44 protein-coding genes (2 of these 44 running past the window's edge) are annotated in these 57,671 nt (G+C 64.5%); 21 read left to right on the forward strand and 23 right to left on the reverse strand.

The genetic code is table 11. From position 1 onward, the window contains the following. The 15 genes from LB569_RS17600 to LB569_RS17670 form a co-directional block, all read left to right on the forward strand. On the forward strand, positions 1–545 hold the 3' portion of the coding sequence (locus LB569_RS17600) for a phospholipase D-like domain-containing protein (protein ID WP_140704603.1). It extends 919 nt beyond the left edge of the window; the window shows 545 of its 1,464 coding nt (coding positions 920–1,464); its start codon lies beyond the left edge, outside the window; its stop codon occupies positions 543–545. Positions 546–666: 121 nt separating this feature from the next. Then, positions 667–1,467, forward strand: a complete 801-nt coding sequence (locus tag LB569_RS17605; protein ID WP_140704601.1) for an endonuclease/exonuclease/phosphatase family protein — start codon at positions 667–669, stop codon at positions 1,465–1,467. Positions 1,468–1,577: 110 nt separating this feature from the next. Beyond that, the gene (locus LB569_RS17610) at positions 1,578–1,892 is read left to right on the forward strand and encodes a hypothetical protein (protein ID WP_224693368.1); all 315 of its coding nucleotides are present in this window, start codon (positions 1,578–1,580) and stop codon (positions 1,890–1,892) included. Positions 1,893–2,029: 137 nt separating this feature from the next. Beyond that, a complete protein-coding gene (locus LB569_RS17615) occupies positions 2,030–2,632 on the forward strand; it encodes an ANTAR domain-containing response regulator (RefSeq protein ID WP_224693369.1) in 603 nt (200 codons plus the stop codon). Between the two features lie 2 nt (positions 2,633–2,634). Beyond that, positions 2,635–3,870: a CmpA/NrtA family ABC transporter substrate-binding protein gene (locus tag LB569_RS17620; protein WP_224693480.1), complete on the forward strand. Its 1,236-nt coding sequence runs from the start codon at positions 2,635–2,637 to the stop codon at positions 3,868–3,870. Positions 3,871–4,224: 354 nt separating this feature from the next. Continuing rightward, positions 4,225–5,541 (forward strand): CmpA/NrtA family ABC transporter substrate-binding protein, encoded by a 1,317-nt coding sequence (locus LB569_RS17625; protein ID WP_224693370.1) that lies wholly within the window; start codon positions 4,225–4,227, stop codon positions 5,539–5,541. Between the two features lie 87 nt (positions 5,542–5,628). Further along, positions 5,629–6,519, forward strand: coding sequence for a nitrate ABC transporter permease (gene ntrB, locus LB569_RS17630; RefSeq protein ID WP_224538954.1), 891 nt, complete (start codon positions 5,629–5,631; stop codon positions 6,517–6,519). 10 nt (positions 6,520–6,529) lie between these two features. After that, entirely contained in the window at positions 6,530–7,327 is a 798-nt protein-coding gene (locus LB569_RS17635) for an ABC transporter ATP-binding protein (RefSeq protein ID WP_224693372.1), read from the forward strand. Positions 7,328–7,331: 4 nt separating this feature from the next. Next, positions 7,332–9,782, forward strand: a complete 2,451-nt coding sequence (gene nirB, locus LB569_RS17640) for a nitrite reductase large subunit NirB (protein ID WP_224693373.1) — start codon at positions 7,332–7,334, stop codon at positions 9,780–9,782. 5 nt (positions 9,783–9,787) lie between these two features. Beyond that, a complete protein-coding gene (nirD, locus tag LB569_RS17645; protein WP_224693376.1) occupies positions 9,788–10,117 on the forward strand; it encodes a nitrite reductase small subunit NirD in 330 nt (109 codons plus the stop codon). A 1-nt stretch (position 10,118) separates the two neighbouring features. Then, positions 10,119–13,091, forward strand: a complete 2,973-nt coding sequence (locus LB569_RS17650; protein WP_224693378.1) for a nitrate reductase — start codon at positions 10,119–10,121, stop codon at positions 13,089–13,091. A 125-nt stretch (positions 13,092–13,216) separates the two neighbouring features. After that, complete coding sequence (locus LB569_RS17655; protein WP_224693379.1) at positions 13,217–14,614, forward strand: MdtA/MuxA family multidrug efflux RND transporter periplasmic adaptor subunit; 1,398 nt, start codon at positions 13,217–13,219, stop codon at positions 14,612–14,614. Beyond that, positions 14,611–17,727: an MdtB/MuxB family multidrug efflux RND transporter permease subunit gene (locus LB569_RS17660; protein ID WP_224693380.1), complete on the forward strand. Its 3,117-nt coding sequence runs from the start codon at positions 14,611–14,613 to the stop codon at positions 17,725–17,727. The genes LB569_RS17655 and LB569_RS17660 overlap by 4 nt, the downstream gene beginning before the upstream one ends. Beyond that, positions 17,724–21,008, forward strand: a complete 3,285-nt coding sequence (locus LB569_RS17665) for an efflux RND transporter permease subunit (protein WP_224693381.1) — start codon at positions 17,724–17,726, stop codon at positions 21,006–21,008. The genes LB569_RS17660 and LB569_RS17665 overlap by 4 nt, the downstream gene beginning before the upstream one ends. 235 nt (positions 21,009–21,243) lie before the next feature. Then, a complete protein-coding gene (locus tag LB569_RS17670; RefSeq protein ID WP_224693482.1) occupies positions 21,244–21,972 on the forward strand; it encodes a hypothetical protein in 729 nt (242 codons plus the stop codon). A gap of 260 nt (positions 21,973–22,232) precedes the next feature. Here LB569_RS17670 and LB569_RS17675 read toward each other — a convergent pair whose 3' ends face one another. From LB569_RS17675 to LB569_RS17715, 9 genes are all read right to left on the reverse strand, one after another. Beyond that, positions 22,233–23,747, reverse strand: a complete 1,515-nt coding sequence (locus LB569_RS17675; protein WP_224693382.1) for an aldehyde dehydrogenase family protein — start codon at positions 23,745–23,747, stop codon at positions 22,233–22,235. A gap of 195 nt (positions 23,748–23,942) precedes the next feature. Beyond that, positions 23,943–25,217 (reverse strand): RNA polymerase sigma factor, encoded by a 1,275-nt coding sequence (locus tag LB569_RS17680; protein ID WP_224693383.1) that lies wholly within the window; start codon positions 25,215–25,217, stop codon positions 23,943–23,945. Then, complete coding sequence (locus LB569_RS17685) at positions 25,214–25,588, reverse strand: YciI family protein (RefSeq protein ID WP_140704571.1); 375 nt, start codon at positions 25,586–25,588, stop codon at positions 25,214–25,216. Before LB569_RS17685 ends, LB569_RS17680 begins: the two co-directional genes overlap by 4 nt. Positions 25,589–25,694: 106 nt before the next feature. After that, positions 25,695–26,786, reverse strand: a complete 1,092-nt coding sequence (locus tag LB569_RS17690) for a DNA topoisomerase IB (protein ID WP_224693384.1) — start codon at positions 26,784–26,786, stop codon at positions 25,695–25,697. 111 nt (positions 26,787–26,897) lie between these two features. Beyond that, positions 26,898–27,836, reverse strand: a complete 939-nt coding sequence (locus tag LB569_RS17695) for a glycosyltransferase family 2 protein (RefSeq protein ID WP_224693385.1) — start codon at positions 27,834–27,836, stop codon at positions 26,898–26,900. A gap of 145 nt (positions 27,837–27,981) precedes the next feature. Beyond that, on the reverse strand, positions 27,982–28,866 hold the full coding sequence (locus tag LB569_RS17700; RefSeq protein ID WP_140704566.1) for a transglutaminase N-terminal domain-containing protein: 885 nt from the start codon (positions 28,864–28,866) through the stop codon (positions 27,982–27,984). Positions 28,867–28,878: 12 nt separating this feature from the next. Next, positions 28,879–31,290 carry a circularly permuted type 2 ATP-grasp protein gene (locus tag LB569_RS17705; protein ID WP_224693386.1) on the reverse strand — a complete coding sequence of 804 codons (2,412 nt, stop codon included), beginning with the start codon at positions 31,288–31,290 and terminating at the stop codon, positions 28,879–28,881. Between the two features lie 6 nt (positions 31,291–31,296). Continuing rightward, positions 31,297–34,656: a DUF2126 domain-containing protein gene (locus LB569_RS17710; protein WP_224693387.1), complete on the reverse strand. Its 3,360-nt coding sequence runs from the start codon at positions 34,654–34,656 to the stop codon at positions 31,297–31,299. Between the two features lie 104 nt (positions 34,657–34,760). Continuing rightward, on the reverse strand, positions 34,761–35,957 hold the full coding sequence (locus tag LB569_RS17715) for an acyl-CoA dehydrogenase (RefSeq protein ID WP_224693389.1): 1,197 nt from the start codon (positions 35,955–35,957) through the stop codon (positions 34,761–34,763). Between the two features lie 100 nt (positions 35,958–36,057). On the opposite strand from LB569_RS17715, the gene LB569_RS17720 reads away from it, so the two are divergent. Then, the gene (locus LB569_RS17720; RefSeq protein WP_224693390.1) at positions 36,058–36,969 is read left to right on the forward strand and encodes a LysR family transcriptional regulator; all 912 of its coding nucleotides are present in this window, start codon (positions 36,058–36,060) and stop codon (positions 36,967–36,969) included. Here the strand turns inward: LB569_RS17720 and LB569_RS17725 are convergent, their stop codons facing one another. The 8 genes from LB569_RS17725 to LB569_RS17760 all read right to left on the reverse strand — a co-directional run bounded on the left by LB569_RS17725 (position 36,970) and on the right by LB569_RS17760 (position 47,681). Further along, complete coding sequence (locus LB569_RS17725) at positions 36,970–39,294, reverse strand: Tex family protein (RefSeq protein WP_224693391.1); 2,325 nt, start codon at positions 39,292–39,294, stop codon at positions 36,970–36,972. It abuts the gene before it with no gap. 230 nt (positions 39,295–39,524) lie between these two features. Next, positions 39,525–40,706, reverse strand: coding sequence for a serine hydrolase domain-containing protein (locus LB569_RS17730; RefSeq protein WP_224693393.1), 1,182 nt, complete (start codon positions 40,704–40,706; stop codon positions 39,525–39,527). A 31-nt stretch (positions 40,707–40,737) separates the two neighbouring features. Further along, entirely contained in the window at positions 40,738–41,934 is a 1,197-nt protein-coding gene (locus LB569_RS17735) for a serine hydrolase domain-containing protein (protein WP_224693394.1), read from the reverse strand. A 65-nt stretch (positions 41,935–41,999) separates the two neighbouring features. Beyond that, positions 42,000–43,034 (reverse strand): extracellular solute-binding protein, encoded by a 1,035-nt coding sequence (locus LB569_RS17740; RefSeq protein WP_224693396.1) that lies wholly within the window; start codon positions 43,032–43,034, stop codon positions 42,000–42,002. A gap of 23 nt (positions 43,035–43,057) precedes the next feature. Further along, entirely contained in the window at positions 43,058–43,858 is an 801-nt protein-coding gene (locus tag LB569_RS17745) for an ABC transporter permease (RefSeq protein ID WP_140704549.1), read from the reverse strand. Further along, positions 43,851–44,771, reverse strand: a complete 921-nt coding sequence (locus LB569_RS17750) for an ABC transporter permease (protein ID WP_140704548.1) — start codon at positions 44,769–44,771, stop codon at positions 43,851–43,853. Before LB569_RS17750 ends, LB569_RS17745 begins: the two co-directional genes overlap by 8 nt. Beyond that, positions 44,771–45,865: an ABC transporter ATP-binding protein gene (locus LB569_RS17755; RefSeq protein WP_140704546.1), complete on the reverse strand. Its 1,095-nt coding sequence runs from the start codon at positions 45,863–45,865 to the stop codon at positions 44,771–44,773. Before LB569_RS17755 ends, LB569_RS17750 begins: the two co-directional genes overlap by 1 nt. A 139-nt stretch (positions 45,866–46,004) precedes the next feature. Continuing rightward, positions 46,005–47,681, reverse strand: a complete 1,677-nt coding sequence (locus tag LB569_RS17760; protein ID WP_224693398.1) for an amidohydrolase — start codon at positions 47,679–47,681, stop codon at positions 46,005–46,007. Between the two features lie 259 nt (positions 47,682–47,940). On the opposite strand from LB569_RS17760, the gene LB569_RS17765 reads away from it, so the two are divergent. The 4 genes from LB569_RS17765 to LB569_RS17780 all read left to right on the forward strand — a co-directional run bounded on the left by LB569_RS17765 (position 47,941) and on the right by LB569_RS17780 (position 51,592). Continuing rightward, positions 47,941–48,594 (forward strand): TetR family transcriptional regulator, encoded by a 654-nt coding sequence (locus LB569_RS17765; RefSeq protein ID WP_224693400.1) that lies wholly within the window; start codon positions 47,941–47,943, stop codon positions 48,592–48,594. Between the two features lie 23 nt (positions 48,595–48,617). Further along, positions 48,618–49,649 carry a histone deacetylase family protein gene (locus LB569_RS17770; RefSeq protein WP_224693402.1) on the forward strand — a complete coding sequence of 344 codons (1,032 nt, stop codon included), beginning with the start codon at positions 48,618–48,620 and terminating at the stop codon, positions 49,647–49,649. Positions 49,650–50,114: 465 nt separating this feature from the next. Then, positions 50,115–50,825, forward strand: coding sequence for a helix-turn-helix transcriptional regulator (locus tag LB569_RS17775; protein WP_224693404.1), 711 nt, complete (start codon positions 50,115–50,117; stop codon positions 50,823–50,825). After that, complete coding sequence (locus tag LB569_RS17780; protein ID WP_224693406.1) at positions 50,822–51,592, forward strand: helix-turn-helix transcriptional regulator; 771 nt, start codon at positions 50,822–50,824, stop codon at positions 51,590–51,592. The genes LB569_RS17775 and LB569_RS17780 overlap by 4 nt, the downstream gene beginning before the upstream one ends. A 160-nt stretch (positions 51,593–51,752) precedes the next feature. On the opposite strand, the gene LB569_RS17785 is transcribed toward LB569_RS17780, so the two are convergent. The 6 genes from LB569_RS17785 to motA are packed head-to-tail and all read right to left on the reverse strand — an operon-like array spanning position 51,753 to position 56,586. Then, a complete protein-coding gene (locus LB569_RS17785) occupies positions 51,753–52,187 on the reverse strand; it encodes a hypothetical protein (protein WP_224539005.1) in 435 nt (144 codons plus the stop codon). Further along, positions 52,184–53,266 carry a flagellar biosynthesis protein FlhB gene (flhB, locus tag LB569_RS17790; protein WP_224693408.1) on the reverse strand — a complete coding sequence of 361 codons (1,083 nt, stop codon included), beginning with the start codon at positions 53,264–53,266 and terminating at the stop codon, positions 52,184–52,186. Before flhB ends, LB569_RS17785 begins: the two co-directional genes overlap by 4 nt. Positions 53,267–53,269: 3 nt before the next feature. Next, positions 53,270–54,283, reverse strand: coding sequence for a flagellar motor switch protein FliG (locus LB569_RS17795; RefSeq protein ID WP_224539009.1), 1,014 nt, complete (start codon positions 54,281–54,283; stop codon positions 53,270–53,272). Positions 54,284–54,326: 43 nt separating this feature from the next. Beyond that, on the reverse strand, positions 54,327–54,713 hold the full coding sequence (fliN, locus tag LB569_RS17800; RefSeq protein ID WP_140704531.1) for a flagellar motor switch protein FliN: 387 nt from the start codon (positions 54,711–54,713) through the stop codon (positions 54,327–54,329). 17 nt (positions 54,714–54,730) lie between these two features. After that, positions 54,731–55,678, reverse strand: coding sequence for a FliM/FliN family flagellar motor switch protein (locus LB569_RS17805; protein ID WP_318012809.1), 948 nt, complete (start codon positions 55,676–55,678; stop codon positions 54,731–54,733). Positions 55,679–55,710: 32 nt separating this feature from the next. Continuing rightward, a complete protein-coding gene (gene motA / locus LB569_RS17810; RefSeq protein ID WP_224539013.1) occupies positions 55,711–56,586 on the reverse strand; it encodes a flagellar motor stator protein MotA in 876 nt (291 codons plus the stop codon). 138 nt (positions 56,587–56,724) lie between these two features. Between motA and LB569_RS17815 the strand changes: the two genes are divergently transcribed. Further along, positions 56,725–57,671 carry the 5' portion of a DUF1217 domain-containing protein gene (locus LB569_RS17815; protein WP_224693410.1) on the forward strand. It continues 871 nt past the right edge of the window, so the window shows 947 of its 1,818 coding nt (coding positions 1–947); the start codon lies at positions 56,725–56,727; its stop codon lies beyond the right edge, outside the window.

The raw sequence follows: 57,671 nt of genomic DNA on the forward strand, positions 1-57,671 counted from the left end.
TGCTGGTGCGCGCGGTCGCCTCCGGACCGGATGCCAGCAATGAAACCAACCACAAACTGCTGATCGGCGCCTTCTCGGTCGCGCGCAAGTCGATCCGCCTGATGTCGCCCTATTTCCTGCCTGACCGGGAACTGATCAGTGCCTTGGTCACCGCGGCGAGGCGCGGCGTCGAGATCGATGTCGTGGTGCCGGCGGTGAACAACCTCTTCCTTGTCGACCGCGCCATGACCGCGCAATTCGACCAGATTCTGAAGAATTATTGCCGCATATGGCGCACGGAAGGCCCTTTCGACCATTCCAAGCTGCTTTCGATCGACGGCGTGTGGGCCTATGTCGGATCCTCCAACCTCGATGCCCGCTCGCTGCGGCTCAACTTCGAAATCGATCTGGAGGTGCTCGACGCAGGCTTTGCCACCGAGATCGAGAACCGGATCGGCTCTGCGATCGAAACGGCCGTCCCGGTCACGCTGGCCTCCTTGCGGGCACGCCCGTTCATCATCCGCCTCTTCGACCGCATCCTCTGGCTGGGATCGCCCTATCTCTGAGAAACGCCGTGCTTAATAAAACGACGTGTTTGCCCGATAGCGTATCGTCGGCCATGGAACATCGGCCGAAAGACTCTATTTCTAGGTGCATGGTGAGAACAGCAAGGATGATGGGCGCGCTATGCGAATGAACGGTCGCAGCCTGCCGGCAAGCATGCTCCTGTCCATTCGCGACAGGCGGATGCGCAAGGCCAACGCCTTGTCGCCGAAGAAGGACGGCGTCACCGGGACGCTGGTCGCCTCCTACAACGTCCACAAATGCATCGGCGTCGACCGCAGGTTCGATCCCGACCGCACCAGCCGCGTCATCCGCGAGATCGCCCCGGACGTCATCGCCCTGCAGGAGGCCGACAATCGTTTCGGCGACCGTGACGGGCTTCTCGACCTGCACCGTCTCGAACTGGAAACCGGCCTCGTGCCGGTGCCCATTTCCGCGACGGGCAAAGGCCATGGCTGGCACGGCAATGTCCTGCTGTTCAAAAAGGGCGTCGTTCGCGACGTGCATCAGATCAGACTTCCAGGTCTCGAACCGCGCGGCGCCGTGGTGGCCGAGATCGATCTCGACGGAAATCAGTCGTTGCGCATCATCGCGGCGCATCTGGGATTGCTGCGCCGATCCCGCTCCCAGCAGGCCCAGGTCGTTCTGGATATCATGAACAGTCCCGACGAGAAGCCGACGCTCCTGCTCGGCGACCTGAACGAATGGCGGCTCGGAAACCGCTCGGCGCTGAACACGCTGCACGCGACCTTCGGCCCGCAGCCGCCGGCAGTCCCCACCTTCCCGTCCAACCTGCCGCTGCTGGCGCTCGACCGGATCATGGCCAACCGGCACGGCATGATCGCGACCGTCGAAGCGCATGACACACCGCTTTCGCGGGTGGCCTCCGATCACCTGCCGCTGACCGCCTTCGTCCGCTTTTAGTCCCTGGCCGATAACGCCTTGATGTCTCCCGTGTCGCAAAGCGTGTGGATGTGAGCGGAACACCCAGTTCTTCCGCGAGTTTATGTGTGTTGAACACGCAGGAGGATGGAATGAGAAAATTGATCTTGTCTTCGGTGCTGGCGTTTGCCGCGACAGCGGCGGCGATTGCGCCCACGCAGGCCGCCAGTCTGACGATCCAGTCCGACGACGAAAACCAATATTCCTCGGATGACGATTCCGGGATTGTTGTGCGCCGTCACCATGAGCGCCGCTACGACAACGAGTATGATGGCGACCAGAGCGTTCAGTACGACAACGACCGTGAATACCGGCGCCACCACCGCCATCACCGCTGCCACATCGAGACGGTCGTGCATTGGCGCCACCATCACAGGGTAGTCGAAGACGTTCGCGTCTGCGGCTGATCGGCGTCTCCTGCTAGGCAGATAGTTTTCGCCGCCAGGTTGGGCGCAGATAGTTTTCGCCACCAGTTGGGCAAAGCCACCGTGGCCGGTGGCTTTGCTGCATTGCACAATTTTGCGGCCTTGCTCATAATGCGGGCATGGTCCGAACTTCCCTCGCCGTCCTGGTGATCGACGAAAACCGCATCCGCGCCTCGGTTATCGAGGCCGGCTTGCGCGAGGCGGGCCATCAGCGGGTCACCGTCATCCATGACGTCAGCGGCATTGCACGCCGCATCGCCGAGATCGAGCCCGACGTCATCGTCATCGACCTGGAAAACCCCAACCGCGACATGCTGGAGAACATGTTCCAGCTGTCACGGGCGGTAAAGCGGCCGATCGCCATGTTCGTCGACCGCTCCGACCAGGCCTCGATCGAGGCCGCGGTCGATGCCGGCGTTTCGGCCTATGTCGTCAACGGCCTTCGGCAGGAGCGTGTCAAGCCAATCCTCGACATGGCGGTGAGCCGCTTCAACGCTTTCTCGCGCATGGCACGTGAACTGGAAGAGGCGCGCAGCGAACTCGAGAGCCGCAAGGTGATCGACCGCGCCAAGGGCATCTTGATGAAGTCGCGCGGCCTGAGCGAAGAGGCCGCCTACACGCTGCTGCGCAAGACCGCGATGAACCAGAATCGCAAGATCGGCGACATCGCCCAGAGCCTGGTGACTGCCGCTGGGCTGTTGGGACCGGCGGAGGACGAATGAGCATGGGCGCCGAGCACCAGATCACCGCCGGCTTCATGCCGCTTTTCGATAGCGCCGTCCTGGTGGCGGCCGGCGAACTGGGCTTTGCCGCCCGCGAAGGCATCGACCTGAAGCTGCACCGCGAGACCTCGTGGGCCAACATCCGCGACCGCATCGCCATCGGCCATTTCGACCTCGCGCACATGCTGGGACCGATGCCGCTCGCCTGCAATCTTGGCCTCACGCCCCTTGCCTCCGACACCATCGTGCCGTTTTCGCTGGGGCTCGGCGGCAACTGCGTTACCATCTCCAACGCCGTCTGGGCTGGCATGGCGGCGCATGGCGCCCTACCCGATCTCGATCCGGCGGGCGCCGGCGCGGCCCTCGGCGCCTACATCCGCGAGCGGGCCGCCGCCGGTCGCGACTCGCTGCGCTTTGCCGTCGTGCACCCGCATTCCGGGCACAATTACGAACTGCGCTATTGGCTTGCCGCCTGCGGCGTCGATCCGGAGCGGCAGATCGAGATCGTCATCGTGCCGCCGCCCTTCATGGCCGACGCGCTGGCCGCCGGCCGGATCGACGGTTATTGCGTCGGCGAACCCTGGAACAGCGCCGCGGTGGCGGCCGGCACCGGCCATATCGTCACCGTCAAGGCGCTGCTCTGGCGCAACAGCCCGGAGAAGGTCATCGGTGCGCGCAAGGCCTGGGCCGAGCAAGCCCCCGAGGCTCTGGCGGCGCTCCTGCGCGCGCTGCATCACTCGGCGCGGTGGTGCCAGGATCCGGTGAACCGCGGCGAATTGGCCGCGGTGATGGCGCAGCGCGGCTTCCTTGGCTTGCCTGCGGCCGTGCAGATGCCGATCTTGACTGGCCATCTCCGGCTGGGCGGCGGGGCGGAACTGGACATCGACGACTTCTTCCTGCCGTTCGACAAGGCCGCCAACTTTCCCTGGAAAAGCCATGCGCTGTGGTTCTACACACAGATGGTGCGCTGGGGTCATGTCGCGCACACGCCGGAGAATCTCGCCATCGCCCGCGACTGCTATCGGCCCGACCTTTACCGCTCGGCGCTGAAGCCGCTTGGCGTGGCGCTGCCCGGCGCCAATGCCAAGGTCGAGGGCGCGCTCAAGGTGGCGACTCCGGTGGGCTCGGCGGGCGCAAGCCTGATGCTCGGCCCGGACGGGTTCTTCGATGGTCAGATCTTCGATCCAGACGAGATCGACACCTATATTCAGAGCCAGAAATCGACCCTCAAGGCCTGATCATTTCGGCGCCATTATTTTGCATTGCACAAAAATTATGCGACCCGCAAGCGAGCTGATCAATATTTGACCCCGCTCGCGGCGGATCCGGTAGCCGCGAAATCCTCCGATCCCGCTGAATTCATTTGAAGTTTTGCTCCAGAGATAAACTGGCACGATTCCTGCGTTGAAATAAACGAGCCCTTCTCGGGCAATGGAATAGGCGTCCAATGGCGGGCGCCACAGGCAAAGCTGCCGCTCAGGTCGACCGCGATCCCGGATGTACGGACGCGCGAGGCCTGGCCGGCAGCTTTTTTGTTTTGGCCAGATACAATCAAACGCGCCTCTCCCGATGGCGCTCAACCGGAGACGACGATGACGAAACGGATCGGAACTGGCACGTCCCTCAAGGATTTCACCCGGCGTGATTTTCTGGCCAGCAGCGCGCTGACGGCGGGACTGTTCATTGCCGCGAAGACATTGTTTCCGGCCGGCGCCCATGCCGAGGGCAAAGGTCCAGAAGTGACCGGCGCCAAGCTCGGCTTCATTGCGCTGACCGATGCCGCGCCACTGATCATCGCCAAGGAAAAGGGCCTGTTCGAAAAATTCGGCATGCCTGATGTCGAGGTGCTCAAGCAGGCTTCCTGGGGTGCGACACGAGACAATCTGATGCTCGGCGGCGAAGCCAACGGCATCGACGGCGCCCACATCCTGACGCCGATGCCTTACCTCATGCACACCGGCAAGGTGACGCAGAACAACCAGCCGCTGCCGATGGCGATCGTGGCGCGGCTCAACTACGACTGCCAGGGCATTTCGGTCGCCCAGGAATACGCCGCGACCGGCGTCGGCCTCGACGCCTCGAAGCTGAAGGATGCCTTCGCCGCAAAGAAGGCGGCAGGCAAGGAGGTCAAGGCCGCCATGACCTTCCCGGGCGGCACGCATGATCTGTGGCTGCGCTACTGGCTGGCCGCCGGCGGCATCAACCCCGACAAGGACGTCTCGACCATCGTCGTGCCGCCGCCGCAGATGGTGGCCAACATGAAGGTCGGCAACATGGACGTGTTCTGCGTCGGCGAGCCGTGGAACGAACAGCTCGTCCACCAGGGCGTCGGCTTCACCGCCACCACGACCGGCGAGCTCTGGAAGGGCCATCCGGAAAAGGCGCTCGGCCTGCGCGCCGCCTTCATCGACAAATACCCGAACGCCGCCAAGGCGATCGTCATGGCGGTGATGGCGGCACAGCAATGGTGCGACGCCAAGGAAAACAAGGACGAGATGGCCACCATCATCGGCAAGCGTCAGTGGATGAATGTGCCCGTCGCCGACATCATCGGCCGTCTCAAGGGTGACATCAACTACGGCAATGGCCGGGTCGCCACCGCCACCGACCTCTACATGAAGTTCTGGAAGGGCGGCGTCTCCTACCCGTTCAAGAGCCACGACAGCTGGTTCCTCGCCGAAAACATCCGCTGGGGCAAGTTCGCGCCGACCACCGACATCAAGGCTTTGGTCGACCAGGTGAACCGCGAGGATATCTGGCGTGAGGCGGCCAAGGAACTGGGCGTCGCGGCAAGCGACATTCCGGCCTCGTCCTCGCGCGGCGTCGAGACCTTCTTCGATGGCAAGACTTTCGATCCGGCCAACCCCTTGGCCTATCTCGACAGCCTGACCATCAAGACATCGGCTTAGTCAGGCCGTTTGTACCCCAACGCAAACGGCGCCAGCGCCGTTCGTCGCTCAGTACCGCACCAGCACGCCACGGAGTATCCCAAGGACATGTCCATCCAAGCCGTCGAGGACACCAAGGTGAAAGCATTCCCGGCCAAGCCAGCCGAGGTGGTCGCCTTCACCGCCAAAGCGCGGCGCCGTATCGATCCGGTGGCGGTCGCCACCAAGGTGGCCAGCGCTCTCGTCCCGCCCGCCATCGTCATCGCCCTTCTGCTTGTCGTCTGGCAGGTCGCCTGCTCGTCGCCGACGGCAAGCCTGCCGCCGCCGAGCCAAGTGTGGAACGAGGCCTATGACCTGATCGCGCATCCATTCTTCGACAACGGCCCGCAGGATATCGGTCTTGCCTGGCGCGTGCTGATCTCGCTGCAGCGCGTCGCCATCGGCTTCGGCATGGCGGCGGTCGTCGGCGTCGCGCTCGGCGCGCTGGTCGGCCAGTCGGTCTGGGCGATGCGCGGCCTCGACCCGGTGTTCCAGATCCTGCGTACCGTGCCGCCGCTCGCCTGGCTGCCGCTGTCGCTCGCCGCCTTCCGCGACTCCAACCCGTCGGCACTGTTCGTGATCTTCATCACCTCGATCTGGCCTGTCATCATCAACACCGCCGTCGGTGTGCGCAACATCCCGCAGGACTACCGCAACGTCGCCCGCATCCTGCGGCTGAACCAGCTCGAATTCTTCGTCAAGATCATGGTTCCGGCCGCGGCGCCCTACATCTTCACCGGCCTGCGCATCGGCATCGGCCTGTCCTGGCTCGCCATCGTCGCCGCCGAAATGCTGACCGGCGGCGTCGGCATCGGCTTCTTCATCTGGGACGCATGGAACTCGTCGCGGCTGCCCGACATCATCGTCGCGCTCGCCTATATCGGCGTCACCGGTTTCTGCCTCGACCGCCTGGTCGCGGCGGTCGGCGCCTTCGTCACCCGCGGCACGACGGCAAAGTGAGGAGAGCGCCATGACCGCCTATCTCAAACTCGACCATATCGACAAATCCTTCGCTCGTGGCGGCCAGGTCAGCGACGTGCTGAGGGACATCAGGCTGACCATCGACAAGGGCGAATTCGTCTCCATCATCGGCCATTCCGGTTGCGGCAAGTCGACCTTGCTCAACCTGATCGCCGGCCTGACCAAGGTTTCCGCCGGCGCCGTGCTTTTGGAAGACAAGGAGGTCGACAGCCCCGGCCCCGAACGTGCCGTGGTGTTCCAGAACCATTCGCTGTTGCCGTGGCTGACCGTCTACGAGAACATCAACCTGGCGGTGGCGAAAGTCTTCGGCCGTTCGAAGAGCAAGGCCGAGCGGCATGACTGGATCATGCGCAATCTCGATCTCGTGCAGATGGCGCATGCCAGGGACAAGCGCCCGGCCGAAATCTCGGGTGGCATGAAGCAGCGCGTCGGCATTGCCCGGGCGCTCGCCATGGAGCCGAAGATCCTGCTGCTCGACGAGCCGTTCGGCGCGCTCGACGCACTGACCCGCGCCCATCTGCAGGACGCGGTGATGGACATCCACTCCAGGCTCGGCTCGACGACGATCATGATCACCCATGACGTCGACGAGGCGGTGCTGCTGTCCGACCGCATCGTCATGATGACCAACGGTCCGGCGGCGACCATCGGCGAGGTGCTGCCCGTGCCGCTGGCCAGGCCGCGCCGGCGCATCGAACTTGCCTCCGACCGCACCTTCCTGCGCTGCCGCGAGGCGGTGCTGAAGTTCCTCTACGAACGCCACCGCTTCGTCGAAGCCGCGGAGTAACCCCATGACCGAAAAACTCGTCATAATCGGCAACGGCATGGCACCCGGGCGCATGCTGGAGCATCTGCTGGAACAGGCGCCGGGCCGCTACGCCGTCACCATCTTCAACGCCGAGCCACGCGTGAACTACGACCGCATCATGCTGTCGCCGGTGCTGTCGGGCGAAAAGGCCTATGAGGAAATCATCATCCATGGCGACGGCTGGTACATCGCCAACGACATCACCCTCTACAAGGGCCACAAGATAGTCGCCATCGACCGGACGGCGAAGACCGTCACCTCCGACCACGGCGTCACGGAAGCCTACGACAAGCTCGTCATCGCCACCGGCTCGGTGCCGTTCATCATCCCGGTACCTGGTCACAATCTGCCCGGCGTGCTGACCTATCGCGACCTGGACGACGTCCAGGCGATGATGCTCGCCGCCCAGTCGCGCGCCAAGGCCGTGGTCATCGGCGGCGGGCTGCTCGGGCTCGAGGCGGCGGCCGGGCTGAATGCGCAAGGCATGGACGTGACCGTGCTGCATGTCATGCCGACGCTGATGGAGCGCCAACTCGATCCTGCTGCCGGCTATCTCTTGCAGCGCGCGGTGGAGCAGCGTGGCATCAAGGTCATCACCAAGGCCAACACAAAGGCAATCACGGGCGATGGCAAGGTCGAGCGGGTGGAACTCGCCGATGGCACAATCATCCCGGCGACGCTGGTGGTGATGGCGGTCGGTATCAGACCGAATTCGGCTCTGGCCAAGGAGGCCGGCATCGCCGTCAACAGAGGCATCGTCGTCGATGCCGGCATGCGCAGCAACGACCCCGACATCTATGCGCTCGGCGAATGCGCCGAAGTGGGCGGCATGGTCTACGGGCTGGTGGCACCGCTTTACGAGATGGCGCGCGTCGCCGCCCACCAACTTGCCGGCGACGAGAGCGCCGCCTTCGCCCACATGGACACGCCCACAAAACTCAAGGTCACCGGCATCGACCTGTTTTCGCTGGGCGACTTCGCCGAGGGCGAGGACCGCCAGGAGATCGTGCTACGCGACGCCTCGGCCGGTGTCTACAAGCGCCTGGTGCTCAAGGACGACCGCATCATCGGCACCGTGCTCTACGGCGAGACAGCGGACGGCGCCTGGTTCAACGACCTCAAGAAGAAACAGACCGACATATCGGAGATGCGCGATACGTTGATCTTCGGCCAGTCCTACCAGGGAGGTGCCCCGCTGGACCCTATGGCGGCCGTTGCAGCCTTGCCGGATGATGCGGAAATCTGCGGCTGCAACGGCGTCTGCAAGGGAAAGATTACCGGAGCGATCACGGGCAAGGGCCTGACCTCGCTCGACGACGTGCGCGCCCACACCAAGGCATCGGCGTCCTGCGGCTCGTGCACCGGGCTGGTCGAAAAGCTGATGGTACTGACCCTCGGCGACACCTATAACCCCGCCGCCGTGCAGCCCATGTGTTCCTGCACCACGTTCGGCCACGACGAGGTGCGCAGGCTGATCAAGGCCAAGCACCTGAAAACCATTCCTGCGGTGATGCAGGAGCTGGAGTGGAAGACCTCCTGCGGCTGCGCCAAATGCCGGCCGGCACTCAACTACTATCTCGTCTGCGACTGGCCGGACGAGTATGCCGACGACTACCAGTCGCGCTTCATCAACGAGCGCGTTCACGCCAACATCCAGAAGGACGGCACCTATTCGGTGGTGCCGCGCATGTGGGGCGGCGTCACCAATGCCGCCGAACTGCGCGCCATCGCCGACGTCGTCGACAAGTTCGAGATCCCGATGGTCAAGGTCACCGGCGGCCAGCGCATCGACATGCTGGGCATCCGCAAGGAGGATTTGCCGGCGGTGTGGGCCGATCTCGGCCAGGCCGGCTTCGTCTCCGGCCATGCCTATGCCAAGGGCCTGCGCACGGTGAAGACCTGCGTCGGCTCCGACTGGTGCCGCTTCGGCACGCAGGATTCGACCGGTCTCGGCATCCGCATCGAGAAATTCATGTGGGGCTCCTGGACGCCGGCCAAGGTCAAGATGGCGGTGTCGGGCTGCCCGAGAAACTGCGCCGAGGCGACATGCAAGGATGTCGGCGTCATCTGCGTCGACAGTGGCTACGAAATCCATTTCGCCGGTGCCGCCGGCCTCGACATCAAAGGCACGGAGGTGCTGGGCCAGGTCAGGACCGAGGACGAGGCGCTGGAGCACATCGTGGCGCTGACGCAGATGTACCGCGAGCAGGGCCGCTATCTCGAGCGCATCTACAAATGGGCCAAGCGCATCGGCATAGCCGAGATCAAGCGCCAGATCATGGACGATGCGGACAAGCGCGAAGCCTATTACGACCGCTTCATCTTTTCCCAAAAATTCGCCCAGGTCGATCCCTGGTCCGAGCGCGTGTCGGGCAAGGACAAGCACGAGTTCCGGCCGATGGCTTCGGTCGGGTTTGCGCAGGCGGCGGAGTGACCCCCATGAATTGGATCTCCATCGGCACCCTCTCCGACATCCCGCGCCGTGGCGCGCGCTGTGTCGCCACCCCGCAAGGCAAGATCGCCGTCTTCCGCACGGCGGACGACGCGGTCTTCGCCATTGACGACCATTGTCCGCACAAGGGCGGACCGTTGAGCCAGGGCATCGTCCATGGCACGGCGGTGACGTGTCCCTTGCACAATTGGGTGATCTCGCTGGAGACGGGCAAGGCGCTCGGCGCCGACGAGGGCACGGTGCGCACGATTCCGGTGAAGCGGGAAGGCGAGCGTCTGTTCCTCGCGCTGGAAGCGCTGGCCAGCCGCGCGGCCTGACATGGAAATCATCGAAACGCGCGAGGTGAGGACCACCTGCCCCTATTGCGGGGTGGGCTGCGGCGTGCTGGCGAAGATCGCCGCGGACGGACAAGTGTCCGTGCGCGGCGATCCCGGCCATCCGGCGAATTTCGGTCGGCTCTGCTCCAAGGGTTCGGCATTGGCCGAGACCATCGATCTCGACGGCAGGCTGCTGCATCCTGAAATCCACGACCGCCGCGCCGGCTGGAACGAGGCGCTCGACCTCGTCGCCTCGACCTTCTCGCAAACCATCGCCGAGCATGGGCCGGAAGCGGTTGCTTTCTATGTCTCCGGCCAATTGCTGACCGAGGATTACTACCTCGCCAACAAGCTGATGAAGGGTTTCATCGGCTCGGCCAACATCGACACCAATTCGCGGCTCTGCATGGCCTCGTCGGTTGCCGGCCACCGCCGCGCGTTCGGCTCCGACACGGTGCCGGGGACCTATGAGGATCTGGAACTGGCCGACCTGATCGTGCTGGTCGGTTCCAACCTCGCCTGGTGCCACCCCGTGCTCTACCAGCGCATCGCCGCTGCCCGGGAAAAGCGCCCCGAGATGAAGGTGGTGCTGGTCGACCCGCGCCGCACCATGACATCTGAGATAGCCGACATGCACCTGGCGATCGCGCCGGATGGCGATGTTGCCCTCTTCACCGGCCTGCTTGCCTGGCTCGGCCAGCACAACGCGCTCGACCGTGCCTATATCACGGCGCACACCACCGGCTTTGGACAGGCGCTGTTCGCCGCCTCGGCGCTCGATCTTGCAGGCGTTGCCGCGGCCACGGGCCTGAGTGAAGACAAGCTTGTCCGCTTCTACAGCCTGTTTGCCGCGACCGCGCAAACCGTGACCGTCTACAGCCAGGGCGTCAACCAGTCGTCGTCCGGCACCGACAAGGTCAACGCCATCATCAACTGCCATCTCGCCACCGGCCGTATCGGAAAACCGGGCGCCGGACCGTTCTCGGTGACCGGCCAGCCCAATGCCATGGGCGGCCGCGAGGTCGGCGGCATGGCCAATATGCTCGCCGCCCATATGGAGATCGAAAACCCTAGGCATCGCGAGCGGGTCGAGCGTTTCTGGGACGCGCCAACGATTGCGCGACGGCTTGGGCTGAAAGCCGTCGACATGTTCGGGGCGGTGGCCGATGGACGCATAAAGGCGCTGTGGATCATGGCCACCAACCCGGTCGATTCGATGCCGGACGCCGATGCCGTCGAAGCGGCGATCAAGGCCTGTCCCTTCGTCGTGGTGTCGGACGTGCTGGCCGAGACCGATACGGTCCGCCATGCCCATGTCCGGCTGCCGGCGGCGGCCTGGGGAGAGAAGGACGGCACCGTCACCAATTCCGAGCGCCGCATCTCCCGCCAGCGCGCGTTTTTGCCGACACCTGGCGAGGCGCGGCCCGACTGGTGGATCCTTGCCGAGGTGGCGCGCCGCATGGGCTTTGGCGAGGCGTTCGCGCATGCGACGCCAGCCGAGATTTTTGCCGAGCACGCCGCGCTGTCGGGGTTCGAGAATGACGGCGCGCGCGATTTTGATATTGGTGCGTATGGCGCCGTCGATGCTGTCGACTACGCAGCACTAGAACCATTCCAATGGCCAGCGCCGAGCCCAGGCGCCCCCCTCTGGCCTGCCGGCCATCTCCCCCTCAAGGGGGGAGATAAGCTGTCATCTCGGCCTTCGCCAATTTTCACCGTTGAAGAAAAAGTGCCAGCGCTGAAGCCGCCAATCTCCCCCCTTGAGGGGGGTGAGGAGTGGTCCGCGCAGCGGACGGGAAGCCAATTGCTTGGCTTTCCGAACGACGAACGCCCGGAGCGACAGCGTAGGGCCCGGTCCGGCAGGACAGAGGGGGGCGCTCAAGCTCGACTTCACGTCGAGGGAGGCGCTTACACTGGACCTTGGCCAGACGAAATCGCGTCGACCGGGCACCAGCCCACACGCTTCTTCGCCAACGGCAACTTCTACACGCCCGACCGCAAGGCCCGCTTCGTCGCCCTGCGCCCGACCGTCGACACCCGCACCACCCCCGACTTCCCACTCGTCCTCAACACCGGCCGCATCCGCGACCACTGGCACACCATGACGCGCACCGGCAAAAGCCCGCGCCTGTCGCAGCACATCGCCGAGCCCTTCGTCGAGATCCACCCCGAGGATGCGCAACGCCACGGCATCGGCGACGCCGACATCGCACGTGTCTCCACTCCGCGCGGCGAGGTGCTGGTCCGCGCGCTGGTGACCACGCGCCAGCGGCAGGGTAGCCTGTTCGCGCCGATGCACTGGACCGACCAGTTCGCCGCTAGGGGCCGGCTCGACACGCTCACGGCATCGCTCACCGACCCGGTGTCGGGCCAGCCGGCCCTGAAACACGTCGCGGCCCGCATCGAGAAATTCACCGCCGGGGCCTTCGGCTTTGCCGTGACACGCAAAAGGCCCGCGACGATGGCCGCCGACTATTGGGCGATAGCCAGATGCCGGGGCGGCTGGCGGGTCGAGCTTGCCTTTGCCCGTGACGATGTCGACTGGACAGCCTTGGCGAACTCGCTCTTCGATGCCGCGGATGCCGAAATTCTCGCCTATCACGACAGCGAGGCCGGCCAGCACCGCATTGCCGCCTTCGAAGGCGAGCATCTGGCGGGCGCCCTGTTCATCGCACCCGGTCCGGTCGCGGTGTCACGCCGCTGGGCGGCCGAGCAACTCGCCGAGATCCATGCCAGCCAGCGTCAGCGCTTCAGGATCGTCGCCGGCCGTGCCGGTGCCGAACGGCCCGATGCCGGCGCGACCGTCTGCTCCTGTTTCAATGTCGGGGTGAACCAGATCACCGCTGCCGCGGCAGCCGGCTGCACCAGCGTCGAAGCCATCGGCGCCACGCTGAAGGCAGGCACCAATTGCGGCTCCTGCCGATCCGAGATTCGCGCGATCATCGCGGCCCATCGGGTTCAGGCCGCTGAGTGAAGGCGACATGACCTCCGTTGGGCCGGCCTGAACCGGCCGCTGGCCGGGGGTCCAACCTGTCCAACAGTTAATTCGACTTGGCCGGGTTTCGGCCATATTGGTTGATGGGGGTGAAAGATGCCGCCATGGACCAGCAACTGGAAATGCCCCTGCAGACGACCGTCACGCCACGCCGTTCGCGTGGCTGGATTCCCTGGCTGATCTTCATTGCCATTGTCGCCGCCACTGGCGCCTACCTCTATCAGCGTCCGCATGTCGAGGCCAGGCAGCCCGGCGGCAGGCGCGGCGCGCAGCCGACGACGATCGGTGCCGCCGCCATCGAAAAGGGTACGATAGACGTCACCCTCAATGCCCTCGGCACGGTTACCTCCCTCTCCACCGTCACCGTCAAGTCGCAGGTCACCGGCCCGCTTGTGCAGGTCAATTTCAAGGAGGGCCAGGACGTCAAGAAGGGTGACCTGTTGGCCCAGATCGATCCCCGCCCCTTCCAGGCGGCACTCGCCCAGGCCCAGGGCCAGTTGGTACGCGACCAGGCCATGTTGAAAGATGCCCAGCTCGACCTCGTTCGCGATCAGAAACTGGTGGCTGAGGGCACCGCGACACCGCAGACTCTCGACGCGCAGGTCGCCCTTGTCGCCCAAGACCAGGGCTCCGTCCAGGTCGACCAGGCGATGATACAGACCGCCACCCTCAATCTCGACTATTGCCGCATCCTGGCTCCGGTCGACGGACGGGCCGGCCTGCGCCAGGTCGACGAGGGCAATTATGTGACACCTGGCGATGCCAACGGCATCGTCATCATCACGCAGGTGCAACCGATCAGCGTGCTGTTCACCGTGCCGGAGGATGAATTGCCGGCGATCGCGCAACGCATGCAGCAAGGCGCCACTCTGCCCACCACGGCCTTCGACCGCGCGGGCGCCAAGAAGCTTGCCGACGGCCAGCTCGAGACCTTCGACAGCCAGATCGACCCGAGCACCGGCACCATCAAGCTGCGGGCGGGCTTCGGCAACGATCAGCGCCTCCTCTATCCCAACCAGTTCGTCAACGTCGCGCTGCTCGTCGATGAGCATAAGGACGTGGCGATCGCGCCGATCGCCGCGATCCAGCGCGGCCTGCCCGGCACCTTCGTCTATCTGGTCAACCCCGACAGCACGGTGGCCGTGCGCAAGGTCACGCTTGGCGTCACCAATGGCGAGCGCGTGGAGATCCTCGCCGGCCTGAACCCCGGCGACCGCGTCGTCGTCGATGGCGCCGACAAGCTCCGCGATGGCGCCCATGTCAACCTTCAGCAGGACGGCCAGGCGCCGGCCCCGGCGACAGCGCCAAACCCTACTAGCCAGGCTCCTGAACCGGAACAGACACCCGCCCAGACCCTACCGGCATCCGCCTCATCGGACGGGCAGACGCCAGATGGGCAGACGACCGACGCACAAGCGCCGGACGGCACGGCACGCAAGCATCAGGGCCACAAGCATCGCCATGCACAAGCAGGACAGCCGGAGTCCGGGCAGCAGCAATGAGCCCATCGCGCGCCTTTATCCTGCGGCCGGTGGCGACGTCGCTGTTCATGGTCGCGATCATGCTGTCCGGCCTGTTGGCCTACCGCTATCTGCCGGTCTCGGCCCTGCCCGAAGTCGACTATCCGACCATCCAGGTGCAGACCTTCTATCCCGGCGCCAGCCCCGATGTGATGACCTCGTCGGTCACCGCGCCGCTGGAGGTCCAGCTCGGCCAGATCGCCAACCTCAACCAGATGAACTCGGTGAGTTCGGCCGGCTCCTCGGTCATCACGCTGCAGTTCAGCCTGGCGATCTCCCTCGATGTCGCCGAGCAGGAGGTGCAGGCCGCCATCAACGCCGCCGGCAATCTCTTGCCGGCCGACCTGCCGGCGCCGCCGATCTATGCCAAGGTCAATCCAGCCGACGCGCCGGTGCTGACGCTTGGCCTGACCTCGGCGACGATGCCGCTGCGCGACGTGCAGCAGCTTGCCGACACCAGGCTGGCGCAGAAGATATCGCAGCTGCCGGGCGTCGGCCTCGTCAGCCTGTCGGGCGGCCAGCGGCCGGCCGTGCGCGTCCAGGCCGACCCGCGCAAGCTCGCCGCCTACGGCCTCAACCTCGATGACCTGCGCACCACTTTGGGCAGCGCCAACGTCAACACGCCCAAGGGCAATTTCGACGGGCCCTCGCGGGCCTACACCATCAACGCCAACGACCAGCTGAAGAGCGCCGACGAATACCGCTCTCTGATCGTCGCCTACAGAAACGGCGCCCCGGTTCGACTGAGCGATGTCGCCGATGTGGTCGACGCCACCGAGAACAACCGGCTCGCCGCCTGGATGAACGGCACGCCGGCCATCATCCTCAACATCCAGCGCCAGCCCGGCGCCAACGTCATCGAGGTGGTGGACAGTATCAAGGCGCTGCTGCCGCAGCTCCAGGCCTCGCTGCCGAACGCCGTCGACGTGAAGGTGCTGACCGACCGCACCACGACCATCCGCGCTTCGGTGCGCGACGTCGAGTATGAGCTGACGCTTGCCATCATGCTGGTCGTGCTGGTCATCTTCGTCTTCCTGCGCAGCGCCCGCGCGACCCTCATCCCCAGCCTCTCGGTGCCGCTGTCGCTGGTCGGCACGCTGGGCGTGATGTACCTGTTCGGTTTCAGCCTCGACAATCTGTCGCTGATGGCGCTGACCATCGCCACCGGCTTCGTCGTCGACGACGCCATCGTCGTCATCGAGAACGTCGCCCGCTATGTCGAGGAAGGGGCGACGCCGTTGCAGGCGGCGCTGAAGGGTTCGCAGCAGATCGGCTTCACCATCATCTCGCTGACGGTCTCGCTGATCGCGGTGCTGATCCCGCTTCTGTTCATGGGCGATGTCGTCGGCCGGCTGTTCCGCGAATTCTCCATCACGCTCGCCACCACCATCCTGATCTCCGCCGTGGTGTCGCTGACCTTGGTGCCGATGGCCTGCGCCAAGCTGCTCAAACCGCTCGAGGCGGTGCGCGAGAACGCCCTGCAACGCGCCAGCCGCGAATTCTTCGACTGGGTGATCCGCGGCTATGGCCGGGCGCTGACCTGGGTGCTCGACCGCCAGACGCTGATGCTTCTGGTCGCGGCGGCGACGCTGGTGCTGACCGCTGTCCTTTACGTGGTCATCCCCAAGGGCTTCTTCCCGGTGCAGGACACCGGCGTCATCCAGGCCATCACGGAAGCGCCGCAGTCTATATCCTTCTCCGCGATGGCCGACCGCCAGCAGCAACTGGCCGCCATCATCCTGAAGGACCCTGATGTCGACTCACTGTCGTCCTTCATCGGTGTCGACGGCACCAACACCACGCTCAATGTCGGCCGCATCCTGATCAACCTCAAGCCGCACGAGGAGCGCACTGCCGGCATTACCGATGTCATCGAACGCCTGAAGCAGGAAGCCGGCGCCGTGGCCGGCGTCACGCTTTACCTGCAGCCGGTCCAGGACCTCACCATCGACGGCCAGATCAGCCGCACCCAGTACCAGTTCGTGCTCCAGGATGCCAATGCCGATGAGCTGGGGGAATGGACGCCGAAGCTGCTCACCAGGCTGAACACGCTGCCGCAGCTCGCCGATGTCGCCAGCGACCTGTCGAACAGCGGCCTTGCCGTCTTCGTCGACATCGACCGCGACCAGGCCGCGCGCTTCGGCATCACGCCGGCAACCGTCGACAACGCGCTCTACGATGCTTTCGGCCAGCGCATGGTCTCGACCATCTACACCACGTCGAGCCAGCACCGCGTCATTCTCGAAGCTGCCCCGTCCGCACAGGATTCGCTCAAGGCGCTGTCCTCCGTCTATCTGCCCTCGTCGACCGGCGGCGCGCCGGTGCCGCTGTCGGTGGTGGCAACCACCCATGTCGCCACCACGCCGCTGCAGATCACCCATCTGGGGCAGTTCCCCGCCACCACCGTCTCGTTCAACCTGGCGCCCGGCGCGTCGCTCGGCGAGGCGGTCACGGCGATCGAAAAGGCGCAGGCCGACATCGGCATGCCGCTTGGCATCATCACCAGCTTCCAGGGCGCGGCACGCGCCTTCCAGGCCTCGCTCGACAACACTTTGTTCCTGATCCTGGCGGCGGTGGTGACCGTTTATATCGTTCTCGGTGTGCTCTATGAGAGCTTCATCCACCCGATCACCATCCTGTCGACACTGCCTTCGGCCGGCATCGGCGCGCTGCTGGCATTGATGATCGCCGGCCAGGACCTGACCATCATCTCGATCATCGGCATCATCCTGTTGATCGGCGTGGTCAAGAAGAACGCCATCATGATGATCGACTTCGCGCTCGACGCGCAGCGCAACGAAGGCAAGGCGCCGCGCGAGGCCATCTACCAGGCCTGCCTGCTGCGCTTCCGCCCGATCCTGATGACGACCTTGGCGGCGATGCTCGGCGCGCTGCCTTTGATGCTGGGCACCGGCGTCGGCTCGGAACTGCGTCACCCCCTGGGCGTCTCCATCGTCGGCGGCCTGCTGCTCAGCCAGTTGCTGACCCTGTTCACCACGCCGGTGATCTATCTCTGGTTCGACCGCATTGCCGCCCGCATGCAAGGCATCGAGCCCAACCTGCCTCGCCCTCACGGCGCGGACGCCTCGCCATGAACCTGTCGGTTCCCTTCATCCGGCGGCCGGTGGCGACGACCTTGCTGACCTTCGGCCTGCTGGCGGCGGGACTGGTGGCTTACCCGCAATTGCCGGTGGCGCCGCTGCCGGCCGTCGACTACCCCGTCATCTCGGTGACCGCCTCGCTGCCGGGCGCCAGCCCGCAAGTGGTGGCCAACACCGTCGCCAGCCCGCTCGAGCGGCATCTCGGCGAGATCGCCGATGTCAACGAGATGACCTCGTCGAGCAGCGTCGGCAGCGCGCGCATCACCTTGCAGTTCGGATTGGACCGCGACATTGACGGTGCCGCGCGTGACGTCCAGGCAGCGATCAACGCCGCCCGCGCGGATCTGCCGTCCAGCCTGCGCTCCAACCCGACTTATCGCAAGGTCAATCCCGCCGACGCTCCGATCCTCGTCCTGTCGATGACGTCGGACACGCTGTCCAAGGGCCAGCTCTTCGATGCCGCCAGCACCGTTCTGGCGCAGAAACTCTCGCAGATCGACGGTGTCGGCGAAGTGTCGGTGGGCGGCAGTTCGCTGCCGGCGGTGCGCGTCGAGCTCAACCCGCAGGTGCTCTACGACTACGGCATCGGGCTGGAGGACGTGCGCGCCGCTCTCGCCTCGGCCAACGCCCATAGTCCGAAGGGCGCGATCGACGTCGGCGACCAGCGTTATCAGATCTACGCCAACGACCAGGCCAACCAGGCCGACGCCTATCGCTCCCTGATCGTCGCCTACCGGAAAGGCGCACCGGTGAGGCTTTCCGATGTCGGCCAGGTCAACGATTCCGTCGAGAACATCCGCAATGCCGGTCTTGCCAACGGCAAGCCAGGCGTGCTGATCATCCTCAACCGCTCGCCCAACGCCAACATCATCGAGACCGTGGACCGGGTGAAGGCACTGCTGCCAACGCTGCGGGCCTCGATCTCGCCGGCCATCGACCTGTCGGTGGCGCTCGACCGCTCGACCACGATCCGCGCTTCGCTGAGCGAGGTCGCGCGGACGTTGATGATTGCCATCGGCCTGGTGATCCTCGTCGTCTTTGCCTTCCTGCGCGATGTGCGCTCGGCGCTGGTGCCGATCGTGGCCGTGCCGGTGTCGCTGGTGGGCACGCTGGGCGCCATGTATGTGCTCGGCTTCAGCATCGACAATCTGTCGCTGATGGCGATGACGGTGGCAACCGGCTTCGTCGTCGACGACGCCATCGTGGTGCTCGAAAACATCGCCCGCCACACCGCTGCCGGCATGGGTCGCATGGAGGCGGCGATCAAGGGCTCCCGGGAGGTCGGCTTCACCGTGCTGTCGATGAGCCTGTCGCTGATCGCCGTCTTCATCCCGATCCTGCTCATGGGCGGCATCGTCGGCCGGCTGTTTCGCGAATTCGCGGTCACCCTGTCGGCGGCGATCCTGGTCTCGCTCGCCATATCGCTGACCACCACGCCGATGATGTGCTCGATCCTGCTGCGCCCCGATGGTGAACGCGAACACGGCCGGCTCTACCGCTTCAGCGAGCGTATCTTCGAGGCCATGCTGGGCTTCTATCGCCGGTCGCTGTCCTGGGCACTCGACAATCCGCTGCTGGTCATGGCGGTTCTGGTGGCAACGCTCTGTCTCAATGGCTACCTCTATGCCACCATCCCGAAAGGCTTCTTCCCGCAGCAGGATACGGGAAGGCTGACCGGCTCGATCCAGGCCGACCAGGCAACCTCCTTCCAGTCGATGTCGCGGAAGCTCACCCAGTTCGCCGACATCGTCAGCAAGGACCCGGCAGTCGACACCGCGGTCGGCGTCACCGGCGGCGGCCAGACCAATTCCGGCTACATGTTCGTCTCGCTGAAGCCGCTGGTCGAGCGCAAGATCTCCGCCGACCAGGTCATCGCCAGGCTGCGGCCCGAACTGGCAGTGGTGCCGGGCGCCACGCTTTTCCTGCAGGCGGTGCAGGATATACGCGTCGGTGGCCGCCAGTCGAACGCGCAATACCAGTACGCCCTGCAGGGCGACAGTTTCGACGAACTGGCGCAGTGGGCGCCGAAACTCGCGGCGGCGTTGCAGACCGAACCCAAGCTCACCGACGTCAACAGCGACCAGCAGAACAAGGGTCTGGAGGCCGACGTCACCATCGATCGCGATACGGCAACGCGCCTCGGCATTTCGGCAAGCCAGATCGACAACACGCTCTACGACGCGTTCGGCCAGCGCCAGGTGTCCACCATCTATGTCCAGCGCAACCAGTACCACGTCATCATGGAGGTGGCGCCGCAATACTGGCAGACCCCGGACGCGCTGAAAAAAGTCTATGTCAGCACGTCCGGCGGATCGGTCGGCGGATCGCAGTCGAGCAACGCGGTTGCCGGCACCTTCGTCGCACCCGGCAAGTCCACCAACGCCCAGTCGATCGCCGCCGACGCCGCGCGCAACCAGGCCAACAATTCCATCACCAGCACCGGCAGGGCCGCGGCTTCGACCGGTTCAGCTGTCAGCACCGGAGCCGAGACCATGGTGCCGCTGTCGGCCGTCGCGCATTACGGACCAGGCAGCACGCCGCTGTCGGTCAACCACCAGGGCCTGTTCGTCGCCACCACACTGTCCTTCAACCTAGCACCCGGAGTGGCGCTCAGCGAAGGCGTGGCGGCGATCAATGCGGCCGCCGACCGCATCGGCATGCCGGCCAGCATCCACGGCAGTTTCCAGGGCACGGCGCGCGTCTTCCAGGATTCGCTCTCCGATCAGCCGCTGCTGATCCTCGCCGCGCTGATTGCCGTCTATGTCGTGCTCGGCATCCTCTACGAAAGCTACGCGCATCCGCTGACTATTCTCTCGACCTTGCCCTCGGCCGGCGTCGGCGCCTTGCTGGCGCTGACCCTGTTCAACATCGAGTTCTCGATCATGGCGTTGATCGGCATCATCCTCCTGATCGGCATCGTCAAGAAGAACGCCATCATGATGATCGACTTCGCGCTGGCCGCCGAGCGCAACGACGGCAAGCCGGCGCATGAGGCCATTTACCAGGCGTGCCTGCTGCGCTTCCGACCGATCATGATGACGACCATGGCGGCACTGTTCGGCGCCGTGCCGCTGGCGATCGGCCTTGGCGAAGGCGCCGAGCTGCGCCAGCCACTGGGCATCGCCATTGTCGGCGGCCTGATCCTCAGCCAGATTCTGACCCTCTACACGACGCCGGTCATCTACATCTATGTCGACCGATTCGGCCGCTGGTGCAGGGGCTGGCGCGCCGCGACACCACGCTTGTGGTCGCACAGCCCGCAGCCGGGAGAATAACGCCCTATTGAACCGAAGTACGTCTGGACACAAATGTTGAAGACTGAAAAATGGGGAACGCAAACTCGCCATCCGAGTTTGGTCAAGTATCGGGAGATCAGCGCTGAATCTGGAGGACATAGCCGGCCACCCAGCCTTGCACCGCTACGTTCAGGAACAGTCGCAGTCCCTGATCCGTATCTACGAGGAGAGCCCCCGGTTGGCTTCCATCTTTGCCACGCAGCAGCGTTGGCTGCTGGGTCATGTCGGCCTTGCCATGCACTTCAGGCGCGACCCCAACGACCGCCGCAAGGAACTGACCGTATCGCGTTTCATCGAGGTCGTGCACAAGAACGCTGTGGCCAGCCGCAACACGGCGGACGCCTTCATCAAGGAGATGCTGCACTACAACATCGCCGAGTATGTGGCCGGCGGGGACGGCCGAACGCATCCCTTGCAGCCGACGGCGGCCACCATTGAGCGATTCACCGGCTGGGTGACAGCCCATCTGCGCACGCTCGACCACATCGACGGCGGCGATCGGCTGGCCAGGTTTCTCGAGCGGCCCGAAATGCTCGCCACGCTGCAGCCCCTGGTGGCCGACGGACTGCTGGCGTCAAAACCAGTGCGCGAACCCAACCAGACCTTTTCGCTGTTCATCTGGCTCAACAATGGCGGCATAGTCATGGACTGGCTGATGTCGGGCATCGACCCGGACCATGCCGGGTTGGAGCGAATTCCGACCGGCGTGGTTTCGATCGGCGACTTCGCCAAATGGCTCAAGCTCTCGCGGACCCATCTCGGCCGCAAACTGCGCACGGCGGAGGAACTCGGCAGCATTGGCTGGCTTGGCCAGCGCGGCCACTCGGTGATGTGGGTGTCACACCGATTTTACGAGGAATACATGACCGTCCAGGCGGCCAAGCTGGCCGTCGTCGACACCGCCTTCAAGGCCTGTTTTCCGCCATCGCAAGGCGACGGCTGAGCAGCGGCGCACGAGAGCCATTCCAGCAAAACTGTGAAACGTTTTCCGTCCGGAATTGCGCCAGAACAGGTGGATTGACCGGTTCCGCATCTGCGTGGCTGCGCGACGCCGACGACCCCGGCGGCGTCGGCTGGCTCTGCCGGCGCCCAGTCATGAAAAGCCGACGCTGGACAAGCGTCAGAAGCTGTCCAGCGTTGCAGCCGTGTCGATTGATGCTCGCGGAGCCTGATCGACACTGACAGCGGCAACCCCAGGCGTTCTCAATCGATGTCGAACGAGACGCCCTGGGCGAGCGGCAGTGCCTTGGAATAGTTCACCGTGTTGGTGGCGCGGCGCATATAGGCCTTCCACGCGTCCGAACCGCTTTCGCGGCCGCCGCCGGTTTCCTTCTCGCCGCCAAAGGCACCGCCGATCTCGGCCCCCGACGTGCCGATGTTGACGTTGGCGATGCCGCAGTCCGAACCATCGACGCCGAGGAAGCGCTCGGATTCCTGCAGGTCGCGGGTGAAGATCGACGACGACAGGCCGGCGCCGACCGCATTGTGCTCATCGAGCACGGCGTCGAAATCGGAATACTTCATTACATAGAGGATCGGGGCGAAGGTCTCTTCCGTCACCGGTGCGACTTGTTTGGGCATTTCGACCAGTGCTGGATGGACATAATAGGCATCGGGATGGCCGTTCTCGGCCCGCGTGCCGCCGGTCACCTTGCCGCCATGTGAAACCGCTTCGCTCAGCGCCTTCTGCATGGCATCGAAGGCAGCCTTGTCGATCAGTGGCCCGACCAGCGACGAGGTCTCCAGCGGATTGCCGACCGAAACGCTCTGATAGGCCTTTTTCAGGCGCGGCACCAAGGCGTCGTAGACGCTGTCATGAACGAACAGGCGACGCAGCGTCGTGCAACGCTGGCCGGCGGTGCCCATGGCGCCGAAAGCGATAGCGCGCAGCGCCATGTCGAGATCGGCCGTCGGGCAGACGATGCCGGCATTGTTACCGCCGAGTTCCAGCACGGCGCGGGCGAAGCGCTTGGCCAGGCGCGGCCCGACATCCCGGCCCATGCGGGTCGAGCCGGTGGCCGAAACCAGCGGCACCTTCGGATGGTCGACCAGGATCTCGCCGACCGCACGGTCGCCAATCAGCACGGGCGCCAGGCCTTGCGGAGCGTCCGCGCCGAAGCGCTTGACGGCACGCTTGAAGATCGCTTCGCAGGCAAGTGCCGTCAGCGGTGTTTTCTCAGACGGCTTCCACACCACCGCATCGCCGCAGACCAGCGCAAGGGCCGCGTTCCACGACCACACGGCGACCGGGAAGTTGAAGGCGGAGATGACGCCGACGACGCCCAGCGGATGCCACGTTTCCATCATGCGGTGGCCAGGACGCTCGGTGGCGATGGTGAGACCATACAATTGCCGGGAAAGACCAACGGCGAAATCGCAGATGTCGATCATCTCCTGTACTTCGCCGAGCCCCTCGGACGGGATCTTGCCGACCTCGATCGACACCAGCCGGCCCAGCTCGGCCTTGTGCGCGCGCAGTTCCTCGCCGAGCAGCCGCACCAGTTCGCCGCGCTTGGGACCCGGCACCAGCCGCCAGGACTGGAACGCCTTGTGCGCCTCGTCGATGGTCTTGGCCGCGTCGGCCGGCGTGATCGTCTTCAGCGCCGCGATCTGTTCACCCGTCACCGGGCTGCGCACGATCAGGTCGCCGCCGGCAAGCGCGTCCTTGGCCACGCCCAGTTTCGCCAGAAGCTCGGTCGTTTCCTTCGCTATCGTCATTTTGTTCCTTTCAGATCCCGCCGCTCGTATGGCTGGGTCGACGCCTTGCGCCATGCCTTACCGGTGCCGTCGCGGCCGGAAGGGGCTGTGATGGCGTGCCATTACCTGTTTCAAGGGAAAATCGCCACCCCGGCATGGTCCAAGCCCGGATCGCACGATTGAGCCAGACGAGCTTGAGCAGAACGGTAGAGGCTTTCAGTTTGCCTTCTTCGCCGGCGCGCGCACGGCGCCGTCCTTGATCAGACGGTCGATATGCATGCGGATATGGGCTGCTTCGGCCGCCGTGTTGGCAAGCGCGATGGCGCGGTCGAAGGCGATGCGCGCCTCCTCGCCCCGGTCGAGTTGCATCAACAGCCCGCCCTTGAGGCCGAAGAAGTGGAAATAGCCGGAAAGCCTCTGCTCGAGCGGCTCGATCATCGCCAGGGCCGCTTCCGGTCCGCGCACTTTGGCGACCGCGACCGCACGGTTGAGCGTGATGACCGGCGACGGCTGCATCTGTTCGAGCAGGCCGTAGAGCAGGTCAATCTCCACCCAGTCCGTGTCCTCGGCCTTCTCGGCCCGCGCATGCAGGGCCGCGATCGCCGCCTGCACCTGGTAAGGGCCGGGCTTGCGGTGGCGCAAGGCCTTGTCGACCAGCGCCAGCCCTTCGTCGATCATCTTGCGGCTCCACAGGCTCCGGTCCTGGTCCTCGAGCAGCACGATCTCACCGTCGCCGTCGAAACGGGCCGGCGCGCGCGCGTGCTGCAGCAGAAGCAATGCCGTCAGCCCCATGATCTCCGGCTCGGTCTGGAACAGCCTCAGCAGCAGCCGGGCCAGCCGGATCGCCTCCTCGCAGAGCGGCGCGCGGGCCGGCGCCTCGCCGCTGTTGGTGGAGTACCCCTCGTTGAAGATCAGGTAGACCATGGCGGCGACCGCCGCGAGCCGTTCGGAGCGCTCGACGGCATCAGGCGTCTCGAACGGCACGCCGGCGTCGGCAATGCGCGCCTTGGCGCGGGTGATGCGCTGCTCCATGGCGCTCTCGCCGACCAGGAAGGCGCGTGCGATCTGCTTGACTGTGAGGCCGGAGACGATGCGCAACGCGACCCCGATCTGCTGCGTCGCTGGCAAATCAGGGTGACAGCAGATGAACAGGAGCCGCAATATGTCGTCGCGGTAATGCGCACCGTCCAGCCGCTCGGCAATGTCGCTTTCGGCATCCTCCAGATCGGAAATCTGGTCTTCCTCCGGCATCGGCGCCTGCTTGGCGCGCTTGCGCACCGCGTCGATGCCGCTGTTGCGGCCGACAAAGATCAGCCAGGCCGCCGGATCGCGCGGCGGCCCGTTCTGCGGCCAGTTCTTGAGCGCCCTGAGGCAGGCATCCTGGAAAGCTTCCTCCGCCGTGTCGAGGTCGCGGAAATAGCGCAGCAGCGCGCCCATCGCCTGCGGGCGGGCGGCACTGATGGCCGAGCTTATCCAGGCAAGTTCGGTCATACGGCCACCTTGGTGGGATTGAAGACGGACACCGGCCTGATCTCATAGGAGCCGCCGCTCGGGTTGACCTCGGAGAGTTCGCGGGCGAATTCGACCGCTTCGTCGAGATCGGCGCATTCTAGCGTATAGAAACCGAGGAATTGCTCCTTGGTCTCGGCGAACGGCCCGTCGATGACGACGGATTCGCCCTTGACCTTGCGCAGCGTCGTCGCCGCCGTCGTCGGCAGAAGCCGCGCCACCGGGCCGAGCCGGCCGGCCTTGGCATATTTGTCCTGGACGTTGAGGAGCTTGGCCATGACGTCGTCGTCCTGCGCCTTGCTCCAGGAGCTGACGACGTCTTCGGAAGCGTAACACAGGATGGCATACAGCATATCAGGTCCTTTCTCTGTCAAAGGACGAAACAGTAGGACCGATCCCGACACGGCGTCGATAAAAAAATCAGGGGTCGCGGATTTGGCTCAGGCCGCTTGCCGCCTGTCAGCTCTCGCGCGTCTTCAGCCACCGCAGAACCAGCGCCTCTTCTTCATCGAGGCCGTCGATGGAGCGCTTGCGCCTGTTGGCCTGCGCCATTTCGGCAAGCAGCCGTCCTTCGCTCCAGGCCTCGAAGACCTGCGGATGGATATAGCACTTGCGGCAGACCGCGCGCGTATTGCCCAGCCGCTCCGCCACCTTGTCGATGACGCTGTTCATCACCCGCTTTTGCTGAGCCTGGCTTTCTGGCAGTTCCGTCTGCGCGAACAGCGACGCGGCATGGATGGTGCCGCCCCATGTGCGGAAATGCTTCGAACTGAATGCATCGCCGACCGCTTCGCGGATATAGCGGTTGACGTCGTCGGAACGGACAGGGCGTCTGTTGCCGTCCTCGTCGAGATATTGGAACAGTTTTTGGCCAGGCAGGTCCTGCGCGCCGCGCACGATTCCCGCGATGCGGCGGTCGACCAGCTTCAATCTCCATTCCTTGCCGGACTTGCCCTTGAAGGCGAAGCGCAGGCTGGATCCCTTGATGTCGACATGCCGGTCCCGCAATGTCGTCAGGCCGAAGCTCTTGTTGTCACGTGCATAGGCGGCATTGCCGACGCGGATCATCGTGTTGTCGAGCAGCCAGACCACCGCGGCGACGACGCGTTCGAGCGGCAGGCCGTGACGGCGCAGGTCGCTGTCGATCCCGCGCCGAAGCTCCGGCAGGCTTTCGGCGAAAGCGACGAGGCTCGAATATTTGGCGCCGTCGCGCTCCTCGGCCCATTGCGGATGATAGCGATACTGCTTTCGTCCCCGCTGATCCCTCCCGGTCGCCTGGATATGCCCATTGGGATCGGTCGAAATCCAGACATCGGTCCAGGCCGGCGGAATGACGATCGCCGCGATGCGCGCCTTGTCGGCATCGGAGACCGCTTTCCCGCCCGGCCCCTTGTAGGCAAATCCCTTGCCAGCCTTCAGGCGGCGGATACCGGGCTCGGCATCGCTGACATAGGTCAGCGCGGCGTGCTCGGCCGAGCTTTGCGCCCCGGCCCTCGGCGAACCGTCTATGTCGGCCGACTGGCTGAGCGACAATCTGGATCTCTGCAGCATGTAAGCTCCACGCGAATATGCGTAGATAAGCTGCTGGCTGACTGCAGGTTCCACACGCCCACTGAAAACCAGGCGATCCTGGCGGCGTCGGCAACTGGCATGGCTGGAGGCCTACAACGCGCCCTGCATCTGGGTCAGCGGAACCGACAACCTACGCCGCACCTTGAGCTTGAGCTTGTAGCGCAGGCAGCGCCAGGCCTCCGAGCGACGCTTCGGTGCGGCCTCGGCCACCGCCAGGAAGCGCGCGGCGGTATCCAGGTCGCCGCGCGCATAGTGAACCCTGGCAATCTTGAGTGCGACGAGGCCCTCCCTGGCCTTCAGTGCCGAAATCGGAATGCCGCAATCGGTGAGCGTACGCAGCTCCCGGCGCCAGTCCAGAAAGCGCCGCACCGGGTTGAGCGTGAAGCGATCGTCCGAGCGCTCCGCTGAGACTTCGTAGATCATGACGGGTCGCTGAACCATGGCCAGCGACGCCTTGCTCATCAGCCGCGCCCAGAACAGCGTGTCCTCGTCGAAGGCGAGCCCGACCGGGAAGCGGGTCTCGCCGATGAGACGCCGGGAAGCCAGCACGCTGCCCACCGCCACCGAGCGTATATCCCCCTTCACATAGGCGGAGGCATTGGCGAGGCAGGCCGCTGTATAGCCGTTTGGCACCTTGATCTGCCGGTCCTGGCCGTTCACCCTGCGCCGGAAGGCACCGACGATCATGTCGGCCTTGGGCTGGATTTCCGCCCGCGCCAGCAAGGAGCGCAGGCCACCCTCAAGATGCAGGTCGTCGGCGTCGATCAGGTAGACCCACGGATGGGCCGCCTCATCGAGCGCAAGGTTGCGGGCGCCGCCAGCGTCGCGGCAACTGGCCGGCAGCACACGCAGCGGCAGGGATGATTGCGCCGCGGCCTGCCGTGCTGCATGGGCCGTGCCATCGGTCGATTGGTCGTCGACCAGCAGTATCTCGCCGATAAACCCGGCCTCTCCGCCGAGCGACGCCAGGGTTTTAGCGATCGTTGCCGCCGCATTGTGGGCGGGTATGACGACGCTGACCGTTTTCAATGACAAACCCCGTACCTGTACCCAGCAGCTTAAGACTATTCTCCCTCGAAACGAATACAGACTAATGGCCGTATCGATGTTTGAGAAGTCTACTCCATCCCTTTGCGGGCTTTCGCGGCGCGGGGCAAGTCGCCGCGCCCCTGTTTTACGCCTTTTCGAGCACCACCGGGATGACGTCGACAGCCTGCTCGCCGACCTGGCCGCCGGTCGTCTTCAGCACACCGACGATGGGCGCGACATCCGAATAGTCGCGCCCGTAACCGACGGTGATATGGTCGTTGGAAGCGCGCATGCCGTTGGTCGGATCAAACTCCTGCCAGCCGGCGTCACGCCCGCACCAGACCTTGACCCAGGCATGCATGGCATCCGCGCCTTCCAGCCGGGGTTTGCCCTTGGGCGGAATGGTGCGCAGGAAGCCGCTGACATAGCCGGCCGGTATGCCGAGCCCACGCAAGCCGGCGATCATGATGTGGGAGAAGTCCTGGCAGACGCCCCGCTTCAGCCGGAAGGCATCGCTGGCCCGGGTCCGCACCGTGGTCGCTTCACCGTCATAGGTGAAATCGCGATGGATACGGTTGCATAGGTTCATCGCCGTCCCGGCGGCGGAGTTCCCGACGCTGTCTTGGGCGAATGCGGTGATCGCCGCATCGATGCCCGCATGGCTGCTGGCGGTCAGGAAATGGTGCGGCGAGGCAGGCGCCAGCGATCGAACGGCGGCCAGTTCCCGCCTGAGCCGGCCGATATCGGGCGACACGTCGAGCCCAGGCTCGGGCCGCGACACCGCCACGCGCGCGCTCATCCTGATATCGAGCGCGTCATGGGCGTCGCGAAAGGCGATCGAGGTCACGTTGTTGCCGAAAAAATCCGTGAAGTCGGATCGTTCATTGGGCGCCGGCTCGAAGGAGAGCGAAGCGGCGATGACCCGCTGAACGCCGCCAATGGTCGGCGGCAGCACCCGCACCTGATGCCGGCCGCCGCCGGCGGCGGCGGCGTAGTCGTAATGGAGCAGAAGCCGGATGTCGTACAGCATGGCCATCGCTTTCTACCCGAAATAGGCTTTGGCGAGGCTGTTGTAGAGGCCGCCGATCTCGCTGGCGAGTTCGTTCAGCGCCTTCGCTGTCATGTCGGCCGGTTCCTTGATGGCGATGGCGGTGTTGAGCTGCAGAATTTCCTTCGCCGCCGCCGACATGTGTCCTTCGCCGCCGACGGACGGCAACAGCCCGATCTCGGCCCTCAGCCGTTCCAACTGGAACAGGATGGAGCGGGGATTGAGCGGATCGAGCGCCAGGAGATCGATCACCGTGCGTCGGCCGGCCTGCACCGGATATTGCCGGCGATGGGTCATCACGCTGTCGCCGATCTCCAGCATCATATCCAGCGCCCCGTCCGGCGCCTCGCGGCTGGTCAGCCTGGCGAGCGTGCAGGCGATCTGGATGCCGCGCTCCAGCCGCCGGCCGATCTCGAGGAAGCGCCAGCCGGCGAAGCGGTACATATTCTCGTGCAAAAGGCCGGAAAACCCGGCGAGCTTGCGCAGGATGACGGTCATGGCCCGCGTCGCGTCGTCGCCCGGCGCCACGGCGGTGGCGAAATGATGGATGGTCTTCGACAAATCCTTGAGCGCCAGCCATCCATCCGGCGAAAACCGGTCGCGGATCTGGCCGGCGCTGTAGACGGCGCTGTCGAGCGTGCCGATCAGTCCTGGTGGGATCGCCGTTTCGACATCGATGCCGAACGGTTCGAGATAGTCCCTGATATCGGCCAGCAGCGGCATGTCCGGGTCGGAGGTTTCGGCGAGCCGCACATGATAGGCGCGCAGGATGCGCACCGTATCTTCCGAGCGTTCGATGTAGCGGCCGAGCCAGGTCAGGTTTTCCGCCGCGCGGCTGGGCAGGCTGCCGGGCCTGGTACGGTTGAAGCTGTCGCTCTCCCGCGGCAGCAGCGTCTCGCGCTCGACCGGCCTGTCGCTTACCACCCAGACATCGGCCGCCTGGCCGCCACGCTGCATGGCGATTGCCGTCGGGTCGAGCGACAGGCCGACGCGGGCAAACCCGCCCGGCATCACCGTCCATCCTTCGGGCGTGCGCGCCAGATAGACGCGCAGGCTCGCCGGCCGCGGTTCCAGCCAGCCGCCGACATAGACCGGCGTCGTCGACAGCGTCACCGCTTCCTGGCCGACGAAGGCCTCGCCATCGCGTTCGATGCGCGCCACCAGATCCGCCCGCTCCCCGGCCGACAGCGCCGCGCCGAGCTTCGTCTGTCCGTCATCCTCGAAGGCCAGCCTTGTCGACAATGCCGGGCCGACCACCATGCGGTCGATGTTGGCGAGCACATGGGCGCGCTCCGTCTCCTGCCCGCACCACCATGTCGCCACGCTGGGCAAAAGCAGCTCCTCGCCCCACAATTCGCGCGCGATCTTGGGCAGGAAGGCAAGCAGCGCACGGGTCTCCATCAGGCCCGATCCCAGCGCGTTGACGGTGGACACCGTGCCTTGCCGGATCGCCTCGACCAGGCCCGGCGTGCCGATCTGCGAATCCGGCCGCAATTCGAGCGGATCGGCGAAGGCGGCATCGAGCCGCCGCCACAGCACGCTGATCGGCATCAGGCCCGACACGGTGCGCACCATCAACCTGCCGCCGGAAACGGTCAGATCCTCGCCTTCGAGCAGCATGATGCCGAGATAGCGGGCGATATAGGCGTGCTCGTAATAGGTTTCGTTGAGCGGTCCCGGCGTCAGGATGGCGACGCGGCCGTCGCTCTCCTTGGCCATGCCGATCAGCGCGTCGCGGAAGCGGCGAAAGAAGCCGGCGAGCCGGTGCACATGCATCTCGCCATAGATGTCGGACAAAGCGCGCGTCGTGGCGACCCGGTTCTCCAGCGCGAAGCCGGCGCCCGAAGGCGCCTGGGTGCGGTCGCCCAGCACCCACCAGCGGCCATCGGGCCCGCGGCCGAGCTCGAAGGCGCAGAAGTGCAGGAAATGCCCCCCGGCCGGCCTGGTGCCGACCACCGGCCGCAAATATTCAGGGCTCGCCGCGATCAGCCCTGCCGGCAGGATGCCTTTTTCGACCAGCCGGTTCTGCCCATGGATATCGGCGACGATTTCCTCGAACAGGTCGGCGCGCTGCACGAGGCCGGCGCTGATCGCCTGCCACTCGCTGTCCTCGATGAGCAGGGGAATATGCGCCAGCGGCCATTCGCGCTCGTTGGCGCCCGCCTTGTCATAAACGCGGTAGTAAACACCGGCATCGCGCAGATACTGGTCGGCTCGGGCGAAGCGCTGGCCAAGCTTTTCGGCTCCGAGTTCGTCCAGTGCCTCGACAAAATGCTTCCAGGCCGGACGGGGATTGCCTGACGCGTCGACCATCTCGTCGACGACGCCGTCGATCGGCTGGTAGTGCTCCAGCAGGCTACGAGCCTGCGGCTTGCCGCGTACCCTTTTGTGATTCCCCTTTGCCATGTCAGATCACAGTCTTGGTGGACGCCTGAGGTCAAGGGTCATCGGAAAATCTTCCGCCGGCTGTTCCTCGCGCAACACATAGCCCGATGGCGTGTGGCCGCGCGCCTCGAAGCGGGCGAGCCGCCGTGCCTCCGCCTCGTTGCCGTTGACCGGGAACGTCTCGTAGTTGCGCCCGCCGGGATGCGCGACATGGTAGACGCAGCCACCGACCGCCCGGCCGGACCAGCGGTCATAGATGTCGAACACCAGCGGCGTGTTGACCGGGAGTGCCGGATGCAGGCCCGACGCCGGCTGCCAGGCCTTGAAGCGGACGCCGGCCACAGCGATCTCTCTGTTGTCCGTTACCTTCATCGGCACGATGCGGCCATTGCAGACGATCGCATGGCGCTCTGGATTGAGGCCTTCGGTCTTGACCTGCAGCCGTTCGACCGAGGAATCGACGAAACGCACCGTGCCGCCGATCGCCCCCTGCTCGCCCATCACATGCCAAGGCTCCAGCGCTTGCCTGAGCTCCAGTTTGACGCCGGCATGCTGGACTTCGCCACAGAAGGGAAAACGGAATTCGAGTTGGGCGTCGAACCATTCGGGCCTGAACTCGAAGCCGTTGAGCTTGAGGTCGTCGAGCACGTCGAGGAAATCGGCCCAGACATGGTGCGGCAGCATGAAGCGGTCATGCAGCGAGGTGCCCCAGCGCACGAAGCGTCCGTCGAGCGGGTTCTTCCACGCACGGGCGATGATGGCGCGGACCAGAAGCTGCTGCGCCAGGGACATGCGCGCATTGGGTGGCATCTCGAACCCGCGGAATTCGACAAGGCCAAGCCGGCCAGTCGGGCCATCCGGGGAAAACAGCTTGTCGATGCAGATTTCCGAGCGGTGCGTATTGCCGGTGACATCGGTCAACAGGTTGCGGAACAACCGGTCGACCAGCCACGGCAAGGGTGCCGCGCCCTGGTTCGGATGTGGCACCTGGGCCATCGCGATCTCGAGTTCGTAGAGCGAATCGTGGCGTGCCTCGTCGAAGCGCGGCGCCTGGCTGGTCGGGCCGATGAACAGGCCGGAGAACAGATAGGAGAGCGAGGGATGCCGCTGCCATTGCAGCACCAGGCTCTTCAACAGATCGGGCCGGCGCAGGAACGGGCTGTCATTGGGCGTGGCGCCGCCGACCACGACATGGTTGCCGCCGCCGGTGCCGGTATGGCGGCCGTCGATCATGAACTTGTCGGCGCCAAGCCGGGTCTGCCGCGCCTCGTCGTAGATCGCCGTGGTGGTCGCCACGCAATCGTGCCAGTTGGAAGCCGGATGGATGTTGACCTCGATGACGCCGGGATCGGGCGCCACGCGGATGACGTTGAGGCGCGGATCATGCGGCGGGCCGTAACCCTCGATGTGAACCGGCAGGCCAATCGCCTTTGCGGCGTTCTCGGCCGCCGCGACCAGTTCGAGATAGTCTTCCAGCGCCTCGACCGGCGGCATGAACACGCACAGCCGCCCGTCGCGCGGCTCGACCGAAAGCGCGGTGCGCACCGCGCCGCCGATCTCGGTGATCTCCTGCTCGACGCGGTCCTGCTGGCCGGTCGCCGCCGTGAACGAGGCCGCCTGCTGGCGCCGCGCCATTTCGTCGGCGCCTTCCAGTTCCGCCGGGGCAACGGAGCGCAGGATCGCTTCTCGCGCGGGCAGCGCACCGCGCGGCAGCGACGGGTCTACCGGCACGATGTAAGGAAATTGCGCCGGGGGCACATAGGGCAGCGTGCCGAGCGGCAGACGGTAGCCGACCGGTGAATCGCCCGGCACCAGGAACAGCCGGCCGCGCCGCGTCTTCCATTTTTCCGAGCGCCAGCGCGGATCGGACGCCTGGCTGTTCCAGCGCTGCACCGGCAGGACGTAGCCGGACGGCTTGGTCAGCCCGCGCTCGAACACCTTCGCCATGCGGCTGCGTTCTTCCGGGTCTTCGAGCTTCGAATTCGACGGATCGACATTGTCGGGGAGCTTGCCCTCCTTGAGCAGCCACTCGGCTGGATCCTCATAGGCTTCGCTGACCATGGATTTGTCGATGCCGAGCTCACCGGCGATCGCCGTCAGCAGGCTTTCGGCCTGCTTCGGCCCGATGTCGGCCGCGCTTTTCTCCCGCGCGATCAGCGACGGGTCGCTCCACACCGGCTCGCCGTCGGCGCGCCAGTAGAGCGAAAAAGTCCAGCGCGGCAGGCTCTCGCCTGGATACCATTTGCCTTGGCCGTAATGCAGGAAGCCGCCCGGCGCGAAACGTTCGCGCAGTTTTCTGATCATCGCGTCGGCCTTTTCGCGCTTGGTCGGCCCGACGGCGGCGGTGTTCCACTCGGCGGATTCGAAATCGTCGATCGAGACGAAGGTCGGCTCGCCGCCCATGGTCAATCGCACATCCCCGGCCTCGAGTGCCGCATCGACCTTGTTGCCGAGCGCATCCAGCGCCTGCCAGCTTTCGTCCGAGAACGGCTTGGTGATGCGCGGATGTTCGGCGATGCGATCGACCCGCATCTCGAAGCCGAATTCGACATTGGCGAAGCTCGCCATGCCGGAAATCGGTGCCGCATTGCGGAAATGCGGCGTGGCTGCCAGCGGCACATGGCTCTCGCCGGTAAGCAGGCCGGAGGTCGGGTCGAAGCCGATCCAGCCGGCGCCGGGAAGATAGACCTCGCACCAGGCATGCAGGTCGGTGAAATCGACCGCTGTGCCGGCCGGCCCATCCAGCGCGATGAGGTCGGGCTTGAGCTGGATCAGATAGCCGGAGACGAAGCGCGCGGCGATACCGAGATTGCGCAGGATCTGCACCAGAAGCCAGCTCGAATCCCGGCACGAGCCCTTGGCCGCGGCAAGAGTTTCCTCCGGCGAGAACACGCCGGTTTCCATGCGCACGATATAGGCGATCTCGCGCTGCAGCCGCGCATTGAGGTCGACGAGGAAGTTGACCGTGTTGGGCGCGCTACGATCGACGGTTTCCAGGAAAGCCTGGAGAAGCGGACCCGCCGGCTCCGGTGTCCGGTAGATGGCGAGATCATCCCTGATGTCCTCGGGATAATCGAACGGGAACGCCTCAGCTGAGGGTTCGACGAAGAAATCGAACGGATTGTAGACCGTCATGTCGGCGACGAGGTCGACCTCGATCTTCAGCTCCGTCACCGGCTCGGGAAAGACGAACCGGGCGAGGAAATTACCGTAGGGGTCCTGCTGGAGATTGACGAAATGGTTCGCCGGCTCGACCTTGAGCGAATGGCTCAACACCTTGGTGCGCGAATGCGGCGCCGGCTGTAGCCTGATGATCTGGGGGCCAAGCACCACCGGCCGGTCATATTTGTAGTGGGTCAGGTGGTAGACGGCTGCCAGAATTGCCATGGGACCCCGGGGTTCGGCGTTTAGCTGGCCGAACCCTGACACATCTGGCCGCCATTCTCCAAGCGGATGTTGCGGTGCACCTAAATTAAACGGCTACCGAACCCTCAGAAAAACGCCTGTATCCCCGTCTGCGCCCGTCCCAGGATCAGCGCGTGCACGTCATGCGTGCCTTCATAGGTGTTGACGGTCTCGAGGTTCTGCGCGTGGCGCATGACGTGGTAGCCGATCTGGATGCCGTTGCCGCCATGCATGTCGCGGGCCTGGCGGGCGATGTCGAGCGCCTTGCCGCAATTGTTGCGCTTGACGATCGAGATCATCTCAGGCGCCATCTTGCCTTCGTCGAGCAGACGTCCGACGCGCAGCGACGCCTGCAAGCCCAGTGCGATTTCGGTCTGCATGTCGGCGAGCTTCTTCTGGTAAAGCTGCGTGCCGGCCAGCGGCTTGCCGAACTGCTTGCGGTCGAGGCCATACTGGCGAGCGCGGCGCCAGCAATCTTCCGCCGCCCCCATCGAACCCCAGGAAATGCCGTAGCGGGCCCGGTTGAGGCAACCGAACGGTCCGCCGAGGCCCTTGGCGTTCGGCAGCAGCGCGTCCTCGCCGACCTCGACGCCTTCCATCACCACTTCGCCGGTGATCGAAGCGCGCAGGCTGAGCTTCCCGCCGATCTTCGGCGCCGAAAGCCCCTTCGTGCCCTTTTCCAGCACGAAGCCGCGGATTTCGTCCTTGCCGTTCTCGCCCTTCAGCTTCGCCCAGACGACGAACACGTCGGCGACCGGCGCATTGGAAATCCACATCTTGGAGCCGGTCAGCCTGTAGCCGTTGGCGGTCTTTTCGGCGCGGGTCTTCATGCCGCCGGGGTCGGAGCCGGCATCCGGCTCAGTCAGGCCGAAACAGCCGATCCATTCGCCGCTGGCGAGCTTCGGCAGGTACTTCCTGCGCTGCTCATCCGAGCCATAGGCGTGGATCGGATACATCACCAGCGACGACTGCACCGACATCATCGAGCGATAGCCGCTATCGACGCGTTCGACTTCCCGCGCCACCAGCCCATAGGTGACATAGTTGGCGCCAAGTCCACCGAACTCCTCGGGGATATTGATGCCGAGCAGGCCGGCCTCGCCCATCTCGCGGAAGATCGCCGTGTCGAAAGTCTCGTTGAGATAGGCTTCCTCGATGCGCGGCGCGAGCTTGTCGGCGGCAAAGGCGGCAGCGCCGTCGCGCACCATGCGCTCGTCTTCCGAAAGCTGGTCCTCGATCAGGAACGGGTCTTCCCAGACGAATGCATTCTTGTCGGCGGCCATGGCTTTCTGTCCTTCGAAAGGTGAGCCCGGCTTATCGGCCCACAGCTAGAGAAAATCAAACGAAATTGCTTCACCGATCAATGAGCGCTAGTAATGGATCATGAGTGTCCAACGACGTCTTTTGCCCAACATCAGTGCCCTCGCCGCCTTCGAGGCGGTGGCCCGGCTCGGCTCCTTCACCGCCGCCGCGCAGGAGCTGGATTTGACCCAGGGCGCGGTCAGCCGGCAGATCAGCCTTCTGGAGGATCAGTTCGGTCGCCGGCTGTTCGAACGCGACAGCCGCAACGTCCGCCTGTCGACCGGGGGCGAAATCTACGCCGAGGCGGTGCGCTCGGCACTTGGCCAATTGCGCGATGCAGCCCTCGGATTGATGAGCAATCGGCATAGTGGCATCCTGAACCTTGCCATTTTGCCGACCTTCGGCACCCGCTGGCTGATGCCGATGATCCCCGATTTCGTCGAAAGCAATCCCGACATAACCATCAACTTCGCCACCCGCATCGGCCGTTTCGACTTCGCCAGGGAGAGGCTGGATGCGGCCATCCACTACGGCCTGCCGGACTGGCCGGAAGCCGACTCGACGCTGCTGGTGCGCGAAACGGTGGCCCCGGTCGTCTCCCCCGACTTCCTCGCCGGTCGCGCCATCGCCACGCCGGCCGACATTGGCCGTTTGCCGCTGCTGCACATGACGACGCGCCCCGGCGCCTGGAGCGAATGGTTCGAGCATCAGGGCCTGAGCGCTCCGACCGGACCCGGAATGCAGTTCGAACAGTTCGGCACCGCTGCCCAGGCCTGCATGGCGGGGCTCGGCGTGGCGCTGTTGCCGCTGCTTCTCATCGAGGGTGAATTGCAGCGCGGCCAGCTTGTGCCGGCGCCCGGCCAGCCGATGCAAAGCCGCAGCGCCTATTACCTTGTCGTTCCCCACGACAAGCGCGGCTATCCACCGGTCGCCAGTTTTCGCGACTGGCTGCTGGGCCGGCTTGAGAAGGAGCCGGCTGTTCTGGCGTGGTAGCTACTTCCGCTTCAGCGCGTCCGCCAGCGCCGCGCCGAACGCGCCCTGCTGTGCCGGCCGCTCCGGTTGGCGTTGCGGCGCCGGCGAGCGTGGCGCCGGCCTGCCGCCGCCATTGTCGCGCGGTCCACCCTTCGATGCGCCGCCCTCGCCGCCATCCCTGCGCATGGAGAGCGCGATGCGCTTGCGCTTGATGTCGACATCGACGACGCGCACCTTGACCACGTCGCCGGCTTTGACCACCTCATGCGCGTCCTTGATGAAACGGTCGGCCAGTTGCGAGACATGCACCAGCCCGTCCTGATGCACCCCGATATCGACGAAGGCGCCAAACGCCGCGACGTTGGTCACCGTGCCTTCCAGCAGCATGCCGGGCTTCAGATCCTTGATGTCGTCGACACCGTCGGCGAAGGTCGCGGTCTTGAAGCCCGGGCGCGGGTCGCGAGCGGGCTTCTCCAGCTCGGCAAGAATATCGCGCACCGTCGGCAGGCCGAAACGCTCGTCGACGAAGACGCGGGGATCGAGCGCCTTGAGCGCCGCGCTGTCACCCATCAGCGAACGCACGTCGCGGCCACAGGCGGCGACGATCTTCTTGGCCACGCCATAGGCTTCCGGATGCACCGACGAGGCATCGAGCGGCTCGCTGCCATTGGCAATGCGCAGAAAGCCGGCGCATTGCTCGAAGGCGCGCGGTCCAAGCCGCGCCACCTTGAGGAGTTCCTTGCGGCTGGCGAATGGTCCGGTCGCGTCGCGATGCGCGACAATGGCGTCGGCGAGCGAGGCGCCCAATCCTGAAACGCGCGCCAAAAGCGGCGCCGAGGCGGTGTTGAGGTCGACGCCGACCGCGTTGACGGCGTCCTCCACGACCGCTTCCAGCGAGCGACCAAGCCGATACTGGTCCACATCGTGCTGGTACTGGCCGACGCCAATGGATTTCGGTTCGATCTTGACCAGTTCGGCCAGCGGATCCTGCAGGCGCCGCGCGATCGACACCGCGCCGCGCAGCGACACGTCGAGGCCGGGAAACTCGGCCGCCGCCGCCGCCGAAGCCGAATAGATCGAGGCACCCGCCTCGCTGACGATCACCTTGAGCGGCTTCGGCCCTGCCCCCGCAGGCAGGTCGGACAGCATGTCGGCGACCAGCTTCTCCGTCTCGCGGCTGCCGGTGCCGTTGCCGATCGAGATCAACTCGACCTTGTGCTGGCGGATCAGCGCGGCAAGTTCGGCCTGCGTGCCGCGCACATCATTCCTCGGCGGGAACGGATAGACCGTCGTCGTCGCCACCAGCTTGCCGGTGCCGTCCACCACCGCGATCTTGACGCCGGTTCGGATACCTGGGTCGAGCCCCATCGTCGGCCTTGAGCCGGCGGGTGCCGCCAGCAGCAAATCCTTCAGGTTACGGGCAAAGACGTGGATCGCCTCTTCCTCGGCCCGTTCGCGCAAATCGCGCATCAGATCGAGCGTCAGGTGCAGCGACAGTTTTATCCGCCAGGTCCAGCCGGCGACCTCCATAAGCCAGCGGTCGCCCGGCAGGCTGCCACCGATGGCATAGGCGTTGGCGATCATGCGCTCGACCGGCTTCACCTGCGAGGTGTCATCCGCATCGACCTCGATGTCGAGCGACAGGACTTCCTCGTTGCGTCCGCGCAGCATGGCCAGTGCGCGGTGGCTCGGCGCCGTGGACCAACGCTCGACATGGTCGAAATAGTCGGAGAATTTCGCGCCGGCCTCCTGCTTGCCATCGACCACCCTGGCGCGCAGGAAGGCGCGCTCCTTCATGTAGCTCCGCAGCTTGCCGACAAGGTCGGCATTTTCGGCGAACTGCTCCGAGAGAATATCGCGCGCGCCCTCGAGTGCTGCCTTGGTGTCGGCCACCTCCTCGGTGACATAGGCCAGCGCCACCTCGGCGGGCACCAGCGAACGGTCAGCGAGGATCGCCTCCGCCAAAGGCCCGAGGCCCCGCTCCCTGGCGATCTCGGCCTTGGTGCGGCGCTTCGGCTTGTAAGGCAAATAGATGTCTTCCAGCTCCGCCTTGGTGGCCACCGCCGCGATCTTGGCTTCGAGATCCTCGGTCAGCTTGCCCTGCTCGCGGATCGAGCCGAGGATGGTGTCGCGGCGCGCATCGAGTTCGCGCAGATAGGCAAGCCGCTCGGCAAGGTCGCGCAGCTGCGTGTCGTCAAGCCCGCCGGTCACTTCCTTGCGGTAGCGCGCCACAAACGGCACCGTCGCGCCCTCATCGAGCAGTCCGATCGCCGCGGCCGCCTGTTCGGGCCGCGCGTTGATTTCGGCCGCGATGATGGCTGCGATGCGCTTGATGTCGGATGCCATGTCATTCCCACTCTTTTCGAAAAGAGCGGCGACCATAGGCGCAGACATCAGGTCCGCCAACCGCCGCGCCTCCATCAGGCCGGCAAGTCCACAGGAAAGCAGCCTCCAGAGCAATCCCAGGAAAAGTGTGCAACGGTTTTCCGTCCGGAATTGCGTAAAAACAAAGAGTTAGAGTGGGTCGGCGATTCTATCAAACGATGAACCGCTCTAATGTGGCCGGCGGAGCGCGGTCAGATTATCCGGCTCAGCGCCTCGAAGAAGGCGACGATCTCGATATCCAGCGGATCGTCGACCGGCTCCGGTTGCGACGACATCTTGGCGATGACGACTTCCGCTTTCGGATCGACATAGAGCCACTGGCCATGGATGCCGATCCCACAATAGGCGCCATTTTCGAAGCCGGTCTGATACCATTTGTTGCGGTAGCGGCCCTTCGGGAACAACGGCAGCATGGCGCCGCGCTGCCAGGCTTCCGAGCTGCCGCCGGTGACGGTGGTGTCGCGCACCCAGGCTTCGGGCACGATGCGGCGGCCATTGGCCGTGCCGCCTTGCCGCATCATCTCGCCGATGCGCGCCAGGTCACGCGGCGTCACCGAAATACCGCCGGCGGTGCGTGCCGTGCCTTCCATGTCGACGCCGATCGACGCCTCGCTGACCGCGCCAAGCGGCAGCCAGAGTTTCTCGCGCATCAGGTCCGGGAAGCGCTGGCCCGACGCCCGCTCCAACAGCAGGCCGAGCAGGTCGGAATTGGGGGAACGGTAGCGGAAGGTCTGGCCATGCGGCTCGGCAAGCCGCTGCAAGGTCAGGATGAATTCGCGCAGGCTTTCGGTGCCGCCGCCGGGATTCCACAGCGTCGCGCGGCGATAGCGGGCAAAAGCGCTTTCGGGATCGAGATAGGCCTCCTCGAAATCGAGGCTGACGCTCATGTCGAGCACATGCCGCGCGCTGGCATCGCCATAGGCCGAACCTTTGGCCTCCGGAATGTACTTCGTCACCGGCGCTTCCGGGTCGAACACCCCCTCGCCCTCCAGTATGCCGGCGATGATGGCGGTCACCGATTTGCTGACCGAAAAGATGATGTGGCGCGCGCCGAAGTCCATATGTGGGGCGAACCAGTCACCAATGATCTTGCCGCCTTTCATCACCGTCAGGGCGTCGGTGCTGGAGCGCAAGAGGAATTCGGCCACCGTCTCTGGCGCAGCGGCAACCGAAACCTTTTCGCCGAGCAAGCTGCCGAGATCCCGCAGCGGCGGCTCGACGCCGGCCGGCGCCGCCGTCACGCGGGCGGTCGGCACCAGTTCGCCGAGATTCTGGAATGACCACCGGTTGAACGGGTTCTCGCGCCAGTTGCCGAGTTGCACCTCGTTGCGGCGGAAGCCGTAGCGGGTCTCGAACGCGGTCTTGCCGGTCATGGCGTTTCCTTCCAGTCTTTTTTCTTGAGGTTCAGGCGAGCGCCGCGGCTATGGCGTGCACGGCCTTCAGCGTTGCCACGGAATAGGCCATGTTGCTGAAATCCGGCCAGGTCGACAGCTTCACCACGACGATTCCTGTGTCCCAGTCGATGTGGATCATCTGTCCGAACACGCCCCGGCACATCAGCGCCCGCGACCGCGGATTCTCGATCCAGAACTGGTTGCGATAGCTGCCCTCGGGCAGGCTGGCGGAGAAATCCGGACCATGCTTGCCACTGCGCGTCGCCTCGATCCAGTCGGCCGGCACGATGCCGCGACCATCGTCGAGGATCAGCTGGCCGAAGCGGGCATAGTCGCGCAGCGTCGCGTTGAAACCGCCATCGGCCAGCGCGTAGCCCGCGCTGTCGACGGTGAAGCAGGCGCTTTCATCGGCACCGAGCTTTTGCCAGAGTTCCTCGGAAACCAGTTGCGACAGCCTTTTGCCTGTCACCCGTTCCATGATGAAGGCAAGCACGTCCGTCTCGATCGAGCGGTACTCGAACCGGGCGCCGTGCGTGCGAACCGTGTCCTTCAAGCCCAGGATCAGCTCGAACATGTGTGAGGGCCAGCGGAAATCCGGATCGCTGCCCGGTGGCACCGGTTTCCAGCCGGTGGCGACATCGACCTGGCCGATGTCGGAATAGCGGTCGACATATTCCTCGGAGAACCGCACGCCGGTCGTCATGTCCAAGACATGCTGGACGCTGGCGCCGGCCCAGCCGGTGGCGCCAAGCTCCGGCAGATAATCGGTGACGGGCCTCGCCGGATCGATCAGGCCGCGTCCGGCCAGTATGCCGAACACCGAGCCGGTGATCGATTTAGCCATCGACTGCGAGAGATGCAGCGTGCGCTCGTCCATGCCGTTGAAATAGCGCTCATAGGCTATCCTGCCGTGCTTGAGCACCAGGAAGCCGTCCGTATAGGTCTCGTCGAGCAAGCCGGCGAGCGTCGAAGGCCTGCCCTCGCTGTCCCCGACCGCCAACCTGTCGAGATCGACCTCGGCGCGTTCGAGACGGTGGCGGTGACCATTGCCGCGCCAGACTTCGGCGGTCGGCAGGATTTCCCTGATGTGCTGGAAAGCCCAGCGGTTCCAGGGCGGCCTGTCCCAGTCGAGCCTGGGCGGCACCATGGCGGGCGGCGAGCCGTGCATGATCGGCGGCCGCGGATCGCTGTTGCGATAAGAGTCCATGAAAGGCCATTCCCAGAAAAGGAAAGGCCCGGCGCCATATGCCGCCGGGCCTCTTGGGTCCGTGACTACTTCTGCAGTTCGGTCCAGATCTTGGTGTAGAGCTCCTGCGTCTCAGGGGCGCACATCTGCTGCAGTTCGCCAAGCGGCTTGGCGTCGGCCGGAATGACGACTTCCGGCGCGTCCTTCATGTCGGCCGGCATGTATTTGTCCGAACCGGCAATGGCGTTGGCGTAACGATGGAAGGCCGAGAGGCCCGCCGCGTTTTCCGGATCCATGATGAAGTTCTGGAACAGCTTGGCGTTCTCGACATTCTTGGCTTCCTTGAGAACGACGACGTTGTCGCTCCACAGGCCATAGCCTTCCTTCGGATAGTTGAAGTGGATGGCCGGGTTGGCCAGGCGCTGGCGGAGCGCCGAGCCGTTCCAGTCGCTGGTTGCCTTGAAGTCGCCGGCGCCCATCTTCTCGATCGTGTTGTATTCCATGGCGATCCAGTTCGGCTTGGCCGCCACCAGGAGGTCGCGTACCTTCTTCAGCACCGCCTTGTCGTCGGTGCACTGCTGGCCGCCGACATACTTGATCGCGGCGAACATCACGTCGCCCATCTCCGGCACGACGTTGACCTTGCCCTTCAACTCGTCCGGCGTGTTGAAGATGATGCCCCAGGTGTTGGCCGGACCCTTGTAGGCGTCGGTATTGACGACGACGCCGATCGTGCCCCAAGCCCACGGAACGGTGTATTTACGGCCGGGATCGAAGTCGGGATTGGCCCATTCGGGTGCGATGTTCTTGGCGTTCTCCATCTTGCCGGGATCGGTCTCCTGGACGAGACCTTCCTTGATCCAGATCGGCACGTAGGTCTGCGACGGAACCGCGATGTCGAAACCGGTGCCGCCCTGGCGAACCTTGGCCAGCGCCGTATCGTTGGAATCGTAGTCGGTGATGGTCACCTTGATGTTGTATTTGGCTTCGAACTTCTTGATCACGTCGGGACTGGTGTAGTTGCCCCAATTATAGATGTTGAGCACGCCGTCGGCGCGGGCCAGGCCCGTCGAAGCGAGCAGCGCCAACCCCATGGCACTCGCTGTTGTCTTCCAGTTCATGGTCTTAACTCCCATTGTCGGTTTCAGTCTCGTTTCCTGCTGACGAAGAAAAACAACGTGACGATCGCGACCGAAAGCAGCAGGAAAGCGGTCGATATCGCGTTGATCTCAGGCGTGATGCCGCGGCGGATCTGGCCGAGCATGTAGGTGGGCAGCGTGTCCTGGCCGCCCGATTTGACGAACTCGGTGATAACCACGTCATCGAGCGAGATGACGAAGGCCAGCATCAGGCCGGCGAGGATACCGGGCCACAAAAGCGGCAGCGTGATGCGGCGGAAGGTCTTCCATGGCGTGGCGTAGAGATCGGCCGCGGCGCGTTCCAGCGTCAGGTCCATATTCTCCAGCCGCGCACGGATCGGCAGGTAGGCGAACGGAATGCAGAACGCCGTATGCGCGGCGACCAGATAGCCGATGCCGGAATAGCCGGTGAAGATCTTGATGCGCGAGAAGAAGATCAGCAGCGCCACGCCGGTGACGATCTCGGGCACCATCAGCGGCTGGTTGATCGCCGCGTATTTGAAGGTGAGGCCGGGATAGGACGCCGTGCGCGTGGTGGCGAGTGCCGCCATGGTGGCGAAGATGGTCGACAGCACCGCCGCGATGGCGCCGATCTGGAACGAGCGCAGCGTCGCATCGATGACTTGCGTGTTCTGGTAAGCCGACTGGAACCATTTCAGCGAAAACCCGCCCCATTCCGAGGTCGAGCTTGCCGCGTTGAAGGCATAGATCACCAGCACGATGATCGGCAGATAGAGCACCACGAAACAGGTCGCCGCGATCGCGGTGAAGCCAGGCTGGTGCTTGATGGAGAAGTTGCTAGCCATGCCGCACCCCTGACTTGCCGGCATTGCGCACATAGGCGAGCAGCGCCACCATGACGATAATCATCACCGTGATCGACAGCGCCGAGCCGAGCGGCCAGTTGCGGCCCTGTCCGAACTGCAATTCGATCAGATTGGACAGCATCATGTTCTTGCCGCCGCCCAGCACGCTCGGCGTCACATAGGCGCCGAGCGCCGGAATGAAGACCAGGATGGAGCCGGCAATGACACCAGGTTTGACCAGCGGGAAAATGATCTTGCGCAGCACCTTGAAGCGTGTCGCGTAGAGATCGTAGCCCGCCTCGACCAGCCGGAAGTCGAGCTTCTCCATGCTGGCATAGATCGGCAACACCATCAGCGGCAGGTAGACATAGGCCATGCCGATCAGGATCGCCGTGTCGGTGTAGAGGATCTGCACCGGCGCCGAGACGATGCCGAGCTTCAGAAGGATGGTGTTGACGATGCCTTCGTTGCGGATGATCTGCAGCACCGCGAAGGTGCGGATCAACAGGTTCGTCCAGAATGGGATGGTGATCAGGAACAGCCAGAGATCGCGTGTTTTCTCGCTACGCGTGGCCATGAAATAGGCGGTCGGGAAACCGAGCGCCAAGGTGGCGAGCGTCGTCACCACCGCGAGCTTGATCGAGCGCCAGAAAATGGTGACATGCGCCGCCGCCAGCGACAGCGTGTCGTCGAAAATATCGCGTTCCAGGAAGACCGACGTCCAGGCGTCGGACGAGAATTGCCATTTCACGTCGCCATAGGCGCCGGGAGTCAGGAACGAATAGACCAGCACGATCAGCAGCGGGCCGGTGGCGGCGAACAGGATGACCAGCAGCGCCGGGGCTGACAAAAGCCAGCGGTCACGGACATCGCGCCGTTCCGCTGCCTTGGCGACTTCTTCCGCGGTCGCCATCAGTCCCTCAGCACTTGCGCGGCGTCGTTGCCGATCATGATGCCGACCTTGTCGCCGCGCTCGAAACCGCAGCCGGCGCTGCGCGTGTTTTGCTGGCGCACGGTGAAGGCCTCGCCGCTGTCGAGCTGGACATGGATATGCGTGTCGGTGCCGAAATAGACGATGTTTTCGACCGTGCCAGACAGGTCGCCTTTGTCCTTCGTCAGCTTGGCATGCTCGGGCCGCACCACAACGGTGGCGTTGTCCTTGGGCTGGAAGCCTTCGGCAACGGTCGCCTCGATGGTCGTGCCGGACTTGAGCGTCGCGCGCGCCTTACCATTGCCGACGCCTGAAATGGCGGCGGTGAGGAAATTGGTTTCGCCGATGAAGTCGGCCACGAAGCGTTCCGCCGGCTTGTCGTAGATGTCCCAGGGCGAGCCGACCTGCAGGATCTTGCCCGACGACATAACCGCGATGCGGTCCGACATGGTCAGCGCTTCTTCCTGGTCGTGAGTGACGAAGATGAAGGTGATGCCGGTCTCGTGCTGCAGCCGCTTCAGCTCGATCTGCATCTCCTTGCGCAGCTTGTAGTCGAGCGCCGAGAGCGGTTCGTCGAGCAACAGCACTTTCGGCTGCGGCGCCAGCGCCCGGGCCAGCGCCACGCGCTGCTGTTGGCCGCCGGAAATCTGGCCAGTGCGGCGACCCGCCAGCGCTTCCATCTTGACCAGCTTCAACATCTCGGCGACACGCGCCTTGATCTCGGCCTTTGGCTTGCCCAGCATTTCCAGGCCAAAGCCGATATTGTCGGCCACCGTCATGTGCGGGAACAGTGCGTAGGACTGGAAGACGGTGTTGACCGGCCGCTTGAACGGCGGCAATGGCGCGATGTCATGGCCGTAGAGCAGGATCCCGCCGGCGGTTGGAAAGTCAAAGCCGGCGATCAGCCGCAGCAAGGTGGTCTTGCCGCAGCCGGACGGCCCCAGCAGCGTGAAGAACTCGTTTTCGCGGATGGATACCGAGACCTTGTCGAGGGCAGCGACCTGCCCTTCACCCGATCCGAAAATTTTGCTGACGTTTACTACTTCAATCGCATTCCGATCCGGTTTGTCCGGCACGATTACGCCTCACTGTTGACCCCGCTCTTGCTGGCGGAGTTTGTCCCCTGTTGGATGTGACCACATGGCCGGTAGGTTGGCAAGCCCGGCATTGAATCACAGTTCAGTCAGTCGTTAGACAGCAAGCCTCATGCCATTATCAGGCCTGATAGGTGATCTTGCCGCCGCAGATCGTCGTCACCGGCCGTACCTTGTGCAGATCGGCCGGCGCCGTCTTCTCGATATCGGCCGACAGCACCACCAGATCCGCCAAATAGCCCGGTTTCACCATGCCCTTGCGGTGCTCGGCGAATTCGGCATAGGCGCCTTCGACCGTGTAGGCGGCAATCGATTCATGCAGCGAGAAGCTCTGGTCGGGATCGTTTTCTGCCCACGGCTTGCGCAGCACTGCCGCCTGAATGCCCAGGATCGGGTCGATCGGCGACACCGGCCAGTCCGACGCGAACACGACATGCGCGCCGGCGTTCTTCAAGGTGCGCCAGGCGTAGCTGAGCGGCCAGCGCGCAGGCCCGATCCGCGACACGGTCGGCTCCAGCGGGAAATCCATGGCGCCGGGCGGATGCGGCGGCTGCATGGAAGCGATGACGCCGAGTTCGGCAAAGCGCGGCACATCGGCGCTGGTGGTGACCTCGATATGTTCGACCCGGTGCCGGCTGTCGCGCTTGCCGTTGGCCTTCTCAGCCGCCTCATAGCCGTCGAGCACGGCACGCACCGCGCCGTCGCCAATCGCGTGCACGGCGATCTGCAGCCCGCGTTTGTCGATGGCGACCGCCAGATCGATGAACTGCCGCGGCGTGAACAATGGCTCGCCGACCCAGTCGGGACGATCGGCATAAGGCTCGATCATGACCGCCGTCCAGGAGTCGAGCACCCCGTCATAGAACACCTTGACCATGCCCGACGACAGCCATTCACTGTCGTAGCGTTCGGCCATGACGGACGCCTTGTCGAGCATGTCGAGCGTCATGAAATTCTTGTAGTGGAAGGGAATCTGCACGCGGCAGGGCAGCCCTTCCTCGGCCTCGATCTCGGCCAGCAGTTCGAGCTGGTAGAGGTTGCCGTCCATGTTCTGGATCGAAGTGATGCCGTGTCGCGCGCACCAGGCAAGCCCACGCCGCATGATGTCGCGGTCGAAGGCGCGTTCTTCCGCCGTCGGCAGCGGCTCCGGCTCGCCGCCGGTCGCCAGCCCCAGCCGCACACGGCTTTCGCCGGCAAGGTCGAGCACCGGGCCGAACGCTTCGCCCTCGCGCAACTCGCCTTCTGCCAGGCCGTCATCCCCCATGACGATCTCATTACCCGGCCCAAGCGTGCGCCCATGCAGAATATCAGCCATTTCCAGCGCTTTGGTGTTGGCCCACATCGTGTGGTGGTCGGGAGCCGCCATGACGAAAGGCCGGTCCGGCAGGATCGCGTCGAGATGGTGGCGCGTCACCCGCACGTCGTCGAGCACCGTGTAGTCGACGCCCTGCCCGACCAGCATCCGCGCGTCGGGACGTGTCGTTGCATAGTCGCGGATCGCCTTCTGCAGCGCCTCGAACCCGTGCACGCCCGCCAGTTGCAGATGGGCAAGCTCGGCGGCGCCCGAAAACAGATGCATATGGGCTTCGATGAAGCCGGGCAGGACCGATCCGCCATGCGCGTCGATGACGTTGGTGGCTGATCCCTTGAATTCTTCAATGGCTGCGCGACCGCCAATGGCGATGATAGAGCCGTCCTTGACGGCAATGGCTTCGGCGACGGGATTATCATCGTCCATGGTCAGCACGCGACCGTTGAGAACGATCAGATCCGCACTACCCGCACCCGTGACCGACATCGCGACTCCGCGCTTTTGACGACTGACTGGAGACCGGAAAAGCTCGTGTCCAACGACCCACCGCACCATGGAGCGGCGCTGTCGGACAAATTTGATGCCGGCGCACTGTCTTTGAAATTCCCCTTGTTATCCCAAGAGACAGTGTGGATAAAGAATGCGACTGATTATTCGCGTTTGTCAACATGCCGGATTTGGAATGTATTGTGGACAGCACGCTCCGCCTCTCTTGGGACCAGGCGGGGAACGAGGACATCAACCCGTGAAGCGCAGTCTCGACTGCAAAACCAGGATAGCGCTCGAGCCGCGCAAGCAGCCGCGGCAGCAACGCTCGAGCAAGGTTGTCGACCGGATTCTCGACGCGGCGCTGATCTTGACGCGAGAGCAAGGAACCAGGACGCCGACGACGCTCGCCATCGCGCAGCGCGCGGGCTTGTCTGTCGGTTCGGTCTACCAGTACTTTCCCAACAAGGAAGCCATCCTTCTGGACCTCGCCCGGCGCTGGCTGTCCTCCTTTCCCGAGGTGATCGAGAAGCGCATAAAGGTCCCTCGGCCCACCAACCGTGAAGAATTCCGGCGCGAGGTACGCAAGCTCTTCATCGACACGTCCAGTATCTATCTCGAGAACGCGACCCTGATGCCGGTGATAGAGGCCATTTCAGGCAATGCCGATCTCAGGCCTATCCAGGACGAATATGACGAGCAGATCATCGCGCTTTACGCCGCCTGGCTGCGGCATGTGAATCCGGCTCTCGAAGACAAGACCGCCAAACGGCTCGGCCTAGTGATGATGGAGGTCGGGCACGCCTGCCGGCTGGTCGGACTGAAGAGAGATCGCAGGACATTCGACCTCATCGAGGACGATGTCGAAGCCATGTGGCTGGCTCTGGTGAGCCCCCATCTCAATCTAGGCTGATTTCGCACATCGAGAGGAATTTCATGAAGACTGTCTATTCGCCGCTTCACGCCGGTCATGCCGGCCAGATGGAACTGGTCACCTCGGCGATCGTGCCCGGTTTCGAAAAACCCTCGCGCGCGGAGTTCATCAAGGCGCGGGTCGAAAGCGAGAAGCTCGGACCTGTTATCGCGCCGGTCGAGCACGACCTTGCCGCCGCCAAGCGCGTGCACAGGGCCGACTACATCGACTTCCTGCCGACCGTCTGGCCACAATGGATCGCCGAGGGCCACACCGGTACGGCCATGCCCTTCACCTGGCCGACGCGCGGCCTGCGCGGCGACGTGCCGCCCAAGCGCATCGATGCCCTGCTCGGCTATTATTCCTTCGACGGCGGCGCCACCTTCGTCCAAGGCACCTGGGCCGCGATCAAATCCTCCTACGACGTCGCGCTGACCGCCGCCGGTCTGGTCAAGGGCGGCGAGAAATCGGCCTTCGCGCTCTGCCGCCCGCCCGGCCACCACGCCGGCGCCGGCTTCATGGGCGGCTATTGCTACATCAACAACGCGGCGGTTGCCGCGCAATGGTTCCTCGACCAGGGCGCCAAACGCGTCGCCATCCTCGACGTCGATTATCACCACGGCAATGGCACGCAGGAGATCTTCTACGACCGCGCCGACGTGCAGGTTCTCAATCTGCACGGCGATCCGATGGTGGAATACCCGTTCTTCCTCGGCCATGCCGACGAGCGCGGCGCGGGCGCCGGTGAAGGCTTCAACATCAACTATCCCATGCCATTCGGCACCGGCTGGGACGCCTGGAACGCCGCCCTGGAAGACGCCTGCGCCAAGCTTGCCGCCTACGCGCCCGACATCGTCGTCGTGTCGCTCGGCGTCGATACGTTCGAGAAGGACCCGATCAGCCAGTTCAAGCTGAAAAGCCCCGACTATCCCAAGATCGGCCGGCGCATCGCCAATCTCGGCTTGCCGACGCTGTTTGTCCAGGAAGGCGGCTATGCCGTCGAGGAGATCGGCATCAATGCCGTCGGCGTGCTGACCGGTTTCGAGGATCGTTAGATCGCCGCAAAGGGAACGCGGCCGTCTGCGCGAAGACCAAAGAGGGTGGCGTCAGCCGCCCTTTTTTGCGTCCACCGACACCCCATGAGCCCATCGCAAATGCTGTGGCCACCCTATGCGGCTCGACGTCCCTGCCCATGGAAAGGCGCGGAAAACGACCCCTGAGTCGCGTATCGAGTCCGCCGGATTCGATTTTGTCAAATCGCGTTTGATGTCGGATTCATCTGCGGGTAGATTAGACCCGAATCAGCCGGTCCTCGGGGGGCGCGGCGACCACCCAAAGTCTCACGTTCCGGACTTTTCCGGCGCCAGACGCGGACGTCTTCGCGTTCCCTGAATGGATTCCGTCTGATTGGGCGCGGCCCCGCGCCTCGTGTGTGTCTCGTAAAAGTAACGCGTTTTCGAGTTCGGCGGCTGGCTCTCCAGCAACCGGACATCAGAATCGATTCCGGCCAAAAGCAGCAGATGAGCAGTCCCGCCGCGCCTCTACAATCCGACACATTGGGCTCGCGCCTGACGTCGCGCGGTGATCTCACCTCCTTCTTCATGGAGCTGACCGCCGAGATCGGCGCCGACAGCTACATGCTGGTCGCCATCGTCCATGACCAGGACCGCAACGATGCGCGCATCGTTTCCTCGAACTGGATCTTCGACGCCATCGAACTGATCGGGAAGCGGCTGATCGCCGGCCTCGCCCAGGGTCCGCTCACCGCGGCGCCCGGTATCCGCCCGACACCGCTGGTGGCGGCCCAGGCGCCGGATGCCGACGGACTGGTCTCGGGTGAAGAGGCCCGGCTGCTCGACGTGCTCGGCCACGCCGAGATCTATTCATTGCGGCTGAATGTCGGCCGCCAGCGCCTGTTCGCCTTGTTCTCGGCGGCGGCCCCCGGCCGGATCGACCAGCCGGCACTGATGAAGGCGCAGCTGAAATGCTGTTACGCGCTGTCGCACATTCCGCAGTTGATCGCGGCCGCGGCCATGCAGGATCCGCTGTCGGATCGCGAGCGCGAATGCCTGTTCTGGGTCTCGGAAGGCAAGACCACCGACGAGGTGGCGGTTATCCTCGGCGTCTCCTCCAACACCGTCAACAGCTACATCACCCACGCCATCCAGAAATTCGCGGCTTCGAACCGTGCGATGGCCATCGCCACGGCGATCAGGAGTGGCATCATATGAAACACGCCGACATCAAGGACGCCGCGGAAGCCCTTTTCAACGAGCAGCGCAGCCCGTTCGGCGCCTTCTCATTGGGATCCGAAACCCACCACGCCGTCACCATTCCCGATGCCGTGCGCCGCTGCCGCTGGATATCGGTCGACATCAACGCCTCGGCCTTCGGCCTGTTCTTCGTCAGCCCGTCGCCCGAACGCGCGCGGCTGGTCCCGTGCTTTGATTCCGACTATCCCGGCATCGCGGTGGCGACGAAGTTCATCTCAGGCGCCAATGGCGAGGAGATCGTGCGCCATAGCCGGATTTCGACCGAGCCGCGCTGGTGGACGGATGATGGCGTGGCGGCCATGGCCGACATGTTCGGCAATCTCGCCTGGATCGGGCAGATGGCGCCGCTGACACCCGGTTCCAGCGGCATTGCCTTTCCCGTCCATGCCGATCGCGGACAATGCGGTCTTGTCGTCTTCCTCGGATCGGAGATCGCGCTGCCGCAGGATGCGCTTTACGAGATCCATGCTCGCTGCTTCTCGCTGTTCGCCGCCGTCGCGCGCATGCGTCCGGGCGACGCCGGCAGAATGCGCTCGATCTCCAAGCGCGAGCTCGAATGCCTGAAGCTGACCGCCAACGGCAACACCAGCGAGGAGATCGCGCGGCTCCTGAAACTCTCGGTGCACACCGCCAACCAGTACCTCACCCAGTCAACCCAGAAGCTCAACGCCGTCAACCGCAACCAGGCGGTCGCCAAGGCGCTGCGGCTGGGGTTGATCGAGTAATAAAAAGATGAGCCTCTCAAGGTCTGTTGAGATTCAGGTCAGGCCGAGTCGAAAATGGTGGCTTCCGAGAACCGGAGCGGAGCGTACTTTTCGTACGTGAGCACCGGAAGCGCAGGGAGTTGCCATTTGCAGGCCGGCCTCACCTGAATATCGACAGACCTCAGAAGGCCAGCGGTTCGACCTTGCGGATACGGGCCTCTTCGACCACCGCTTCCAGCAGCGCCGTATTGTGCTCGGGATCTTCGCCGGGCTTTTCGAACGACACGTAGTTGACCGCGACCGTGTTGCCGGTCTCGCTCAGCGTCAGCTGGAAATAGACGGTCACGCCGGGCGGCCTGAGCTCCAGGTCGAGCACGATGCGCGGGCTGCCGCTCCAGTCGACATGCGCCTCGCCGCCATGGCCGAGCCTCAGCGTACCCGGCTTGAAGAACAGCTCGGCCGCTGAATCGACCAGGTCCGACAGGCAGGCGAAATGCTCCAGCCGGATGAAGGCGATATAGTCGGCGACGTCGATCAGCCTGAGTTCCACCACCACCTGCTCGATGGCGCTGGCGACGATGATCTCGCGGGATTTTGCGTGCGGTTGGCGGTTCATGAAATCTGTCTGCGCTCAGCCTTTTTCGAGTAGACGATCCGCACCAGTTCGGCGACGGCCTGGTAGAATTGTGACGGGATCACATTATCGACCGAAACTTGCTTGTACATGGAGCGGGCGAGCGCCACGTCCTCGAAGATCGGGATGTTATGCTCCTTGGCGATCTCGCGAATCTTGAGCGCCACGAGATCCTGCCCCTTGGCCACGACGAGTGGCGCCGAATCCTCGTCGCGCACATATTTCAGCGCGATCGAGAAGTGGGTGGGGTTGGCGATAACAAGCGTCGCGCGCGGCACCGCCGTCATCATCCGCTTGCGCGCCCGGTCGCGGGCCAGCGAACGCAGACGCGATTTGACGATCGGGTCGCCCTCGGACTGCTTGAACTCGTCCTTGACCTCCTGCTTGCTCATGCGCAGATCCTGCTTCCAGTGGAAGCGCGACCAGACGATGTCGATCGCCGCGATCAGTCCCATGACGAAGACGATCGCCACCAGGATGTCGACGGCGATGCCGCGGATGACGAGGCCGAAAGCGACCGGATTGGTGATCATGCCGGCAAGCAGCTTGCGGTGATCCTCCGACAGCGTGAAGGTGAGCACGGCGATGGCGAAACCGACTTTTGCAATGGATTTCAGGAACTCGACCCAGCCCTGGGCGCCGAACATCCGGTTCCAGCCCTTGACGATCGAGATGCGTGACATCTGCGGCCTGATCCGCTCGCCGACGAATTGCGGCATGTTCTGCAGCACCGAGGCGCCGATGCCGGCGACCGTCAGCAGCACCAGCAGGCTGACGACGGCACGGCCAACTTCCAGCATGACGATCTTGTAGAGCTCGATGACATCGGTCTCGGTGTCCATCGGCCAGGCCTCGGGCTTCTCCAGGAACATCGACAGGAACATGCCGAGCTCGACGATGGCGTCCTTGGCATAAAAGACCGTGAACACGAGTATGGCGACAAAGGAGGCCAGGATCGCGGTTTCCCTCGAATGGGGCAACTTGCCCTGTTCGACGGTGTCGCGGATCTTCTTTTCCGTCGCCTCTTCGGTTTTCGAGTCCTTGTCGACGGCTTCGGCCATGCCTTAGGCGGCGTTCTGCGTCGAGGGAAGTTCGAATGCGCCTTCGCGCGACAGCCGGATGGTGGTCGTCACGATCGTCTTGCGGGCCGCCATGATGTCGGCGGCCGGGACGCCCTCCGAGCCTTGCCCGAGCTCGGCCTCGATCATGCGCCGCGAGCGCGCACCGATCGCCGACAGCACCGCTTCGGCCAGTGCCGCCGACGTCCCGCGCAGTGCCAGCGTGACAAGCTCGGTCGACAGCCCGTCGAACAAAAGCACGCGCGCCTTCTGGGTGAGCAGCGGCAGGTCGTCGAACGCGAACAGCCGGGCCCGCACACCGTCGAGGTCGGGCGTGCCGGCGGCTTCGAGATCCTGCATGACCTCTTCGAGCAGGGGCTTCTCCAGCTCGTTGAGCACGCTGGCGACGCGCGCCTGCCCGGCCGACGTGTCCTTGGTCGAAGTATCCGACAGCACGCTGGCGCGCAGCCGGTTCTCGACGATCCTGGTGGCGGCGGGCGGCACATTGGCCATCGTGACCATGCGCTTGATGATTTCGCCGCGCATCGGCTTGGTCAGCGTCAAAAGCACGCTCGCGGCCGCCTGCGGCGCCAGCTTCGACAGCACCATGGCCGCCGTCTGCGGATGTTCGCCCGCCAGGAAGGCGCCCAGCCGCGACGGTTCGAGCTTTTCGAGGTCGGGCCAGATCGGCGGCGGCCCTTCGGGTGCGGCCTCCGGCTTCTTGTTGCCCATTATGGCGCTCATCTCTTCGGGCGAAAGAGACTCGTTGAGGATCGTGTCCATCCTGTCGGCGGAATCGAGCAGGCCCGCGCCCTCGGTGAACTCGGCCTCGAATTCGGCGACGATGCGCTCGAGATCGCTCTGCGGAATGGTCCGGAGCAGCCGGGCGCCCTCGATCAGCGCCTTCAGCTCTTCCTGCTTGAAGAATTTCAACAGGCGGCTGGCGGACGGCTTGCCCATCGCCACCAATATGGCGGCCGCCTTCTGCGCGCGCGTCAGGGTCGTCAGCGGCGTCGTCATGCCTTGCGCCTCCGCTGCCACCGGCGAGCTCCGCGATCCATGTCTAGGCGCCCTTCGTGCCGGCGATGATCTCGGTCAGCCTGATGCCGAAGCGCGAAGGGTCGCTTTCGAGCACGGTGATCTCGCCACGTGCTATTTTGCGGCCGTTCACCACGACATCGACCGGCTCGCCGATGCGGCGGTTGAGCGCGACCGTCGACCCCTTCTGCAGCGCCATCAGATCGGCGACCGCCATCTCGGTGCTGCCGAGGATGATCTGGACATCGACGGGGATGTTCATGATGACGCTTGAATTTGCCGATGCCGCGGCCCTGGCCGCCATCTCGGGGCGCTGCTCTTCTTCGTGCAGGACCCCGCGCAATTCCTCGATGGCGCGATCGAGCTGCTCGTCCGGCTGGTCGGGCTCTGCTTCTACCTTGGTCTTGGCCATGCGTCGTCTCCAAAAGCTCAGGCGCGCCCGGCACCGGCCGGCATGAGCCCATCGATGAAATCCTGCCCGGCATCGAAAGGATGCCTGATTCGGACGGTGTAATTCTGCCCCAGTTTGCCGAACTCGCATACGAACAGCGTCTGGCCGCGCGCGCCGAGGCGAGCCCGTGATTGCGCCGTCTCGTCGAAATCGATGACCTGGCCCACTTCGAGTTTGGCGAGATCTCCAAGCGTCAGCCGCGTCAGCGGCATGGTCGCTTCGAGCGCCACGGTCGAGCGCATCACCTCTTCCGAAAAGCGCGCCCGCCAACTGGCGCCGGGATCGTCCTCGCCGACGCCGGCCGTGCCGTCACGGCCGGCCAGCACGATACGCTGCGGCATGGTCACCGTGATCGAGCCGCTGTCGACCGACGTCGAAATACCGAGGACGATGCGGATCGCGGCACCGTCGCGCAAGACGTGCCGCCTGGCCTCGATGCCCGACATGGCGCGCGGTACCGGCAGCCGCAGTTCGAGCGAGCGGCGCCCCGATCCGTTCAGCGCCTGCGCCACCTCCTGGAACACCATGGTAGAGACATCGGCCTCGATCGACGAGAGGTCGCGCTCGATCGGCGACACCGGCATATCCGGGTCGCCGCCGAACAGCGTCGAGACGATGATCGCGATCGCCGGAGCGTCGATGACGAGCGTCATCGCGTCCGAAGACGCCTGCGAGCCGACCACGGTCATGGCGAAGGTCTCGCCGGCGCGCGACCGCGCCTCGGGGACACGGCTGACCTCCACGGCCCTGAGGTCGACGATCACGGGAGCGCCAAGCTCGCTCGAGAGCGCCTTCTGCAGCAGCGGCACGGCGCGTTCGGCCATGGCGCGGCCGGCGTCGATGACCTGGTCGGCCTCGCCGCTGTCGCCGACCAGGCGCTCGATGATCAGCGAGCGCGCTTGCGCGGGGCTGCCCGGACTGGTCATGGCCGTGTCGGCACCGATCTGTTGCGCATCGCTCAAGCGGCCTTCTTCTCGGCGGTGCCGGTGTTCATCGTGCTTTGCTCGACGGCATCGATGGTCGGCCGCTCATAGGAGGAGATGGTCTTGCGGCCGAACTCGATCGCCACCTGCGGCAGGGCGCCGTTCATATAGGCCAGCAGCGTCTGCTTGACGATGATGTAGAGGCGGTTCTTCTTCTCGCGCACCGTCTTGATCTTGGTGGCGACGGGTCCGACCACCGCATAGGACAGGAAGATGCCGAGGAAGGTGCCGACCAGCGCGGCGCCGATCAGGCCGCCGAGAATTTCCGGCGACTGGTCAAGCGCGCCCATCGCCTTGACCACGCCGAGCACGGCCGCGACGATGCCCAGCGCCGGCAAGCCGTCGCCGACCGCGACCAGCGCGTGATAGGCCTTCATCTTGTCGGACTTGATGGTCTGGATTTCCTCGTCCATCAACGCCTCGATCTCGTGCGAGCGGGCATTGCCGATGATGATGATGCGGCAGTAGTCGCAGATGAAATTCATCAAGTCGTGGTTCTTGAGCACGGTCGGGAAGGCCTGGAAGATCGCCGACTCCTCCGGATTGTCGATATGCGCCTCGACCTCGCTGCGCGACTTGGAGCGCAGCTCGCGCATCAGGCTGTGCAGCACGCCGAGCGTTTCCAGATAGTCCTGCTCCTTCGGCACCGCCTGTTTGAAGGCTTCCAGAATACCCCTGCCGGTATCCTTGACCGTCTTCATCGGATTGGCGACCAGGAAGGTGCCGAGCGCCGCGCCGCAGATGACCACGGCTTCCCACGGCTGGACCAGCACGTGCAGATGCCCGCCCATGGCCATGAAGCCGCCGAGGACGCAGCCGAGCGTCACCACAAGTCCAATCAGAATGCCCACGACCGGTCCTTCCGCATTTCACGTCGAGCAAGGGATAGTCTCCGTGCCTTGTGTGAGGCTTGAATCCGAACGCTGGACGCGATTCAGTTTCGCGCAAGGAAGTGGGCTTATTGTGCTGGCATAGCTTCGGCCGGAGGCGTGTCCTTGCTCAGTACCTATACCAGCTACCAGTTGATCACCAAAGACATCAACAAGTCGATCGACCGCATCGAGCAACAGCCGACCGTCGATCGCGAGACGCAATATTATCTGGCCAACATCACCAAGGTGAAATCGATCGACGATTTCGTCAAGAATGACCGGCTGTTCAAATACGCCATGAAGGCCTACGGGCTCGAGGACATGGCCTACGCCAAGGCGTTCATGGTCAAGGCGCTCAAGGAAGGCGTCACCGATCCCGACAGTTTCGCCAACAAGCTGACCGACAAGCGCTACGCCGCGTTCGTCAGCGCCTTCAACTTCGCCGCCAACGGCGCCAATGCGACCATCTACAACAAGGCCCAGCAGCTGGTGACGGGCAACTATGCGCTGCAGGTCCAGATCGGCGCCTCGCAAACGGGGCTCACTTACTACCAGAGCGAAACCTCTTACTACGTCACCAACATCTCCAAGGTTAAGTCGATCGACGACCTGATGGGCAACAGCCGCCTGCTGACATACGCGATGGCCGCGTTCGGCCTGGACGCGGAGACCGAACCGGCCGCAACCGTCAGGGCGATGCTCGAAGGTGGCGTCAGCGACCCCAACAGTCCCGCCAACAAACTGACCGACAAGAGCTACGCCAATTTTGTCTCGGCCTTTGACTTCGCCCAGTATGGCGACCAGACGACCACGCGCGATGCCGTCCAGCAGGCGGTGCCGCAAGGATACGTGGCCGGAACCGGACTGAAATTGGTCGAGCCGAGCGCCCAGTATATCAAGGGCGAGGCGGACTATTACGCCGCAAACATCTCCAAGGTGAAGTCGATCGACGACCTCATGGCGGACAAGCGGCTGCTTACCTTCGCCATGGCTTCCTATGGATTGGATGCATCGACCGAAACGCCGTTACAGATCAGCACGATGCTGGCGGGAGGCGTCAGCGA

The sequence above is a fragment of the Mesorhizobium sp. BH1-1-4 genome, from assembly GCF_020165665.1.
GTDB lineage: Bacteria > Pseudomonadota > Alphaproteobacteria > Rhizobiales > Rhizobiaceae > Mesorhizobium.

Bases quoted from the DNA above. Each gene is read 5' to 3' on its own strand.
- LB569_RS17605 (WP_140704601.1), top strand. From the start codon at position 667: ATGCGAATGAACGGTCGCAGCCTGCCGGCAAGCATGCTCCTGTCCATT.
- LB569_RS17610 (WP_224693368.1), top strand. From the start codon at position 1,578: ATGAGAAAATTGATCTTGTCTTCGGTGCTGGCGTTTGCCGCGACAGCG.
- LB569_RS17615 (WP_224693369.1), top strand. From the start codon at position 2,030: ATGGTCCGAACTTCCCTCGCCGTCCTGGTGATCGACGAAAACCGCATC.
- LB569_RS17620 (WP_224693480.1), top strand. From the start codon at position 2,635: ATGGGCGCCGAGCACCAGATCACCGCCGGCTTCATGCCGCTTTTCGAT.
- LB569_RS17625 (WP_224693370.1), top strand. From the start codon at position 4,225: ATGACGAAACGGATCGGAACTGGCACGTCCCTCAAGGATTTCACCCGG.
- ntrB (WP_224538954.1), top strand. From the start codon at position 5,629: ATGTCCATCCAAGCCGTCGAGGACACCAAGGTGAAAGCATTCCCGGCC.
- LB569_RS17635 (WP_224693372.1), top strand. From the start codon at position 6,530: ATGACCGCCTATCTCAAACTCGACCATATCGACAAATCCTTCGCTCGT.
- nirB (WP_224693373.1), top strand. From the start codon at position 7,332: ATGACCGAAAAACTCGTCATAATCGGCAACGGCATGGCACCCGGGCGC.
- nirD (WP_224693376.1), top strand. From the start codon at position 9,788: ATGAATTGGATCTCCATCGGCACCCTCTCCGACATCCCGCGCCGTGGC.
- LB569_RS17650 (WP_224693378.1), top strand. From the start codon at position 10,119: ATGGAAATCATCGAAACGCGCGAGGTGAGGACCACCTGCCCCTATTGC.
- LB569_RS17655 (WP_224693379.1), top strand. From the start codon at position 13,217: ATGGACCAGCAACTGGAAATGCCCCTGCAGACGACCGTCACGCCACGC.
- LB569_RS17660 (WP_224693380.1), top strand. From the start codon at position 14,611: ATGAGCCCATCGCGCGCCTTTATCCTGCGGCCGGTGGCGACGTCGCTG.
- LB569_RS17665 (WP_224693381.1), top strand. From the start codon at position 17,724: ATGAACCTGTCGGTTCCCTTCATCCGGCGGCCGGTGGCGACGACCTTG.
- LB569_RS17675 (WP_224693382.1), bottom strand. From the start codon at position 23,747: ATGACGATAGCGAAGGAAACGACCGAGCTTCTGGCGAAACTGGGCGTG.
- LB569_RS17680 (WP_224693383.1), bottom strand. From the start codon at position 25,217: ATGACCGAACTTGCCTGGATAAGCTCGGCCATCAGTGCCGCCCGCCCG.
- LB569_RS17685 (WP_140704571.1), bottom strand. From the start codon at position 25,588: ATGCTGTATGCCATCCTGTGTTACGCTTCCGAAGACGTCGTCAGCTCC.
- LB569_RS17690 (WP_224693384.1), bottom strand. From the start codon at position 26,786: ATGCTGCAGAGATCCAGATTGTCGCTCAGCCAGTCGGCCGACATAGAC.
- LB569_RS17700 (WP_140704566.1), bottom strand. From the start codon at position 28,866: ATGCTGTACGACATCCGGCTTCTGCTCCATTACGACTACGCCGCCGCC.
- LB569_RS17705 (WP_224693386.1), bottom strand. From the start codon at position 31,290: ATGGCAAAGGGGAATCACAAAAGGGTACGCGGCAAGCCGCAGGCTCGT.
- LB569_RS17710 (WP_224693387.1), bottom strand. From the start codon at position 34,656: ATGGCAATTCTGGCAGCCGTCTACCACCTGACCCACTACAAATATGAC.
- LB569_RS17715 (WP_224693389.1), bottom strand. From the start codon at position 35,957: ATGGCCGCCGACAAGAATGCATTCGTCTGGGAAGACCCGTTCCTGATC.
- LB569_RS17720 (WP_224693390.1), top strand. From the start codon at position 36,058: ATGAGTGTCCAACGACGTCTTTTGCCCAACATCAGTGCCCTCGCCGCC.
- LB569_RS17725 (WP_224693391.1), bottom strand. From the start codon at position 39,294: ATGGCATCCGACATCAAGCGCATCGCAGCCATCATCGCGGCCGAAATC.
- LB569_RS17730 (WP_224693393.1), bottom strand. From the start codon at position 40,706: ATGACCGGCAAGACCGCGTTCGAGACCCGCTACGGCTTCCGCCGCAAC.
- LB569_RS17735 (WP_224693394.1), bottom strand. From the start codon at position 41,934: ATGGACTCTTATCGCAACAGCGATCCGCGGCCGCCGATCATGCACGGC.
- LB569_RS17740 (WP_224693396.1), bottom strand. From the start codon at position 43,034: ATGAACTGGAAGACAACAGCGAGTGCCATGGGGTTGGCGCTGCTCGCT.
- LB569_RS17745 (WP_140704549.1), bottom strand. From the start codon at position 43,858: ATGGCTAGCAACTTCTCCATCAAGCACCAGCCTGGCTTCACCGCGATC.
- LB569_RS17750 (WP_140704548.1), bottom strand. From the start codon at position 44,771: ATGGCGACCGCGGAAGAAGTCGCCAAGGCAGCGGAACGGCGCGATGTC.
- LB569_RS17760 (WP_224693398.1), bottom strand. From the start codon at position 47,681: ATGTCGGTCACGGGTGCGGGTAGTGCGGATCTGATCGTTCTCAACGGT.
- LB569_RS17770 (WP_224693402.1), top strand. From the start codon at position 48,618: ATGAAGACTGTCTATTCGCCGCTTCACGCCGGTCATGCCGGCCAGATG.
- LB569_RS17775 (WP_224693404.1), top strand. From the start codon at position 50,115: ATGAGCAGTCCCGCCGCGCCTCTACAATCCGACACATTGGGCTCGCGC.
- LB569_RS17780 (WP_224693406.1), top strand. From the start codon at position 50,822: ATGAAACACGCCGACATCAAGGACGCCGCGGAAGCCCTTTTCAACGAG.
- LB569_RS17785 (WP_224539005.1), bottom strand. From the start codon at position 52,187: ATGAACCGCCAACCGCACGCAAAATCCCGCGAGATCATCGTCGCCAGC.
- flhB (WP_224693408.1), bottom strand. From the start codon at position 53,266: ATGGCCGAAGCCGTCGACAAGGACTCGAAAACCGAAGAGGCGACGGAA.
- LB569_RS17795 (WP_224539009.1), bottom strand. From the start codon at position 54,283: ATGACGACGCCGCTGACGACCCTGACGCGCGCGCAGAAGGCGGCCGCC.
- fliN (WP_140704531.1), bottom strand. From the start codon at position 54,713: ATGGCCAAGACCAAGGTAGAAGCAGAGCCCGACCAGCCGGACGAGCAG.
- LB569_RS17805 (WP_318012809.1), bottom strand. From the start codon at position 55,678: ATGACCAGTCCGGGCAGCCCCGCGCAAGCGCGCTCGCTGATCATCGAG.